The 41,662-nt window shown below is 51.6% G+C and carries 46 protein-coding genes (1 of these 46 only partly in view); 27 read left to right on the top strand and 19 right to left on the bottom strand.

Annotation, left to right across the window (positions count from 1 at the left end; all coding sequences use genetic code 11):
• Positions 1-112, bottom strand: partial view of a FadR/GntR family transcriptional regulator gene (locus AC2FNE_RS03955; protein WP_170606846.1) — the 5' portion only. The gene continues 620 nt to the left of window position 1, outside the view; the window shows 112 of its 732 coding nt (coding positions 1-112); it begins with the start codon at positions 110-112; the stop codon falls past the left edge of the window.
• An 87-nt stretch (positions 113-199) separates the two neighbouring features.
• On the opposite strand from AC2FNE_RS03955, the gene AC2FNE_RS03960 reads away from it, so the two are divergent.
• The 17 genes from AC2FNE_RS03960 (at position 200) to AC2FNE_RS04040 (ending at position 15,841) form a co-directional block, all read left to right on the top strand.
• A complete protein-coding gene (locus tag AC2FNE_RS03960) occupies positions 200-991 on the top strand; it encodes a DUF2182 domain-containing protein (RefSeq protein ID WP_496804821.1) in 792 nt (263 codons plus the stop codon).
• 4 nt (positions 992-995) lie between these two features.
• On the top strand, positions 996-1,700 hold the full coding sequence (locus AC2FNE_RS03965; protein WP_496804822.1) for a DUF1326 domain-containing protein: 705 nt from the start codon (positions 996-998) through the stop codon (positions 1,698-1,700).
• A gap of 56 nt (positions 1,701-1,756) precedes the next feature.
• Complete coding sequence (locus tag AC2FNE_RS03970; protein ID WP_170480437.1) at positions 1,757-2,851, top strand: dimethylsulfoniopropionate demethylase; 1,095 nt, start codon at positions 1,757-1,759, stop codon at positions 2,849-2,851.
• A 51-nt stretch (positions 2,852-2,902) separates the two neighbouring features.
• Complete coding sequence (acuI, locus tag AC2FNE_RS03975) at positions 2,903-3,898, top strand: acryloyl-CoA reductase (RefSeq protein WP_170480439.1); 996 nt, start codon at positions 2,903-2,905, stop codon at positions 3,896-3,898.
• 175 nt (positions 3,899-4,073) lie between these two features.
• Complete coding sequence (gene frr, locus AC2FNE_RS03980; protein ID WP_170480441.1) at positions 4,074-4,637, top strand: ribosome recycling factor; 564 nt, start codon at positions 4,074-4,076, stop codon at positions 4,635-4,637.
• Positions 4,638-4,646: 9 nt separating this feature from the next.
• Positions 4,647-5,378 carry an undecaprenyl pyrophosphate synthase gene (gene uppS / locus AC2FNE_RS03985; RefSeq protein WP_170606852.1) on the top strand — a complete coding sequence of 244 codons (732 nt, stop codon included), beginning with the start codon at positions 4,647-4,649 and terminating at the stop codon, positions 5,376-5,378.
• A complete protein-coding gene (locus AC2FNE_RS03990) occupies positions 5,375-6,157 on the top strand; it encodes a phosphatidate cytidylyltransferase (RefSeq protein WP_170606854.1) in 783 nt (260 codons plus the stop codon). The genes uppS and AC2FNE_RS03990 overlap by 4 nt, the downstream gene beginning before the upstream one ends.
• A complete protein-coding gene (dxr, locus tag AC2FNE_RS03995; protein WP_170606856.1) occupies positions 6,157-7,329 on the top strand; it encodes a 1-deoxy-D-xylulose-5-phosphate reductoisomerase in 1,173 nt (390 codons plus the stop codon). Before AC2FNE_RS03990 ends, dxr begins: the two co-directional genes overlap by 1 nt.
• Positions 7,330-7,334: 5 nt before the next feature.
• The gene (gene rseP / locus AC2FNE_RS04000) at positions 7,335-8,687 is read left to right on the top strand and encodes an RIP metalloprotease RseP (protein WP_170480450.1); all 1,353 of its coding nucleotides are present in this window, start codon (positions 7,335-7,337) and stop codon (positions 8,685-8,687) included.
• A gap of 87 nt (positions 8,688-8,774) precedes the next feature.
• On the top strand, positions 8,775-8,903 hold the full coding sequence (locus tag AC2FNE_RS04005; RefSeq protein WP_302477839.1) for a hypothetical protein: 129 nt from the start codon (positions 8,775-8,777) through the stop codon (positions 8,901-8,903).
• Between the two features lie 128 nt (positions 8,904-9,031).
• Positions 9,032-11,392 carry an outer membrane protein assembly factor BamA gene (bamA, locus tag AC2FNE_RS04010; RefSeq protein ID WP_170606860.1) on the top strand — a complete coding sequence of 787 codons (2,361 nt, stop codon included), beginning with the start codon at positions 9,032-9,034 and terminating at the stop codon, positions 11,390-11,392.
• Between the two features lie 63 nt (positions 11,393-11,455).
• Positions 11,456-11,983 (top strand): OmpH/Skp family outer membrane protein, encoded by a 528-nt coding sequence (locus tag AC2FNE_RS04015; RefSeq protein ID WP_254442578.1) that lies wholly within the window; start codon positions 11,456-11,458, stop codon positions 11,981-11,983.
• A 72-nt stretch (positions 11,984-12,055) separates the two neighbouring features.
• Positions 12,056-12,529, top strand: a complete 474-nt coding sequence (gene fabZ / locus AC2FNE_RS04020) for a 3-hydroxyacyl-ACP dehydratase FabZ (RefSeq protein WP_170606864.1) — start codon at positions 12,056-12,058, stop codon at positions 12,527-12,529.
• Positions 12,526-13,308 carry an acyl-ACP--UDP-N-acetylglucosamine O-acyltransferase gene (lpxA, locus tag AC2FNE_RS04025; RefSeq protein WP_170480456.1) on the top strand — a complete coding sequence of 261 codons (783 nt, stop codon included), beginning with the start codon at positions 12,526-12,528 and terminating at the stop codon, positions 13,306-13,308. Before fabZ ends, lpxA begins: the two co-directional genes overlap by 4 nt.
• A gap of 4 nt (positions 13,309-13,312) precedes the next feature.
• Positions 13,313-14,107: an LpxI family protein gene (locus AC2FNE_RS04030; protein ID WP_496804823.1), complete on the top strand. Its 795-nt coding sequence runs from the start codon at positions 13,313-13,315 to the stop codon at positions 14,105-14,107.
• On the top strand, positions 14,107-15,273 hold the full coding sequence (gene lpxB, locus AC2FNE_RS04035; protein ID WP_170606868.1) for a lipid-A-disaccharide synthase: 1,167 nt from the start codon (positions 14,107-14,109) through the stop codon (positions 15,271-15,273). The genes AC2FNE_RS04030 and lpxB overlap by 1 nt, the downstream gene beginning before the upstream one ends.
• On the top strand, positions 15,266-15,841 hold the full coding sequence (locus AC2FNE_RS04040; RefSeq protein ID WP_170480462.1) for a hypothetical protein: 576 nt from the start codon (positions 15,266-15,268) through the stop codon (positions 15,839-15,841). Before lpxB ends, AC2FNE_RS04040 begins: the two co-directional genes overlap by 8 nt.
• 15 nt (positions 15,842-15,856) lie before the next feature.
• Here the strand turns inward: AC2FNE_RS04040 and mnmA are convergent, their stop codons facing one another.
• The gene (gene mnmA / locus AC2FNE_RS04045; RefSeq protein ID WP_170606870.1) at positions 15,857-17,002 is read right to left on the bottom strand and encodes a tRNA 2-thiouridine(34) synthase MnmA; all 1,146 of its coding nucleotides are present in this window, start codon (positions 17,000-17,002) and stop codon (positions 15,857-15,859) included.
• 129 nt (positions 17,003-17,131) lie between these two features.
• Between mnmA and sciP the strand changes: the two genes are divergently transcribed.
• The 5 genes from sciP (at position 17,132) to AC2FNE_RS04070 (ending at position 22,915) form a co-directional block, all read left to right on the top strand.
• Entirely contained in the window at positions 17,132-17,425 is a 294-nt protein-coding gene (sciP, locus tag AC2FNE_RS04050; protein ID WP_170480465.1) for a CtrA inhibitor SciP, read from the top strand.
• Between the two features lie 83 nt (positions 17,426-17,508).
• Positions 17,509-18,225, top strand: a complete 717-nt coding sequence (gene ctrA / locus AC2FNE_RS04055) for a response regulator transcription factor CtrA (protein WP_170606872.1) — start codon at positions 17,509-17,511, stop codon at positions 18,223-18,225.
• A gap of 117 nt (positions 18,226-18,342) precedes the next feature.
• Complete coding sequence (gene ligA / locus AC2FNE_RS04060) at positions 18,343-20,595, top strand: NAD-dependent DNA ligase LigA (RefSeq protein WP_496804824.1); 2,253 nt, start codon at positions 18,343-18,345, stop codon at positions 20,593-20,595.
• Positions 20,592-22,682, top strand: coding sequence for an ATP-dependent DNA helicase RecG (gene recG, locus AC2FNE_RS04065; RefSeq protein ID WP_170606876.1), 2,091 nt, complete (start codon positions 20,592-20,594; stop codon positions 22,680-22,682). The genes ligA and recG overlap by 4 nt, the downstream gene beginning before the upstream one ends.
• Before the next feature lie 110 nt (positions 22,683-22,792).
• The gene (locus AC2FNE_RS04070; protein WP_302477840.1) at positions 22,793-22,915 is read left to right on the top strand and encodes a hypothetical protein; all 123 of its coding nucleotides are present in this window, start codon (positions 22,793-22,795) and stop codon (positions 22,913-22,915) included.
• A gap of 186 nt (positions 22,916-23,101) precedes the next feature.
• On the opposite strand, the gene AC2FNE_RS04075 is transcribed toward AC2FNE_RS04070, so the two are convergent.
• Together AC2FNE_RS04075 and AC2FNE_RS04080 are read right to left on the bottom strand one after the other, a co-directional pair.
• Positions 23,102-23,740 carry a MarC family protein gene (locus AC2FNE_RS04075; RefSeq protein WP_170606879.1) on the bottom strand — a complete coding sequence of 213 codons (639 nt, stop codon included), beginning with the start codon at positions 23,738-23,740 and terminating at the stop codon, positions 23,102-23,104.
• Between the two features lie 61 nt (positions 23,741-23,801).
• Positions 23,802-24,254 (bottom strand): iron-sulfur cluster assembly scaffold protein, encoded by a 453-nt coding sequence (locus AC2FNE_RS04080; RefSeq protein ID WP_170480475.1) that lies wholly within the window; start codon positions 24,252-24,254, stop codon positions 23,802-23,804.
• Positions 24,255-24,302: 48 nt separating this feature from the next.
• Here AC2FNE_RS04080 and hisI point away from each other — a divergent pair, with 48 nt between their 5' ends.
• Positions 24,303-24,692 (top strand): phosphoribosyl-AMP cyclohydrolase, encoded by a 390-nt coding sequence (gene hisI, locus AC2FNE_RS04085; protein WP_170606882.1) that lies wholly within the window; start codon positions 24,303-24,305, stop codon positions 24,690-24,692.
• Between the two features lie 35 nt (positions 24,693-24,727).
• On the opposite strand, the gene gluQRS is transcribed toward hisI, so the two are convergent.
• The 4 genes from gluQRS to AC2FNE_RS04105 form a co-directional block, all read right to left on the bottom strand.
• Positions 24,728-25,630, bottom strand: coding sequence for a tRNA glutamyl-Q(34) synthetase GluQRS (gluQRS, locus tag AC2FNE_RS04090; RefSeq protein ID WP_496804825.1), 903 nt, complete (start codon positions 25,628-25,630; stop codon positions 24,728-24,730).
• Entirely contained in the window at positions 25,627-26,241 is a 615-nt protein-coding gene (locus tag AC2FNE_RS04095; RefSeq protein ID WP_170606886.1) for a class I SAM-dependent DNA methyltransferase, read from the bottom strand. Before AC2FNE_RS04095 ends, gluQRS begins: the two co-directional genes overlap by 4 nt.
• 19 nt (positions 26,242-26,260) lie before the next feature.
• Positions 26,261-27,619: a methylenetetrahydrofolate--tRNA-(uracil(54)-C(5))-methyltransferase (FADH(2)-oxidizing) TrmFO gene (gene trmFO, locus AC2FNE_RS04100; protein WP_170606888.1), complete on the bottom strand. Its 1,359-nt coding sequence runs from the start codon at positions 27,617-27,619 to the stop codon at positions 26,261-26,263.
• A gap of 249 nt (positions 27,620-27,868) precedes the next feature.
• Positions 27,869-28,681 (bottom strand): enoyl-CoA hydratase, encoded by an 813-nt coding sequence (locus AC2FNE_RS04105; RefSeq protein WP_302477841.1) that lies wholly within the window; start codon positions 28,679-28,681, stop codon positions 27,869-27,871.
• Between the two features lie 30 nt (positions 28,682-28,711).
• Here AC2FNE_RS04105 and AC2FNE_RS04110 point away from each other — a divergent pair, with 30 nt between their 5' ends.
• Positions 28,712-29,155: a PaaI family thioesterase gene (locus AC2FNE_RS04110; RefSeq protein ID WP_170606892.1), complete on the top strand. Its 444-nt coding sequence runs from the start codon at positions 28,712-28,714 to the stop codon at positions 29,153-29,155.
• A gap of 62 nt (positions 29,156-29,217) precedes the next feature.
• On the opposite strand, the gene AC2FNE_RS04115 is transcribed toward AC2FNE_RS04110, so the two are convergent.
• Positions 29,218-29,445: a DUF1127 domain-containing protein gene (locus AC2FNE_RS04115; RefSeq protein WP_170606894.1), complete on the bottom strand. Its 228-nt coding sequence runs from the start codon at positions 29,443-29,445 to the stop codon at positions 29,218-29,220.
• 98 nt (positions 29,446-29,543) lie between these two features.
• On the opposite strand from AC2FNE_RS04115, the gene AC2FNE_RS04120 reads away from it, so the two are divergent.
• The gene (locus AC2FNE_RS04120; RefSeq protein WP_496804826.1) at positions 29,544-30,947 is read left to right on the top strand and encodes an aminotransferase-like domain-containing protein; all 1,404 of its coding nucleotides are present in this window, start codon (positions 29,544-29,546) and stop codon (positions 30,945-30,947) included.
• Between the two features lie 4 nt (positions 30,948-30,951).
• Here the strand turns inward: AC2FNE_RS04120 and AC2FNE_RS04125 are convergent, their stop codons facing one another.
• Entirely contained in the window at positions 30,952-31,317 is a 366-nt protein-coding gene (locus tag AC2FNE_RS04125) for a nuclear transport factor 2 family protein (protein ID WP_496804827.1), read from the bottom strand.
• A 239-nt stretch (positions 31,318-31,556) separates the two neighbouring features.
• On the opposite strand from AC2FNE_RS04125, the gene rplM reads away from it, so the two are divergent.
• Complete coding sequence (gene rplM / locus AC2FNE_RS04130; RefSeq protein ID WP_170480494.1) at positions 31,557-32,015, top strand: 50S ribosomal protein L13; 459 nt, start codon at positions 31,557-31,559, stop codon at positions 32,013-32,015.
• Between the two features lie 6 nt (positions 32,016-32,021).
• Entirely contained in the window at positions 32,022-32,507 is a 486-nt protein-coding gene (gene rpsI / locus AC2FNE_RS04135) for a 30S ribosomal protein S9 (RefSeq protein ID WP_170480496.1), read from the top strand.
• A gap of 62 nt (positions 32,508-32,569) precedes the next feature.
• Here rpsI and AC2FNE_RS04140 read toward each other — a convergent pair whose 3' ends face one another.
• From AC2FNE_RS04140 to AC2FNE_RS04180, 9 genes are all read right to left on the bottom strand, one after another.
• Positions 32,570-33,730 (bottom strand): ABC transporter substrate-binding protein, encoded by a 1,161-nt coding sequence (locus AC2FNE_RS04140; protein ID WP_496804828.1) that lies wholly within the window; start codon positions 33,728-33,730, stop codon positions 32,570-32,572.
• Between the two features lie 25 nt (positions 33,731-33,755).
• Positions 33,756-35,642, bottom strand: a complete 1,887-nt coding sequence (locus tag AC2FNE_RS04145; protein WP_170606901.1) for an AMP-dependent synthetase/ligase — start codon at positions 35,640-35,642, stop codon at positions 33,756-33,758.
• A 5-nt stretch (positions 35,643-35,647) separates the two neighbouring features.
• Positions 35,648-36,421 (bottom strand): ABC transporter ATP-binding protein, encoded by a 774-nt coding sequence (locus AC2FNE_RS04150; RefSeq protein WP_496804829.1) that lies wholly within the window; start codon positions 36,419-36,421, stop codon positions 35,648-35,650.
• Complete coding sequence (locus tag AC2FNE_RS04155; protein ID WP_170606905.1) at positions 36,418-37,182, bottom strand: ABC transporter ATP-binding protein; 765 nt, start codon at positions 37,180-37,182, stop codon at positions 36,418-36,420. The genes AC2FNE_RS04150 and AC2FNE_RS04155 overlap by 4 nt, the downstream gene beginning before the upstream one ends.
• Positions 37,179-38,276, bottom strand: a complete 1,098-nt coding sequence (locus tag AC2FNE_RS04160) for a branched-chain amino acid ABC transporter permease (RefSeq protein ID WP_170606907.1) — start codon at positions 38,274-38,276, stop codon at positions 37,179-37,181. Before AC2FNE_RS04160 ends, AC2FNE_RS04155 begins: the two co-directional genes overlap by 4 nt.
• A 4-nt stretch (positions 38,277-38,280) precedes the next feature.
• A complete protein-coding gene (locus tag AC2FNE_RS04165) occupies positions 38,281-39,156 on the bottom strand; it encodes a branched-chain amino acid ABC transporter permease (protein ID WP_170480508.1) in 876 nt (291 codons plus the stop codon).
• Between the two features lie 68 nt (positions 39,157-39,224).
• A complete protein-coding gene (locus tag AC2FNE_RS04170) occupies positions 39,225-40,253 on the bottom strand; it encodes an alcohol dehydrogenase catalytic domain-containing protein (protein WP_496804830.1) in 1,029 nt (342 codons plus the stop codon).
• Between the two features lie 97 nt (positions 40,254-40,350).
• Complete coding sequence (locus tag AC2FNE_RS04175) at positions 40,351-41,352, bottom strand: SGNH/GDSL hydrolase family protein (RefSeq protein WP_496804831.1); 1,002 nt, start codon at positions 41,350-41,352, stop codon at positions 40,351-40,353.
• Between the two features lie 77 nt (positions 41,353-41,429).
• On the bottom strand, positions 41,430-41,662 hold a 233-nt coding region (locus AC2FNE_RS04180; protein WP_496804832.1), incomplete at its 5' end, for a transposase.

The following is a 41,662-nucleotide window of genomic DNA, read 5'->3' on the forward strand; positions in this document are numbered from 1 at the left end:
TCTCCGAGGGAAGCCGCTCATCAACAATTAACGCCCCCGATACTATCGCGTCCCGGATGGCCTGCGCGATCTGTGCGGAAAGGTCGGCAGGGTTTTGTGGGTCTATTTTCATGTCCAAAGGCCAGCATGTCAGATTTTATTTGTCTGACATTTAAAAGTCTGACATTTGAAAAAGCAAGAACTGAGTCGGGAGGAGAAAATGAGTCGCGCAATGCTACGCAGCGGATTGTGGCTTGGCTTTTACGCCGCCATCCTTTGGGCGTGGTGGACTATGTTCTCGATGAACCGCGATATGGATCTGGATTGGATCGGCCGTCCGGGTCCGATGGGCGAAGCCATGCGTGTAATGGACCCGCGGATGGACATGTACATGCCCATGGCCGAATTCGGGCCTTTGTTCTGGATGTGGGCGATTATGATGGCTGCGATGATGTTGCCAACGCTTGTTCCGACTTTGCGCAGCTATGAAGACCTGATCCGCAGCGCTAACGGAAGCCGCGCTGGATGGATTGGCGTTCTGAGTGGATACTTCCTTGTCTGGGCGGGCTTTGCGGCACTTATCACTGCACTTCAATTGGCTCTACTTTTTGGTGGTGCAATAGATATGCTGGGGATTGCAAAATCACCTTATCTAGCAGGCGGCTTGTTGGTTTTGGTGGGCGGATTCCAGTTCACTCGCCTCAAAGAAACTTGCCACGGCATCTGCCACGCTCCCATGACCTACTTTTTGGGGCACTGGAAAACTGGTTATATCGGCGGTGTTCGAATGGGGCTTGGCCTCGGTGTTTTCTGCGTAGGTTGCTGTTGGGGCTTCATGGCCCTGGGTTTTGTTGGCGGCGTCATGAGCCTGCTATGGATGGGTTTGGCGACCCTGTTTATGGTTTTGGAAAAACTTCCCCAAATAGGTCACGCCGTGACCCGACCCATGGGGTTTGCTTTGATCGCGAGCGGAGTAATCCTGCTCGGGCATCACATCGTTTACGGAGGATAACGTGATGGCAAAGAACAGAAAACCAGAGGCGGACAGACTTCCCATAAGCCAGCGGATCGACAGTCGTATGCCCAACCCAAAGCGGCGTGAAATGAGCCCAACAGACTGGGCAATCAAGGGCGAACTGATCTTAAATTGTTCCTGTGATGTATTTTGTCCCTGCGTTGTCTCGCTTGGCGCACATCCTCCAACCGAAGGTCATTGCCATGCATGGATGGGCGTGATTATCGACGAGGGAAATTTTGAAGGCGAGGACTTATCGGGGCTAAACGTGGGACTGCTGGTCGATATTCCGGGCCGCATGGGCGAAGGTCAATGGAAAGTGGCGGCCTATGTGGACGAACGCGCCAGTGGGAAGGCTTACAACGGCCTGTTACAAATTTTCAGCGGTCAGGCTGGGGGAACGACTGGTTTGTTCACAATGCTTGTCAGCGAGATCATAGGGGCAGAGCGGGCGCCCGTTCAGATAGAGCGCGACGGAAACAAACGCCGGATCGTTATTGGACGCAAGATTCAAGGCGAGATTGAGATGTTGGCCGGCAAGGACGCCGATCATCCAGTGATGGTTTCGAATTCAAAGTACTGGATGGGACCAGATATCATTGTTGCCCGCGGAACAAAATCAAAGGTTCGAGACTATGGTCGCGTTTGGGACTTTGGTGGAAAATCCGCTGAGATTTGCCCGATCGACTGGCATGGGCCAAAGTGACGTTCGACCCTGAACCATCTATAATTATGTAGTTTTTCTGCCTGAAGGATCGGAAAATGGCAGTCATCACTCCTAACCGACGCGTACGTAAAACGCCATTTACACCCGGTGTCGAAGCTGCTGGGGTTGGCGGATACACAGTGTACAACCACACGCTTCTACCCACGTTTTTCGAGAGTGTCGAAGCTGATGCAGCACATCTGAAGCAACACGTTCAGGTCTGGGATGTTTCGTGCGAAAGGCAAGTTCAGGTCAAGGGACCGGATGCTTTGCGCCTTATGAAAATGTTAAGCCCACGTGACATGGACCGTATGCAGGCGGATCAATGTTACTATGTACCGATTGTGGATCACAATGGCGGTATGCTGAATGATCCTGTGGCGATAAAGCTGGCCGACGATCAATACTGGTTGTCTGTGGCTGATGGTGACCTGTGGCAGTTTGCTTTGGGTCTTGCAATCGCATTGGGTCTGGATGTCGAGATCACCGAGCCCGATGTTTCGCCGCTTGCGGTTCAGGGTCCAAAGGCCGACGACCTTATGGAACGCGTTTTCGGCGATCAGGTAAGGGACATAAAATTCTTCCGTTACAAACGTTTGCGGTTCGAAGATCAAGAATTCATCGTTGCGCGCTCAGGATGGTCAAAACAGGGTGGTTTCGAAATCTACGTCGAGGGTTCCGAATATGGAATGCCCTTGTGGGATACGTTGTTCGCCAACGGACAGAATTTGAAGGTCAGAGCGGGGTGTCCCAATAACATTGAACGGGTTGAAAGCGGGCTGCTTAGCTTTGGCTCTGATATGCGGCGCGAAAATACTCCCTATGAATGTGGATTGGCTAGGTTTTGCAACTCGCCGCTCGACTATATCGGCAAATCGGCTTTGGCTGGACAAGCCGAAAACGGTCCGCCACGGCAGATAAGACCTTTGGTGATTGAAGGCGAAATTGGACCGTGCACCCAATCTTGGCCCTTGCTTGCCAACAGCACTCAGGTGGGTCAGGTGGCTTCGGCTGTCTATTCGCCCGAGTTTGGAGTCAACGTGGCAATTGGGATGGTGGACCGAGCCTATTGGGAGCCGGGGACACGGATCGAGTTGATGACGGAACACGGAATGCGGTGGGCGGAGGTTCAGCAAAGTTTCTGGCGATGACCCACGACAAACAGCGGACGAAAATTGAGATCGGATTACGGAGATATAACGATGTTCAATGCATTAGTAGTTGAAAAAGATGAAGAAAGTGGCCTGGCCAGTCCTTCGGTCAAACAACTTTCTGACAGCGATCTCCCACATGGTGAAGTCACGGTGGCAGTTGAGTATTCGACGGTGAACTACAAGGATGGATTATGCATGTCGCCAAAAGGAGGAGGGTTAGTTCGAAACTATCCTCATGTGCCCGGTATCGATTATGCGGGTACAGTCGAATCCTCTTCCGACGATCGATATAAACCTGGCGACAAAGTTGTATTGACGGGCTGGCGCGTTGGCGAGGCTCATTGGGGCGGGTACTCGCAAAAGGCAAGCGCATTGGCTGATTGGCTTGTGCCGCTGCCGGACGGTTTAGACACGCGACAAGCTATGGCTGTCGGAACAGCAGGTTTCACGGCCATGTTGGCCGTTATGGCGTTAGAAGACCATGGTTTGAAACCGGGTCACGGTCCTGTTTTAGTTACAGGGGCCGCTGGTGGTGTAGGCTCTGTCGCGACAGCTATTCTGGCTCATCTGGGCTATGAGGTTGCCGCTGTCACCGGGCGCCCTGATACGGCTGACTACCTGAAATCTCTGGGTGCAACGAGTATCGTCCCAAGAGAAGAACTGAATGAAACAACCAAGCGCCCTTTGGAAAGCGAGACTTGGGCAGGTTGCGTGGACGCCGTCGGCGGCGCGATGTTGGCTCGGGTTCTTGGGCAGATGAAATACGGCGCGTCGGTTGCTGCGGTTGGTCTCGCCGGGGGTGCTGCTTTGCCCGCTACTGTAATTCCGTTTCTGCTTCGCGGAGTGAATCTGCTGGGGATAGACAGCGTAATGCAGCCCTACGAAAATCGCGTTCGTGCCTGGCAGCGCATTGCCGCAGACCTGCCGATGAACAAGCTTGAAGCGATGGTCCATCCTGCCACTTTGCAAGATCTGCCAAAACTTGGCGCCGACATACTGCAAGGGCAGGTTAAAGGGCGCGTAGTCGTAGATTTGAATTCCTGACTTGAAAAAATCAGCGGCCCACACGAATGGGTCGCTGAATTAATTGGTCAGAAACTTAAAAATGGCCGCTAGAGCTCTGGGAATTGCCACATTTGGCGGCCATGATTGCTATACAACCCTATTCCGATGGCTTATGACCCAAGGGAACAGCACTTGAAGACGGGGAGTGAGCAGTATGTCTGACGATTTCGAACTGGACACCGATGATCTGAAGCGCCGAATGGAAGGCGCCATGTCCAATCTCAGGACGGAATTTGCGTCGTTGCGGACAGGGCGGGCGTCTGCATCCATGCTGGAACCCGTTATGGTTGACGCTTATGGATCTATGACACCGATCAATCAAGTTGGAACAGTGAATGTGCCCGAGCCCCGTATGGTGACGGTCAACGTTTGGGATAAGTCGCTGGTCGGAAAGGTTGAAAAAGCAATCCGTGAAAGCGGGTTGGGAATTAATCCGCAACTGAACGGTACGATCATCATGTTGCCCATTCCCGAGCTGAACGAAGAACGTCGTCGGGAACTTGGCAAGGTTGCAGGCCAATATGCTGAAAGCGCGCGTGTTTCGATCCGCAATGTTCGCCGCGATGGCATGGACCAGATAAAGAAAGCCAAAGCTGACGGTATGTCCGAAGACGACCAAAAGTTCTGGGAAAACGAGGTTCAGGAACTGACTGACACAATGATCAAATCGGTTGACGAAGCGCTGGAAACTAAACAAGCAGAGATTATGCAGGTCTGAGAACGTCACATGCCCAAGGACCCTCATATGGAGCCTACGCACGGCCCAAAGCATGTTGCCATCATTATGGATGGCAATGGGCGGTGGGCTCAGGCACGAGGTAGACCCAGGCTTTATGGCCACCATGCTGGTGCGCGTCGTGTACGCGAGGTGGTCGAAGCCTGCCCAAGACTGGGGATTAAGTATCTAACAATTTTTGCGTTTTCGACAGAGAACTGGAAAAGGACCCAAGTCGAAGTCGCGGGATTGATGAGCCTTTTCAAGCGCTACATCATCAAAGAGACTCAGACCCTCAAGGAAAACGGTATACGGGTTCGGTTTATCGGTGACCGCGTAAGGCTCGACAGTAAGCTTATCGAATTGATGGATATGCTGGAACGAGAGACCCAGGACAACGACCTTGTTCATCTGACAGTCGCCCTCAACTATGGCGGCAGGGACGAAGTGGCTAGGGCAACAAAGCGCCTTGCGCGCGATGTAGCAGAAGGCAGGCTGAGGCCCGAAGATGTAGATGAAGAAACACTTCCTAAGTATTTAGATACGCGCGTTTTACCCGATCCTGATCTTGTGATCCGCACGAGCGGCGAAGCGCGTATCTCCAACTTTCTGCTGTGGCAGTCCGCTTATTCTGAATACGAATTCATAGACACGCTTTGGCCCGATTTCACCGCGGCCGAACTTGAACGGTTGTGTCACAACTTTGGAGCACGCGAGCGGCGGTTTGGAGCAGTTCCCGCATGAGCAATGACCGCTGGTCTGACCTGACAGCACGAGTTTTGTCAGCTGCGGGCCTGACGGCGTTGGGTGCGGTCGAAGTATGGCTGGGTGGATTGTGGTTCGAAGCCTTCATTGCCGCAGCATGCGGAGTTATGACTTGGGAACTGGTTCGGATGGTCGATCCGGGGCGGCAGAGCGTTGCGATACAAATTGCGCTTTTGACCGCATTTGCGGTTGTTGTAAGCTACCACCTGCCTCCTTTGTACAAATTACCGGTACTTTTGGCGCCTGCGCTGGTTGGGGCAGGGCAAATCAAACGCCACCGCGGCATGTTTGTCGGATTCTTAATTTGGATTGCAGCCTCGGGACTTGGTTTTATAACCATCCGCGAAAGTATGGGCTTTGGCTGGATGGTTTGGCTAATCTCAATTGTAGTGGCGACTGACATTGCTGGCTATTTTGTTGGAAAGTCACTGGGCGGCCCAAAGTTCTGGCCCAAAGTTAGTCCCAAGAAAACGTGGTCCGGAACAGCCGGAGGTTGGGCAGCAGCAGGCTTGGTCGGCGCTGTTTTTGCTTGGAATGCCGGGTTTGGATTTTTTTTCGTTCTGATTTCCATTCTAACGTCAATGGCCAGTCAGATAGGCGATATTGTGGAAAGCGCAGCAAAGCGCAAACTTGGTGTAAAAGACAGTTCGAACCTGATCCCGGGCCACGGCGGATTTCTAGACCGATTTGACGGCATGATGGGCGCAGCGTTGTTTGTTCTGATCGCGGGACTAATTTATAGGCCCGGAGGAATGTGATGCGAAAGGTGTCCATTTTTGGAGCGACCGGGTCGATCGGCCAAAACACCGTTGATCTGATTTCGCGCGCGCCAACGGAATACGATGTCGTAGCTTTGACTGGCGGCGCAAACATTTCGCAGTTGGCAGAAGACGCGCGAAATACGGGTGCCCAGATTGCGGTGACCGCCTATGAAAGCAGACTCCAAGATCTAAAGGATGCGTTGTCAGGAAGTGGAGTTGAAGCAGCCGCCGGGCAGGCGGCTCTTGTCGAAGCAGCCTCGCGTCCTGTGGACTGGGTCATGTCTGCAATCGTAGGTTCAGCTGGCTTGGCTCCTGGCATTGAAACACTGAAACAAGGCGCAACGCTGGCGCTGGCAAACAAAGAAACGCTGGTATGTGCGGGTCCCTTGGTTCTTGAAATGGCAAAGGCGCATAACGCGCAGATTTTACCAGTAGACAGCGAACATTCGGCTGTTTTTCAGGCTCTGGTCGGCGAGGATATCCGCTCCGTTGACAGGGTAGTAATCACAGCAAGCGGCGGCGCGTTTCGCGATTGGCCAATCGAGGACTTGCCGAGGGCTACTGTCGAACAGGCCTCCAAACATCCCAATTGGGACATGGGGCAACGAATTACGATCGATAGCGCCTCAATGTTTAATAAAGCTCTGGAGATAATAGAAACAAAAGAGTTTTTTGATGTTTCACCAAACCAAATCGAGGTGGTGATCCACCCGGAATCCATCGTTCACGCACTTGTGGGTTTCCAAGATGGCGCACTCATGGCGCATTTGGGCGTACCGGACATGCGTCATGCAATCGGATATGCGCTGAACTGGCCGAACAGGCGAGAATTACCGATCCAAAAGTTAGACTTAGCAGCACTTGGCCAACTGCGTTTCATTGCCCCGGACGAAGCCCGTTACCCCGCGTTGCGACTTGCACGGGAAGTAATGGAGAGTGGCGGTCTTTCGGGCGCAGTGTTCAATGCCGCAAAAGAGCGTGCCCTTGATCTGTTTATACAGCGCAGAATTGGTTTTTTGGAGATGACCGACGTCGTATCATCGGTTTTAGACCGGTTTGACGGTGCAAAAGGCCATATTGATGCCGCTTTGACACTTGATAACGTGCTGCAAACGGACCATTTGGCACGTCATTGGGTCGATGAAGCCGTACTAAAACGAGCAGGATAAGAATTTTGGACATATTATCTTTAATCCCACAATTCGGCGGGCTGATATACACTATCGCCGCATTCGTCGTGGCATTATCCGTAATTGTCGCCGTGCATGAATATGGCCATTACATAGTAGGTCGGTGGTCCGGAATCCAAGCAGAGGTGTTCTCTATAGGTTTTGGCCCAGTTCTGTGGAGCCGCATGGATAAACGCGGGACCAAATGGCAAATCGCATTGTTGCCATTTGGCGGTTACGTCAAATTCTTGGGCGATTCCAACGCTGCCTCGGGAAAAGACGAGGACGCTATGTCAGAAATCGCCGAGCAAAGCCCTGAAGAGCTGCGTCGGACCATGCATGGGGCTCCACTGTGGGCGCGTACGGCAACTGTTGCGGCTGGTCCTGTTTTCAACTTCGTAATGTCGATACTAGTCTTTGGCCTAATTTTCTGGTCACAAGGGGTTTCGCGTGAGCCTTTGACGGTCGAGGCGCTGAATCCACTGCCGGGGACCATACAAGGATTGCAGAACGGGGACGAAATTGTCGCTATTGCAGGTATTGCTACACCGGATTTTGACGATGCAAGCACCTGGTCGGAATTTACCGCGTCACTGCCTGTCGAACCGGTACTCGATTACACTGTTATTCGCGATGACCAGACAATAGATGTAGCCGGGCCATGGCTGTTCCCTCCATTAGTTCAGCAGGTCTCTCCGCGCAGCGCAGCTATGGACATTCAGCTGCAGGCAGGGGACGTGATAACCGCGGTCGACGGCGATCCTATCTTTGCTTTTGCACAGTTAAAAGAAAAGGTTGAGAGTTCAAACGGACGTCCGCTTTTATTGAATGTGTGGCGCGATGGTGCGGATCTTGAGTTCGCATTGGCGCCTCGCAGGACAGACGAGCCTCAACCAGACGGAGGATTTGTCACTCACTGGCGGATTGGAATCGTTGGCGGTATGATGCTCGAACCTGCGACGGTCCCAGCAAACGTTTGGGATTCCTTGTCTGGTGGCGTCAGCCAGACCGTGCGAATTGTCCAGGGTTCGCTTTCGGGCATGTGGCACATGATCACCGGGGCGATTAGTACTTGCAACATCTCCGGACCTATCGGCATCGCCGAAACTTCTGGGGCAATGGCCAGTCAAGGTGCAGAGAATTTCATTTTTTTTATTGCTGTATTGTCGACAGCCGTGGGTCTTTTGAACCTTTTTCCAATCCCCGCGTTGGATGGTGGGCATCTTGTTTTCTATGCATACGAAGCGGTGGCAGGGAAACCGCCTAGTGACAAAGCTTTGCGAGTACTTATGGCGATAGGCGTGACCCTCATTCTATCGCTGATGCTTTTTGCAATTACTAATGATCTATTCTGCTGAATAAGGCGTGCGCTGCACCTCGAGGACGTAAAATTGCCTCAATTCGGAGGTAATTTAACGTCGAACTTGGTAAGGGATACCGTTGCTATGAGTGACGCGCTTCGCAAATCCTACAGGAGCTTTAGCTACCTTTTCATGCTGAACTGGGACGTGTTGTTAAGTTTCGGCATAACCGCACTTGCGTTGGCTCTTGGCGCCTATTTTGTTGGCTTGTGATTCTCCCTAACATTTCTGAATGATTAAAGGGCGACCCAGTGGGTCGCTTTGCTGTTTTGCGCTTTTGACAAGACTCAACAATCCCGTTACTCAGCAGCTAGAGGCCAAAAATTCTGGGTAGCTAAAAAATGATTGATAGCAGGGGCACGGGCACATTCTGCGGCTCTTACAGGTCGCAAGGCAAGATTTTGTGGCAAACACTAACGTTCCTTTTTCTCTTTGCAGCAGCTAGTTTTGTAACCGTTCCTAAAGTCGCTCAGGCGCAGACCTACACGATCAATTCTTTTGAGGTCGAAGGAAACCGTCGGATTGAATCGTCGACGATTATCGCCCGAACAGGAATTCAACCGGGGCAAACGGTGACGGCCGGGCAATTGAACGACAGCTTTCAACGATTGCTTGACAGTGGCGTTTTTGAAACAGTCGAGCTGACACCCCGTGGAAGTACGTTGGTAATTTCTGTCGAGGAATACCCTACAATCAACCAAATCAGCATCGAAGGTAATCGCCGCGTCAAAGACGATCTTTTGCTAGATGCGATTTCGTCGCAGCCCAGAAGGGTATTTACCCCTCAGACGGCTGAGGCTGACGCCGACCGGATTGCCGAAATTTATTCTGCGCAAGGTCGAGTAGCCGCTACGGTTATCCCACGGATCATCCGCCGCAGCGACAACCGAGTTGACTTGGTATTTGAGGTTGCAGAGGGATCCGTCATAGAAATCGAACGGGTCAGTTTTGTCGGCAACCGCGCTTTTTCCGACCGGCGACTACGTCGCGTTCTTGAAACCAAACAAGCCAACGTATTGCGTACTTTCATTCGTGGCGACACGTTCATTGCAGATCGAATTGAATTCGATAAGCAAGTCATTCGAGATTTCTACCTTTCCCGCGGATATGTCGATTTTCGCGTTAACAGCGCCAACGTGGAATTCACTCGTGAAAGGGATGCGTTCTTTCTGGTGATGAATGTCACCGAAGGGCAGAAGTTTTCTTTTGGCCGAATAACTACTGTCAGCGAGATTCCTGGTGTAGATCCGGGGGCTTATCAGGCTGCACTAAAGATCAAACCCGGGGTAACTTACACCCCGACATTGGTCGAAAACTCAATTGCCCGGCTTGAGCGTCTGGGGTTGAAACAGGGCGTTGATTTCTTACGAGTGGAGCCGCGTGTTACGCGCAATGACCGGGATCTAACGCTGGATGTGCAGTTCGTTCTAACACGTGGTCCGCGGATATTTGTGGAACGCATTGATATCGAGGGAAATACAACCACTCTGGACCGGGTAATCCGCCGCCAATTCGACACTGTCGAAGGCGACCCATTCAATCCACGTGAAATTCGGCAGAGTGCAGAACGTATCCGAGCCCTTGGGTTCTTTGCGGTCGCAGATGTTGAACCGCGCGAGGGATCCTCACCCAGTCAGGTGATTGTCGACGTGGACGTCGAGGAACAACCCACGGGTTCGCTTAGCCTAGGCGGTAGTTACTCTGTCTCGGATGGTTTTGGTATCGCGATCGGATTGAACGAAAGTAACTTTCTGGGTCGAGGTCAAAACTTGGGTCTCTCACTTTCAACCGCACAGGACGCGGAACGTTACACCATCGACTTCACCGAACCATATCTGTTGGGCCGGAGGTTGCGGTTTGATGTAGGATTGGGTCTGGCCACTACAAACTCCAGCTTTGCCAGCTACGACACCAAAAGTGTTTTCTTCAATCCACAGTTAAGCTACCGCATCGGTGAACTGTCCAGCTTGCGTGTTCGTTATGGTTGGGACCGAAGCGAGATGACACAGCAGGACAACGAAACCAACGGAGCCGTTATTTCGTCAGAAATCGACCAAGGCAAGCGAACTGCCAGTTCGATTGGAGTGTCCTACATTTATGACAGTCGCATCGGTGGCCTGAACCCCAATGCCGGGGTTCTATTTGAAGTTGGCGTGGATGCAGCCGGTCTTGGCGGGGACAGCGAGTTCATTAAAACAACGGCCCGCGCCATCGCCCAACAGAGGGTTCTAAATGAAGAGGTGGTCCTTCGCGCCACTCTTGAAATGGGCGCGCTCAATTGGACTGGCGACGACTTTAGCCGTACGCTTGATCGTTTTGTACTTGGGCCTAGCACTTTCCGTGGCTTTGAACCTGCCGGTCTTGGCCCCCGGGATCTTTCGAACGGTCAGGATGACGCTATCGGCGGAAATTATTACTGGGTGGCAAGGTTCGAGTCTGATTTTCCACTTGGTTTGCCAGAAGAATTTGGTCTTCGAGGTGGCGTTTTCTATGATGTCGGCAACCTCTACAACATCGACAATGTGAATACGGCAGGGGCAGACATTGTCGGCTCGGGCGGTTCTATCCGACATGTTCTGGGCGTTTCAGTTCTATGGACTACACCGTTCGGGCCACTACGCTTCAATTTCTCCACAGCGTTGAAGAAAGAAGAATTTGACAAGGAACAGAATTTTGACCTGACCCTTCAGGCCCGGTTCTGATCAGGCATGGTTAGCTTGAAAAATGCAGTATTGCAGGGCCCGTTACGGGCCCTGTGCATTTTAATGACGTTGGCGGTTGTGCAGCCTGCTTTTGCTCAACAACTGGGCCTTCCGCAATCCGGCATTCTCACCATTTCCAGCGATAGATTGTTTTCAGAATCAGAATTTGGAAAGCGAGTGTTTCAAGAAATTGAAACGGAAGGCGCTGCTCTTGCTGCGGAAAACGAGCGCATTGTCGAAGAGCTAAGCAAAGAAGAAAAAGACCTGACCGAACAACGGGCGACATTAACAGCCGAAGAATTTCGTCCACTGGCGGAGGCATTTGACGAAAAGGTTCAGTCGCACCGCGAAGGCCAACGTGCCAAGTTGGATGCATTGGCCCGCCGCAGTGAAGAAGCCCGGTCCACCTTCACAAAATTAGCGGAACCGATTTTGATTGGGCTGCTGCGGGATGCAGGCGCGTCAATGATTTTAGAGCGGTCATACGTGTTTCTCAGCTCAGACGCTTTGGATATCACAGATGCAGCCATCGACCGCATCGATACTGTGATCGGCGACGGCGGCAACCAAAGGATTGACGGCGGGGAATAGGTTCGCTTGCCCTGAACGGGCTGTATTGTTAACCACGCCATAAAGAGACATCAGAAACAGGACTTCTGCCTCATGACCACGGATACCAAGAGTGCCGACATTCAGCTGATTCAGCGCATACTGCCGCACCGCTACCCGTTTCTTTTGGTCGACAAGGTCATTGAAATCGATGGAATTAATTCCGCTATAGGCGTCAAGAACGTCACAATGAACGAGCCGCACTTTCAAGGGCACTTCCCAGGTACACCGATAATGCCAGGTGTTACGATCGTCGAAGCGATGGCGCAGACGGCTGGCGTTATGTTGGGGGTTGGCATGGATGTGATCGACAGCGATCTGCTGATTTACTTCATGAACATAGACAAGTGTAAATTCCGCCGCAAAGTCGTTCCGGGTGACGTTCTGCAAATGCATGTTGAAACCTTGCGCGGCAAAAAAGGCGGCAAAATTTTCAAGTTCAATGGCCGCGCAACCGTTGATGGTGAGGTTGCAGCAGAAGCAGAATTCTCAGCCTATGTTGACTGGGACATGGAAAAAACGACATGAATGAAATTCACCCCAGCGCAATCATCGAAGACGGGGCGCAGATCGGGGCAGGCTGTAAAATAGGCCCGTTCTGCTACATCGGTCCGAAGGTGAGCCTTGGCGACCGCGTCGAACTGAAATCCCATACTGTTGTAATGGGTGAAACTTCGATCGGCGAAGACAGTGTCGTTTTCAATTTTTCTGTCATCGGGGAAATACCGCAAGACCTGAAGTTTGGTGGTGAAAATACGCGCCTGGAAATCGGAAAACGTAATCGAATCCGTGAGCATGTAACAATAAACGTGGGTACAGACGGTGGCGGAGGTGTGACCCGTATCGGGGATGATTGTCTTCTGATGGCCGGAGTGCACGTGGCCCATGATGTTCAGATCGGTGATCGAGTAATCATGGTTAACCAATCAGGTGCCGCCGGACATTGCATCATAGAAGATGACGCGATCATCGGCGGTATTTCAGGGCTACATCAGTTTGTGCGCGTTGGTCGCGGTGCAATTATCGGCGCCCTCACAATGGTGCCTAAGGACGTCATTCCTTACGGTCTGGTGCAGGCACCGCGCGGCGAGTTGGACGGACTGAATTTGGTCGGCCTAAAGAGGCGCGGTGTCCCGCGTGAGGACATTGCTGCGCTGCGAGCCGCGTTCAAAGAATTGTCCGAGGGGGAAGGCACTTTCATGGACAAAGCAGATCGGCTGAGCGGTTCAACAAGCGACTATGTCCGCGAGATTGTCGAATTCGTGACTGCTTCTTCCGACAGGTCAATCCTGACGCCGAGGAAATAGCTGAATGCTAGCTCTGATTGCAGGCACAGGAACTTTGCCAGATGAGCTGGCGTCTCAATTGAGTGAGCGCCCCCTGATATGTTCTCTGGAGGGTTTAGAACCCGAAAACCTCAAACCAGATCTGGTTTTTCCGCTAGAGCACTTGGGAAGCTTTATAGCGGAGCTGAAATCACGTGGCGTGACGGAAATCTGCATGGCAGGCGCAATTGATCGACCAGCAGTTGATCCTTCACGGATCGACGCTCAGACTTTGCCGCTGGTTCCAATAATTCAAAAAGCTATGATGTCCGGCGACGACGGCGCGCTGCGGGCAGCTATTAGTGTTTTTGAGAGTGTCGGTCTTGATGTCCGATCCGCCCATGAGATCGCGCCAGATATATTTCCGCCGTCAGGCTGCCTGACGCAGATTGAACCTTCAAAACGTGACTTGGAGGATGCAGATCGCGCTGCTGCAATAGTGCGCGCCATGGGTGCTGCCGACGTAGGACAAGCGTGTGCAGTTCTCAACGGGCAAGCTCTGGCCATAGAGAGCGTTTTTGGCACAGCGTGGATGTTACAGTCATTGTCACAACGCCCTGACGCTGGCGGCGGCGTTCTTTACAAAGGTCCGAAGCCAAATCAAGACATGCGAGTCGATATTCCGACAATTGGTCCCGAAACTATACCTGACGTTGTGGCCGCTGGTCTGGCAGGCATTGTTATAGAAAAGGGTAGTGTCATAGTTCTGGACCGCAAGCGCGTCATTAGTGAATGCGACCGAATGGGAATTTTTCTTCTAGTCCGAGAGCACTCAGCCTGATGCGCGTTTTTCTGGTCGCAGGTGAACCTTCAGGCGACCGCCTTGGTGGCGCCTTGATGGAAGGGTTGAAGGAACTTGTCCCTGACGTAAGTTTTGACGGGGTGGGTGGACCGCTGATGCAGGCTCAGGGCCTTGTTAGCCGGTTTCCAATGTCGGAACTCAGTGTTATGGGTTTGGTCGAGGTTCTACCAAAGTTTTTTCACCTAAAGCGCCGTATCTCTGAAACTGCCGAGGCGGTGCTTACGACGGAACCAGATGTATTAATCACTATCGATAGCCCGGATTTTTCGCTGCGGGTAGCCAAGATAGTAAAGGCCGGCAGCGACATCCGTACTGTTCACTATGTAGCACCGAGTGTCTGGGCATGGCGTCCGGGTCGAGCCGACAAAATGGCCAAAGTAATTGATCATGTTCTGGCGCTGCTACCGTTCGAACCGCCCTACATGGAACGCGCTGGGATGGCGTGCGACTTTGTCGGCCATCCGATCGCCAGTGAACCAGTAGCAACCCCACAGGATGTTGCAAGTTTTAAGGAAACCCACGATTTGGGCGACGCGCCAGTCCTAGTGGTGTTGCCCGGTTCGAGGCGCGGCGAGATCGAAAGGCTTGTCCCCAGTTTTCGTGGAGCATTGGAAATCTTTCTGTCCGTTCGACCGGATTTCCGCGTAGTGGTGCCAACCGTCGCCCCGACATCCGACCTAATAGGTACCATTGTCCAAGATTGGCCTGGTAACCCAGTGGTGCTGGACCCGCGAAATGAAAGCACAGATCAGGCTAGCGCCACCAAGCGAGAGGCATTTGCGGCCGCTGAGCTTGCGCTTGCGGCGTCGGGAACTGTGTCTCTTGAATTGGCGGCCCAGAATACACCTATGGTTATTGCATACAAGTTGAATTGGCTGACCCAGAAAATGGCCGAGCGAATGGTCAGGTTGGATACTTTCACGCTCGTAAACTTGGTATCTAAGACACGCGCCGTGCCCGAGTGTATGCTGGACGAATGCCGCCCGGACAGAATTGCGGCGGAACTAAACAAAGTATTGGAACAGCCAGACGCGCAACGCGAAGCCATGGAGGTAACCATGGACCAGTTGGGACGAGGTGGCGAACCCCCGGGGCTACGTGCTGCCAGGGCAGTTTTGACCCGGATGAGCGCCGGCAATGCTTGATCACATATTGTTTGCTCTATCGGCAGGTATCGCGCAGATTTCGACCAACCTGGACAATCTGGCGGTTCTCTTTGGGCTAATAATTGTCATGGGTCGAGGCCGGCCTGTTACTGGGTTCGCTGTGGCTCAGGCTATTTTGCTTGCTCTGGCAATGGGGTTTGCAGTCGGGTTGAGCCACACCGGTTACCCAGCCGCCATCGGTTATCTGGGGATCGTACCGCTGCTGCTAGGGACGCGAGGAGCGTGGCAACAGATCAGGAAACGAGAACAAGTTGAAACTCGGCCCCAAGGCGCCGTAGCCTCGGTAATTGTTTTGTTTCTAAGTCTGTCTTTTGACAGTTTCGCCGTATTAACCCCGTTATTTGCGGAATCGTCGCCTTCGTACAGATTGGCGGGGCTGATTGGCGCTGTAACCGCTGCAGCTGCGATGAGCCTTTTAGCCGCTTGGGGAGCTCCCAAAGCGCAGAGATTTGCGCCGCAGCTAGTACGGTTTGATCGAATAACACCCTACGTCATGATAGCCGTCGGACTTTATATCCTGTCCAACAGCGCGACCGACATGCTTTAAAGTCCCGGTTGTTTATCAATATCCACGCCAAATCCAGCCACCGCCAAATATCCGACTGCCTTCTGGCGCATAGAATACGCACGCCTGACCGGGTGAAATGCCTTCTTCAGGCGTCAACAGCTCAACTTCAGCTGTAGTTTCGGACAACGGCCTTACGATCGCTTCGCGCGGAGGGCGTGTTGAGCGAACTTTAACTGACAAGTTCCATTCGGCCCGAGACGTAAATGGCTCATCACCCAGCCAGTTTATCTCGCGCACCGGAACGGTGCGGGTCGCTAGCATCTCTTTCGGTCCGACCACCACCTGTTTTCTGTCCACGTCCAGCTTTACCACGTACAACGGCTCGCTTAGCCCACCTATTCCAAGACCACGACGCTGTCCGATTGTGTAGTGAATGACACCATTGTGTCGGGCCAAAATTCTTCCGTCCGCATGCACGATCTCGCCAGGTTCCGCAGCGCCTGGGCGTAATTTTTCGATAACGCTGGCATAGTTGCCGTTCGGAACAAAACAGATGTCCTGACTGTCGGGCTTGTCGGCTACTGAAAGCCCATATTTTGCTGCCATTTCACGTGTAGCGTCTTTCGAGGGTAGGTGGCCCAACGGAAAACGCAGAAATTCCAACTGTTCGGGGGTGGTAGAAAACAGAAAATATGATTGATCGCGATTTACGTCCTCGGCGCTGTGTAGTTCCGGGCCATTCGGGCCCATCTTGCGCTGAATATAGTGGCCAGTCGCCATGCAATCAGCTTCAAGGTCTTTGGCGGTCTCAAGAAGATCTTTAAATTTGACCCGCTCATTGCAACGAATGCAGGGCACAGGGGTCGCCCCCGCCAAATAACTGTCAGCGAATTCGTCTATTACGGCGTCTTTGAAGATGTTTTCATAATCCAACACATAGTGAGGAAAACCTCGTGCCTCGGCCACGCGGCGCGCATCATGGATGTCGATTCCGGCGCAACATGCGCCTTTCTTTGCCAAAGCAGCACCATGGTCATAAAGTTGAAGTGTAACACCCACCACATCGTAACCCTGATCCGCCAAGTCAGCCGCGACGACCGAGCTGTCCACACCCCCGGACATGGCGACAACCACCCGCGTTTCCGAAGGCGGTTTGGCAAAGCCAAGCGAGTTTAACTGGTTCTCAGCGGCGAAGGCCATGTGCGTTCCTGTCCGGGTTAAGAAAGACCGGCAGAATATAGGAAAATTCTAGACACTCTCAAGGGGTGGTTTCACGCCCTTTTAAGTAAGCTTGGTCCAGCCTTATCTAAAATAAGAAAGGGTCAACTTATGTATTTACAAAAAGTAGAGGGGCCGCGATCAGTTACTTTACCCGATGGCACCATTTTGACACGAGCAGATTTACCCCCCACCGAGACGAAAAGGTGGGTCGCCTCCAGAAAGGCGGTAGTCGTGCGTGGTGTGCTTTATGGTCTGATTTCCTTAGCAGATGCGAAGATTAGGTACGGTATCAGCGATGAAGAATTCAATACTTGGGTCGCTGCCGTCGCCAAACATGGCGTCGACGCCTTGAAAGTGACCGCGATGAAAAAATATCGGCAACTTAAAGGAGAAAAAAACTAATTGATTCAACGTTAACGGCAGATTAACCATTTTTGCTCAGGTTCAAAACCAGTTGAAGAATTTGACTAAATTGGAGCAATGAAATGCGCATACTTCTTGTCGAGGATGATCCGACCACGTCCAAAAGCATCGAGCTGATGCTGACACATGCTAATTTGAATGTTTACGCGACGGATCTTGGCGAGGAAGGAATAGATCTGGCCAAGTTGTATGATTACGACCTGATACTGCTGGACCTCAATCTGCCAGATATGAACGGGCACGAAGTTCTGCGCCAGTTGCGCATTGCGCGTGTCGAAACACCAATTCTCATCCTTTCAGGCACGGACGACACCGACAGCAAGATCAAGGGATTTGGGTTCGGTGCCGATGATTACCTGACGAAACCTTTTCATCGCGAAGAATTGGTTGCGCGAATCCATGCAATTATCCGGCGGTCAAAGGGACACTCTCAGTCCATAATTCATACCGGACAAGTTGCAGTAAACCTCGATGCCAAAACCGTTGAGGTCGAGGGTAAGACTGTGCACTTAACCGGCAAGGAATATCAGATGCTGGAACTTCTGAGCCTGCGCAAAGGTACAACATTGACCAAGGAAATGTTTCTAAATCACCTTTATGGAGGCATGGACGAGCCAGAGTTGAAGATCATCGATGTTTTCATCTGTAAACTGCGTAAAAAACTCAGCAATGCGACCGGTGGAGAAAACTACATCGAAACCGTTTGGGGCCGCGGTTATGTACTGCGTGATCCACAATCCGCAACTGGGGTCGAGACCCGGATGGCGGTCGGCGCCTGATTTTAACCCACCCAACAGGGTCTGAGTAACTAACCAATCTCTTGTCAGTACGACACTGGACCTTGCAATTTCCTCGCCCTATCACTGGTGATTAGAACGACGTGACAGGGCGAGGCCATGAGTAAAATACTTCCCGTATCCGAATTGACAGAAGAGGATGCGCGCAATGAATTGTCCCGCCTCGCCAAGGAAATTTTGCGGGCCAACCGTCTTTATCACGCCGAAGACGCTCCGGAATTGTCAGACGCCGATTTTGACGCGCTAAAACGCCGAAATTCAGAGATCGAAGCGAGATTCCCCGCACTGAAACGTCCTGACAGCCCAACGGATCTGGTCGGGGCAAAAGTTGCGGATGGGTTTGCAAAGGTCTCTCATGCTGTTCGAATGATGTCGCTGGGCAACGGATTCGATGACACGGATATTGCAGACTTTGACCGTTCAATTCGCAAATATCTGGGCCTAAAGGACGTTGCACCATTATCCTATACCGCGGAACCAAAAATTGACGGGCTGTCGCTTTCACTTAGGTACGAGCAGGGGCAGCTGGTGCAGGCTGCAACACGCGGTGATGGAGAGGTAGGGGAAAACGTCACCGAAAATGCTCGCACGGTCAAAGATATCCCGCAGAAAATTGACAACGCACCCGATATTCTTGAGGTGCGTGGCGAAGTCTATATGTCTCATTCCGACTTTGATGATCTGAATTCCCGGCAAGCTGCTTTGGGGGGAAAGACATTTGCCAATCCGCGCAACGCCGCAGCTGGGTCCCTGCGTCAACTGGATCCCGCGATTACCAAGTCCCGGCCTCTTCGCTTCTTCGCATATGCCTGGGGCGAATTGTCCGAACCGCTGGCTGCCACGCAGATGGCCGCAATTCAACGGCTTCGGTCATTTGGATTTCAAACAAATGCCCTAACGAGTTTATGTGGGTCTGTTTCTGAAATGTTGGAGCATTACCGGGCTATAGAGGCTCAACGCTCCACACTGGGATATGACATCGATGGCGTCGTATACAAAGTGGACGATTTGAACCTGCAGGCGCGGCTGGGTTTTCGGTCAACCACGCCCCGATGGGCCATCGCACATAAGTTCCCGGCAGAACTGGCATGGACCCGGTTGGAGTCGATCGATATCCAAGTCGGTCGAACCGGAGCCCTCAGCCCGGTGGCACGGCTACATCCGGTAACCGTTGGGGGTGTCGTCGTTTCCAACGCTACTTTGCACAACGAAGATTATATTGCCGGACGTGATGCCAAGGGAGGCGTAATCCGAGAAGGCAAGGACATTCGTGTCGGAGATTGGGTGCAGGTTTACCGTGCCGGTGACGTGATTCCAAAAGTGGCCGATGTCGATCTGTCTAAGCGCCCAGACGATAGTGTTCCTTACGCTTTTCCAAAGCGGTGTCCAGAATGTCAAAGCGATGCCATTCGCGAAGACGGAGATGCTGTAAGGCGATGTACCGGAGGCTTGATTTGCCCAGCTCAAGCTGTTGAAAAGTTGAAACATTTTGTTTCCCGAAAAGCGTTCGACATCGAAGGGCTTGGCGCAAAACAGATCGAGATGTTTCATAACGATCCGGTCCTTCCAATAAAAACGCCAGCGGATATCTTTACATTGGAACAGCGAGACGCTGGCAACCTGGCTCGTCTCAAAAACCGCGACGGGTGGGGGGAAACTTCGGCCAGCAACCTTTTTGCCGCCATAAATGAAAAACGGACCATTGAGTTGTCGCGCCTGTTGTTTGCACTTGGCATTCGCCACGTGGGTGAGGTAGGTGCGCGCGATCTGGCTTTGCATTACCTCAACTGGAACGCCATGGCGCGGGCAATTGACGCTGCGCGCCCCGCTGCGCTGGCCCAAAGACGCGCTGAAGATGCGGAGGAAGCAGAACGCATTGCGGCCACCGAGGAAGGCCGCCGTGCTCGTGTCAAAGAAGCACGCGAGGCCGCAGTTGTCCGCTATGATGTGCCAGACTCCGCTGCCGCTGCGTGGAGTGATTTGATCGGAGTTGACGGCATAGGGGCGACACTTGGATTGTCATTATCGGACGCTTTTGCAAACGGCGACGAGCGGCAAGCATTCGACGATCTTATCGGACACTTGACGATTTTATCGCCTAAAGCCCCAGCGTCAGATAGTCCTGTAGCGGGCAAAACTATCGTCTTCACCGGAACCTTGGAAAAGATGACGCGAGCCGAAGCCAAAGCACGCGCCGAAGCACTGGGGGCTAAAGTTTCTGGCTCAGTCAGTCAAAAAACAGATTTGCTGGTTGCTGGTCCCGGAGCAGGTTCCAAAGCCAAGAAGGCCGCTGATTTGGGGATCGACACATTGGATGAAGACGGCTGGCTTCAGCTGATTGGGGACGCATGAGCGGTCGTCCTGAACTTTTATTTCCGCTTTTTGCGGGTTTGGAAACGCTTGAGGGCGTAGGTCCGAAAACCGCGCAACTGTTAGGTCACTTGGGAATAAACTCACCTCGGGATGTTTTGTTTGCCCTGCCTTATGCTGTCGTCGACAGAAGACGACGTGACACAATACTTGGTGCGGATCTGCCCACGACGCTGACTGTTGAGGTTACGGTCGGTGCACACAGGCCCCCTCGGAATCGTGGCGGGGCTTATCGAATCCATGTTGAGGACAGCCAGACAAAATTCCAGCTTGTGTTTTTTCATGCTCGTGGCGAATACCTCAAAAAACTTCTTCCACAAGGATCAAGTCGTGTTGTCTCAGGGAAGATGGAATTATTCGACGGAATGGCGCAAATGGTCCATCCCGACCACGTAGTCGCCCCTGTTGATGCTGATGACCTGCCAGAATTTGAACCGGTCTACCACCTTACACACGGCGTAACACAAAAAACGGCTTACAAGGCCGCACAGAGTGCTTTGAAGAAGGTGCCTGAGCTTGTTGAATGGATTGACCCCAATCAGGTTTCAAAACAGAAGTGGCCGGATTGGGCGTCCGCGATAAAGGTCGCGCATCACCCAAAGGGTGCTGATGATGTCTCAACCTTTGCTCCCGCACGGGAGCGTCTTGCGTATGACGAACTGTTCGCACATCAACTTACACTTGCGCTCGCGCGACAACGCGAAAAAAAGGCGAGGGGAGTTGTAAGTGTTGGCAACGGTTCGCTGCAGGGCGTCGTTTTGAAAAGCCTTCCATATCGCCCGACCAAAGCACAGCAACGCGCTATTCGAGAAATCTCGGACGATATGGGGTCTGAGGCCAGAATGAACCGATTGCTACAAGGTGACGTAGGCTCAGGAAAAACGCTTGTGGCCTTTATGGCCTTGTTGGTCGCAGTTGAGGCCGGAGGGCAGGGCGTCATGATGGCCCCAACTGAAATATTGGCTCGGCAACACTTAGAAGGCCTGCGCCCGTTAGCAGAAGAGGCTGGTGTGGTGTTAGAGCTACTGACCGGCCGAGATAAGGGCGCCGAGAGGAAAGCCAAACTAGCTGCTTTGGCCCGCGGTGACATTCAGGTTCTCGTAGGCACCCATGCGGTGTTTCAAAGCGACGTTACATTTAAAGACTTACGTCTTGCTATCATCGATGAACAGCATCGTTTTGGCGTGCGTCAGCGAATGGAACTGTCTGAGAAAGGGCAAAGCGCTGACGTTCTGGTTATGACAGCGACCCCAATTCCACGCAGTCTTGCACTGGCGCAATATGGTGACATGGACGTTTCTGTACTGGACGAAAAACCTCCGGGGCGTAAGCCAGTCAAGACTGCAATCATAAGCGCCGAAAGAATAAATGATGTGGTAGACCATTTGCGGCGCGCCATCGCGGAAGGCAGACAATGCTATTGGGTCTGCCCCTTAGTCGACGAGTCCGAAGTATTGGACCTGACAGCCGCAGAGGAAAGATTCAAACGATTGAGGGCATTACTGGGCGATGATGACGTCGGACTGGTCCACGGACAGATGCCGCCTTCGGAAAAAGATGCTGCAATGGCAGCTTTTCAGGCAGGGCACATCAAGGTGCTGGTAGCAACGACAGTCATCGAAGTAGGTGTCAACGTTCCCAACGCCACAATTATGGTAATTGAACGAGCCGAGATTTTTGGTTTGGCACAATTGCATCAGCTTCGTGGCCGCGTTGGGCGTGGTGCGGACGCCTCTACCTGTTTACTTATGTACAAGCCTCCGCTGAGCGATGGCGGGCGGAAACGCTTGGAAGTCTTGCGAGAAACCGAAGACGGTTTCCGAATTGCGGAAACAGACCTTCAAATGCGCGGGGCAGGCGATTTGATAGGAACAGCACAATCCGGTCTGCCAAAGTTCCGAATTGCCGATCTTGAGCGGCAAGCGGGTCTGATGGCCGTCGCTCAGACAGATGCGCGGAATTTGCTGACCGTTGATCCCAAATTGACGTCTGATCGGGGTGAAGCTGCGCGCGTCCTATTGTGGTTGATGAAACAAGATCAGGCGATCCGTTTAATTTCAGTGGGTTAAGCAAAAGTTCCGATAAGTTCACAAATGTTCCCAAAAAGTTCTTTACCGACTCGGAAAAATGTGAGAACAAAAGGTCAACAAAGGATTAAAACTCAACCGGAGGTGAAACTATGCTGACCCAGATCAAGACCGCTTTCAGCCGCTCGCAAGCAACCATCTTGCAGGACGCTGCTGGAGCCGTGTCATTGGTGGTGATGCTATTGGTTGCCCTTCACCTTCCGACGGGCTTTTGAGCCTTTCTGCCTGCGATCTCGTGCCGAAGAAACCGCGCATGTCATCCCCATCTCAGTCAAGGGTGACCTGCCTGTCCCAAACCCCTTGAGGGGCCTGCCTCGGCCCCTGCGCGGAATTCCGGATCCCACGCGAGAAACGCAAAACCTAACGCCGCCCTTTCCGCCCGGAAGGAGCGGCGTTCTTTTTTACAACTGCCCGGTTTTCATGATTTCGAGTAAGGCCGACAGCACAGAATTTACTGCGACCGAAGCCAAAATCATTCCCATAACCCGGCTTATTATCGCGGCGCCTGAGTGCCCGATTAGACGGATAATAGGCTCTGCCAGCAACATCAGCACAAAAGCAATTGCTATCACGACAAGCATTACCATGGCGGTAATCCCCTGATCCGCAGCACTGAACCGATGGTTATCCGTAAGAATGACAATCGCCAACATTGCTCCGGGCGAAGCCAAAGACGGAACGGCCAAAGGAAAAATAGCAGGGTTGTGCTGATGCATTTTGTCGCCCCTGTCTTCTTCAGCCTGACGTCTTTCGATTTCCTGTTTGCTTTCGCCAAAAATCATGGTCAGCGCGAATAGGAAAAGGATGATGCCACCGGCGACCTGAAAAGAATTGAGCCCGATATCTAACGCCTCTATTAGAAGCTGCCCAAAAATAAGAAAAAACAACAACACCCCTGCGCTGATCAAAGAAGCAAGTAAAGCCGTTCGACGACGAGCAGCAGCTTCAAGACCAGCGGTCACCGCGATAAAAACAGGGATGGTGCCAATTGGATCAATGACAACCCAAAGGGTGACGAAATGTTCCAATAAATTGTCCAAATGAATTCACTCCGCGATAGCTTGACGGGAGGTTAAACAGAATTCTGCACCAACGCCACGATCAGGCGCAGTTGGCTTGTTCCGCCTGCTCCATGGCTTCGGCTGTCGCCTCCAGCGTCAATAAGATAGACGCGTGCCTGTTTTTGTATTCCCGGGCCGGCATTAGAACCTGCAGCCCATCAAATGGGGCATCCGGGGCAGGACCGTTCTTCTTCAGCATGGTAGCCAGTTGATCACGTGCGGTTTCCACCTGCTTTCGGGTTGAACCGATGATCGAGCTACCAACAACAGACGCGGAGGCTTGACCAAGCGCACACGCTTTTACGTCTTGTCCAAACTCGGCTATCCGTCCATCGCGCATTTTGACGTCCACTGTAACGGTTGAACCGCACAATGGCGCACGTTTCTTGACCGTCGCATCTGGGTTGTCGAGACGGTCCAACAGGGGGATATCTGCTGCTAACGCAAGGATGCGCCCGGAATAAAGCTTGATCAGATCGGTTTCGCCAGACATGGGTTTCCCTCGTTGACTGTTCCCCATACATAGTAGCCAAACGAATGGATGCAAAAGGTTTTTACCATGTCGCAAACTGCCAAATTTGATCCAACGTCGATCAAATACAACGAGGCGGGCCTTGTACCCGCCATCGCGCAGGACGAAAGCACAGGCGAAGTTTTGATGATGGCTTGGATGAACGAACAGGCCATACAACGAACAATTGAGACACGGCGTGTAACCTACTGGTCAAGATCAAGAAAAGCGTTTTGGATAAAAGGCGAAAGCTCTGGTCACGTGCAAGAACTTGTCGACTTCCGCATCGATTGCGACCGGGACTGTCTTTTAGTTGTGGTGCGTCAAACAGGAGCTGCTTGTCATACCAATCGTAGAACCTGTTTTTATACTGCCGTGAGGGACGGCAAAGAAGTTGAGTTGATGGCCCCTATGACTTAAATTGCGGGCTGGGCACTTTCCTCTGGCAAAGAAAATCAAAGGCCAACCAGCTTTCTGATGCCTGCGGGTGTCGCGCCGTCGTTTCGATATTTCTCTATGGCACGCGCGTCATCGCGCTTTGCAAGACGCTTGCCGTTTTCGTCCCGAATCAGCTTGTGGTGAATGTAAATCGGGGTGGGTAAGTCCAGCAATACTTGCAGCAAGACGTGTATCCGGGTGGCTTCAAACAGGTCTTGCCCACGTACAACATGTGTTATTCCTTGCTCACCGTCGTCCACCACGACGGAAAGGTGGTACGAAGTACCCATATCTCGTCGAGACAGCACGACGTCACCTATGGTATTTTCCATTTCCTGGGCAGAGAACTCAATAATCCCGGTTTCGCCTCTGGGACCTTGCCCACGTTCTTCAAATCTGGCTATTTCGCCACCTTGAATACTGAGCAAAAGCTTACGCGCCTCGCGAACTGCTTTAGCGATATCCAACCTAAGCACTGTGTCAGTTGGTCGTCTTTGATCCGGGGAAAAATTAGCTGCCCCCTTTGAACGACAGGTTCCAGGATAGATTATACCATCGGGGCCAATTAGAGGCGCGCCTTCCTGAGGAGCGTTGACAGCGGCAGAAATGTCCTTGCGATTGCAAGTGCATGGGTACAGAAGGCCTTTAGCCCACAATCTATCCAAAGCGCCCTGATAAAGGTCCAAACGTTCGGATTGCCGCATCACAGGAGTTGGCCATCGCAGACCTAACCAATGCAAATCGTTGTAAATCTGCTGCTCCCAATGCGGCCGGGCCCGAGATTGGTCAATATCCTCTATCCGCAGCAGGAATTCGCCCCTTTTGGACAGCGCCGTATCATAGGCCAACAATGCCGAATACGCATGGCCAAGGTGCAAAGGGCCCGTAGGCGAAGGCGCAAATCGTGTTCTGAATGTCACGTCTTTTCTAATACATACACGTCAGACTTCATGTCCATACCCTGCAGGTGCGGCCCGTTTTCACGAAACAGCAGACGGGCATGACCCATATCAAGCCAATCACTGAGCCTGGTAGTGTAACTGGGATCTGCCAAAGTCAGATTATTGAACGAAAAGGCCAGAAAACCGCCCTTGGGCAACGCGTTCATCAATAGATCAAAAGTTCCCGGAGGCGCTGCGCCGGTGCCAATTACTCCGATCGCAGTAATTGCAGAATAGGCTCCCTGCTTCAATGGATTGGGATCGGTAATATCGAAATCCTCAACATGGCGATATACACCTTTATCTTCAGCGCCTTTCAGCATTTCAGGTGTCGGATCCATTCCATCAATCACATTGTACCCGACCTTGCTTAGCGCCAGTCCAGACAGGCCGGTTCCACAGCCGTAGTCCAGTATAGGAACGTCAGCATCTGGCATTTTGGACCATAACGCTTCGGCAACACGTGTTGGTGTAACGTACCCATTTTCGCCAACATCGTCATCGTAAGACGAGGCCCATTTGCGATAATGCTCTTGGGTATCCTGAGGAGAATTCAGATCGTAAACGTCTTTGAAGTTTTTGTTGCTCATGGCCTCATTTTAGGCGGCGTTAATGCGTCGCGTCCAGCCGCCAATGCGACAACCAATCGGTCCAAGCCGCTTTTGCGCGATCCGTGTAGGCCTTGTAGCGGTCCTTGCGTCCACGGCGTCCACCTTTGAGGCCGTCGACAGGTCGAAATAAACCAAAATTTACGTTCATTGGCTGAAAGGTCTTCGCTTCGGCTCCTCCGGTGATGTGATGTATAAGGGCGCCCATCGCACTGTCCTGCGGAACGGCGGGAATTTGACGCCCCAAAATCTCGGCCGCAGCAAACCGTCCGGCCAGAAGCCCCATTGCGGCGCTTTCGACATAACCCTCGACCCCTGTGATTTGACCGGCAAATCTGATGTTCGGACGGGATTTCAACCGCATTTGCTCATCCAGCAGCGTGGGTGAATTGATAAATGTGTTTCTATGGATACCACCCAATCGCGCGAAACTGGCATTCTCCAGCCCGGGAATCATTCGGAAAACATCTGCCTGTGCGCCGTATTTCATCTTAGTTTGAAATCCTACGATATTGAAAAGTGTTCCAAGCGCATTATCCCTGCGCAATTGCACGACGGCGTAGGGTTTAATATCCGGATGGTGCGGGTTAGTCAGGCCAACAGGTTTCATCGGCCCATGTCGCAATGTTTCTCGGCCTCGTTCGGCCATCACTTCGATCGGCAGGCAACCATCAAAGTACCCGGCAGTTTCACCTTCGTGGAATTCTGTCTTTTCGGCAGCCAGCAGCGCGTCAATGAAAGCCTCATATTGATCTCGGTCCATGGGACAATTCAGGTACGCTGCGCGCTCCTCTTCGGTTTCACCTTTGTCATAGCGCGATTGCATCCAGGCTTGGCTCATGTCGATGCTGTCTGTGTAGACTATGGGCGCGATTGCATCGAAAAACGCTAATGCGTCAGATCCGGTTTCGGATTTGATTGCCGAACCCAGCGAAGTCGACGTCAGTGGGCCAGTAGAAAATATCCAATGCCCATCTTCCGGTAAGCAGGATATTTCCTCTGAATTTAATGTAACCCGGGGATGGGCTAGAAGTTTGGCGGTCACCTCTACTGCAAATGGGTCACGATCTACAGCCAGCGCTCCTCCGGCGGGTAAGCGGTGCGCGTCGGCAGTGGTCATAATTAATCCATCAGCAGCGCGCATTTCCCAATGTAGCAAACCAACTGCATTCTGCTCATCATCGTCCGATCGAAAGGAATTCGAACACACCATTTCCGCAAGGTTCCCGGTTTGGTGCGCAAAAGTGCCAACTTTGGGTCGCATTTCATGAACAACAACGTCAACGCCCATTTCCGCCGCTTGCCAGGCGGCCTCGGACCCAGCCATGCCGCCGCCTACAATGTGTAATTTCTGTGTCATGTGCAGCCACATAGGGCACAGACACACTGCGTGCAACGCACGTTTACAGGTAAATTTTTGGGTAATCTTGGGGTCGCCGCTGCGGGAATGTCTACGCCGGTGAGAGAAACCGGCTTGGAGGGACCTTCCGCCGACGGCGACCCAAAAGTGTCCTTAAGGCCTTAGCCTTGTTCCACCTTTGCCACACTGTCGCCCATTTGAAAAGCAAAAAAACACCACGAGCCGCGAAAATCGTTTAAAATAATGGTCTTATTGCTTCCAATTAGGAGGTCTTTTTTCGATAAAGGCGTTTATTCCTTCCTCGGTATCTCTATGAAGCATATTCTGCGCCATCACCTCGGCAGCGTAAGTGTAAGCCAGATCTGTAGGCATTTGAATTTGCTGGTAAAATGCTTCTTTTCCCACCTTTACTGCTGATCCTAACTTTTCAGCAAGGCGTTCCGCCAACGCGTTTGCTTCTTGATCCAGGCTTGACTCAGATACAACCCGATTGATCAGGCCTATTTCAGCGGCTCGACTTGCCGTAATGAAATCACCGGTGGTCAGCATCTCAAAAGCAAGTTTTCGCGGAACGTTTCTACTGAGCGCAACCATGGGCGTAGAACAAAACAGGCCGATATTTACTCCATTAACACCGAAACGCGTACTGTCGGCTGCTATGGCTAAATCGCATGTTGCGACCAACTGGCACCCGGCCGCAGTGGCAATACCATGGATTTGCGCGATAACTGGTTGCGGAAGACTTTGGATTGACATCATCATCTTAGCGCAGCGGTCAAACAAATCTTGAAAGTATGCAAGCCCCCCGTCTTCCGCTTGCCGACCTTGCGTCATCTGTTTCAAATCATGGCCAGCACAGAAGGCCTTGCCTGCACCACTTAGGATCACAGCACGAATAGATCGATCATCTCGGAGCGAATCGAGTTGGGCTTGAAGGGCCGCCAACATTTCATCACTCAAGGCGTTCAGGCGCTCTGGAGCATTCATAGTCAAGCGCGCCACCGCGCCAATGTCGTTACGTTCCAGAATTGCCATCTTGCCCTCCTGCTGGCTGTTGGCCAACTCTAGGGCGGTACGGCAAGGAGTGAAAGTATGTCATTGGCTCTGAACAAAAAAGAATTGGCTGAATACCTGGTGCAGGTTTTTCCACAGGTTCATCAAGATTTTGTAATCGAGGAACTAACAGAATCGGGTATCACCATGCGCCTTGTCGTGACTGAACGACATCTAAGACCAGGCGGAACGGTGTCGGGACCGTCGATGTTTGGTCTGGCTGACGTAAGTGTTTATGCTATGGTGCTTGCTCGAAAAGGACGCCAATCTCTTGCCGTAACCACCAACAGTTCAATGGACTTTTTGCGCAAACCGATCGGCGGGGTGGACTTAATTGCGAAATGCCGGCTTCTAAAACTTGGCCGCAGTCTGGCTGTCGGAGACGTGCTTATGTTTTCAGAAGGTTCAGATGACGTTGTTGCACGTGCAAGTTTAACCTATTCCACTCCACCGGCAGGTTCAGCTGCAGCGTCATTTGGATAAAAAAGGCCGGGGACAAACCCCGGCCAAGGAAGAGGTCCCAATGAAATGGGACTGGGGACAATTCATTTCATCCAGAAGTAAAGGCCGATTTCGTCATGGGCTTGAAATCGCGTCAATCCGACGTCGCGCAGTAAACGATCGTCTAGTTTGCCAAGGTTCACGCGACTACGGCGGCGCTGCTCCCATTTTGTGACAGTCGCTGCAAATTGCACGGCCAGGGCTGCGATAAGAGGCAGCCGAGGGCTGTCATTCAGCAGTGCAAGGGCAGGTATGTGCATTGAGCGTGTCATCTTGAGTATCCTTTCAAATTGTATTGACACAAATATAAGACATTCGGTACAATTGTGGGTACATTCAAAATTGTGTCGAAATCAAAGAAAGAATTGTAATGGATACAATTTGGCCGGAGTCGTTGCCTAGGGCAAAGGGTGCAAAATATACGCTGGTTGCCGATACAATTAGAAAAGCAATCGAAAACAAAACACTGGAGGTTGGCGCTAAACTTCCTCCGGTCCGCGAACTTGCGTATCGCTTACGAATAACACCGGGAACCGTAGCGAGAGCTTATACAATATTGACGGACGAGGGGCTGCTTCTGGCCGAGGTTGGGCGCGGTACATTCGTTGCTCCGCCGAAATCTCCGATTTTGGATGATGTTTGGTCTCGACAACTGCATTTACTGGAAGAAAAAAACGAAAATCATGTGAGCCTGTTCAGCCCGCGTCTGGCAGATGTGGGGCAGGTGGCCTTGATCCGGGAATGCCTGCAAAAAGTGGCAAAGGCCGATCCCTGGTTGTTTTTGAACTACCCGACCCGCGACGCGTATAAACCGATGCGGCAGGTGGTAGCCGAGTGGTTGTCTGATTTGCCTCTTGGGGCATTGACCCACGACGATATTGTTTTGACACATGGAGGACAGAATGGTCTGTGCTTAGTATTTCAGACCATCCTACAAGGGGCAAAACCAGTCGTGCTGGTTGAGGACCTGTCCTACGCCGGGTTCCGTCGGGCAGGAGAATTGATGCGCGCCGAAGTCATCGGCATCAGAATGGACAAATGGGGCGTCGATCCCGATGCCATGGATCATGTGCTCCGACAGACCCCCGCGCAGGCGGTCTGCGTTTCTCCAGAGGTGCAAAATCCTACCGGCCTGCACACTCCACTGGAACGCCGTAAAGAAATTGTCGAAGTGGCACGCCGTCATAACGTTCAGATTGTGGAAGACGATTGCTACCGCATGGGTGAAGCACGTGAACCTAGTTTTCGCGCATTGGCGCCCGAGCGCGGATGGCACGTTTCGTCGATTTCAAAAATACTGACACCTGCCTTGCGTATCGGTTTCGCCATCGCCCCAAGAGAGCGCAGTGCAGATCTGAGGCGGTCGGCCGAATACGGTTATTTCGGATTAGCCCAACCTCTTGCCGAGTTGATTCGCCTGCTTTTATCAGACCCACGCACGCGCGAAGTAGCCAGTGATGTGCGCAAGAGGATGGGTGAGTATGTGCGGGTTGCCGTTAATGTTCTGGGTGGTTTTGATCTAAATTGGGCGCCAGACGTTCCTTTCCTGTGGCTCAACCTGCCAGCGGGATGGCGTTCTGCTGCATTTAGCAGAGCGGCAGAAAGAGAGGGTATTCAGTTGCGTTCGGCCGATGAATTCGCGCTCCGAGATGGCCGTGCCCCGAATGCAGTACGCATCGCCGTCAATGGCCATGTGTCGTTAAATCGGTTCGAAAATGCGATGGTGCGTTTGCGGACTTTGCTGGACAATCCACCGGAACAAATCAGCGTTTGACATCTCACGCCAAGGGATCCGGATCGCCAAAAAAACCAGCAAGATGCGCTATTTGCCCTTGCTTATTCAATTGAACAAAATCATGTCCTGAAACCATGACGCTACCGTCGGGCGCGATCATGCGCCACGTGAAATGGACGACATCGTGATGAACAGTGGGAGCACTGATAATTTCAACACGCCCTTTCGTATCCTTAAGGACATTGCCGATGTGCTCACAGAGTTGCTGCCTGCCTCCGACATCAGCCGTGGGGTCCACATATCGTCCATTCTCGGCAAAACAATGGTCCAACAATTGGGAACGTCTTTCGGGATCGGTTTCCTGCCAGGCTGCGCCGTAAACCGTGATCGTATTATTTATTTCTTGCATCGAAAGCTCCTAAATCCATTGGATGAATTTATAAGAAGATTAGCAGCCCTCGCGTGAATGCAACAACATCCCAAAACTTGGGGTATAATAATACCTATTTTTTATCCATTTGATATTTAACAATAAAATAACACCAACGGCGCTTGACGTGAAATTCCACTCGATCTAAATACCCTTCATCGAATTTGGACCGGTCTGCGATCAGGCCGGTCTTTCACATCAAACAGGATTGTCCTGACATGAAAACCTTTTCTGCAACTCCTGCAGACATCGACAAGAAATGGATCCTGATAGACGCAGAAGGCGTCGTTCTGGGTCGCCTTGCCTCGATTGTCGCCATGCGTCTGCGTGGCAAGCACAAAGCTTCGTTCACACCGAATATGGATATGGGCGACAACGTCATCGTTATCAACGCTGATAAAATTCAGATGACCGGAAAGAAGCGCGACGAAAACTTCTATTGGCACACTGGCCATCCGGGCGGCATCAAATCGCGCACCAAACAGGAAATTCTTGAAGGTGCGCACCCCGAACGCGTTGTAACTCAGGCAGTAAAGCGCATGCTGCCCGGTAACCGCCTGGCACGCCAGCAGATGACGAACTTGCGTGTCTATGCTGGTGCCGAGCATCCTCATGAGGCGCAATCGCCCGAAGTTCTGGACGTTAAGTCCATGAACAAGAAAAACACCCGGAGCTAATGACCGATGGCTGATCAGATCAATACTCTAGAAGAGCTGAGCGCCGTTGCAGGCGTCGAAACCGTGGCTGAAGAAACTGTCGCACGCGAACCAGTGCGTGACGAACTGGGCCGCTCATACGCAACGGGCAAGCGCAAAGACGCTGTTGCACGCGTTTGGATCAAGCCGGGTTCCGGCAAAGTCACTGTAAATGGTAAAGATCAGGACAAGTACTTCGCTCGTCCGGTTCTGCAACTCATCCTGCGCCAGCCATTTCAGGTTGCCGGCGTTGAAGGTGAATTCGATGTTGTCGCAACCGTCAAAGGCGGCGGGCTGACAGGCCAGGCTGGCGCTGTTAAGCACGGCATCTCAAAAGCCCTGCAGCTCTATGATCCGAACCTGCGCGGCGCTCTGAAGGCCGCTGGGTTCCTTACACGCGACAGTCGCGTTGTTGAGCGTAAGAAATATGGTAAGCGCAAGGCGCGTCGTTCGTTCCAGTTTTCCAAGCGCTAATTCGCTACGGACTACAAAAAAGTTTAAAGGGCTCGCTGCGCGAGCCCTTTTCTTTTGTTTGACTATTCTTCGTAAACCAGATTCCACGCCCCACCTTCGACCACGTTGACAAACACAGTATCGGCACCTTGGTGATCATCCGGCCCGTAAGATATATGATTCCCGACTAGTTCATCATTGTAATCAAGCGCTTCCATGGCAGAAATAAAGCTATCATGGGTCAAATCTGGACCGGCTGCCTCTAACGCCATGACCATCATTTCAGCAGCGGAATAACCCAGCATCGAAAAGCCAACCGGATCTTCCCCGGTAGCTGCTTTATACTCGGCGATAAAAGCCGCAGGGGCGGGCTCATCGGCTCGCGCCCAAAGATCCAGCCACGATGCAGCTGCATAGAAACCATCAGTGACACCACCAGGAACCTGAGCGACGACAGTCAGAAAGCTTGCTGAAGTGCCAAGGAACTTCATATCGTTAAGTCCCATTTTCTTTGCCGTTCCAGCCACGGTGATCGCTTGGCGGACGCCAAGGGCGATAGTCACGATATCGCAACCTTCGTCCTTTAACTTGCTCAGCGAGCCGACAAAATCCGTTTCGTCAGGTTTATGGGTCGTTTCAGTTCCAAACTTGATCCCGGCTTCTTCCGCTCCCGCCTTACTACCTTCGAGAATTTCCTGACCGAAATCTGTGGGCAGGTACATCGTGCAAACGGTTTGAGACCCGAACTCGTTGGCCAAGTATTTCACGCCGATCCGGCTTTGGTCAAAATAGGTAGAGAAAGAAGTGAACTTGTTGTCCATTGGCTCCTGCAACATTTGCCGGGCCGCGGTAAGGGGCGCTACATTTGGAATACCCTTTGGGTCCAATAGCTTAAAGCCTGCAACATTCATTGGTGTACCCAAAGATTGGAGCATTGCGAAAACCTTATCTCGGTTCAACAGCTTGTTGTAACCTTGCATCGCCCGAGGCATTTGGTACCCGTTATCTTCGACCAAGTAACGGATTTTTCGACCATGAACGCCACCTTCGGCGTTGACGCGATCAAAAACCACGTTCGCGCCTTTGGTTGCTGGCACACCCACCGCAGCAAAAATCCCGCTAAGGTCGCTTACAGAGCCGATGACAATCTCGTCATCCGTTACACCCTGAGTTTCCGCCCAGATTGATGTAGTGGAAACTGCCAAAGTGGCGGCTGTCGCCAAACCTTTCGTCAAGTTTCTCATGTCTCTCCTCCCTTTGAACCTCTATCTAATTGTACATGTCATCAATGAGATGTGAGTGTTTCTTCTCCACCAGTCCCCGCTTTAGTTTCATGGTGGCCGTCAGTTCGTCATCTTCGGCGGTTAACAAGACATCAATCAGCCGAAAGTCTTTTATTTGTTCGACGCGGGCAAATTTTTCGTTCGTCGCAGCGACTTCTGCTCCAATCAGTTTTTTTATCTCTTGCGCAGCGCACAAAGAGGCAAAGTTGGAAAATGGAACCTTATGATCCTGCGCAAATTTTTCGACATGTTCCTGATCAATCATGATCAGTGCGGTCAGAAATTTGCGACCATCGCCAATGATGACAGCATCCGAAATGTAGAGACTGAATTTCAATCGACTTTCGATCTCGGCAGGAGTGATGTTTTTGCCGCCAGCCGTGATGATAATATCCTTAGATCGCCCGGTTATCGTGACAAAGCCGTCATTGTCCATCTTCCCCAAGTCACCTGTGCGCAACCATCCATCCGCTGTGAATGTCTCGGCCGTCTTTGCATTGTTTCTCCAATAACCCTGGAAAACATTCAGGCCCTTGATTTGAATTTCGCCATCTTCGGCAATCCGAATATCGCTACCAGCAACGGCTTTACCGATGGTGCCCGGTTTGTTGGCTTCAAGTGTGTTTAGCGTCGCGATCCCGGACGTTTCCGTCATTCCGAAACCTTCAATCAAAGGGACACCGATGGCCCAGTACCATTTCAGCAATTCGGGGGAAATCGGCGCCGCGCCCGAGCCACCGCGACGTAATCTGTCCATTCCTAACATTCGTCGCAAGTTTCGCAGAACAAGCTGATCCCAGATCCAAAATCGCACTGCAACGTAGATCGGTACCGGATTGTTTTTCATGCTGTATTCCGCCCGGTCCATCCCTACCTTCAAGGCCATTTCAAAGGCTATACGCCCAGTTACCGAGGCCTCTTGCTTCATTATTTGAACCTGAGAATAAATCTTTTCCCAAACCCGCGGAACAGCCGTAAAGGTCGCCGGAGAAACCTCTTGGAGGTTGGCAAAAACGGTTTCTGGACTTTCCGCAAAATTTACTGTGGATCGCGCCGCTAACGGAAAATAGATCGAAACGTCACGTTCAAGAATATGACACAGGGGCAGAAAACAAAGCTGCTCATCCGAAGCCAGCGTAGGCAGTGAGTGCGCACCCGCCTCGATTGCAGCCAAGATGTTTTCGTTACTCAACATCGCGCCCTTAGGTTGGCCCGTGGTGCCGGAAGTATAAACAAGGATCGCCGTGTCTTGCGGCGTCGTTTTTTGGATCTCAGACTCGAACCATCCGTTCTCATGAACTTCGACCTGATTACCAATTGCGTACAGGTCCTGAATCATTAGGCACTTTGGATTATCCAGATCGTGCAAGCCTTCGTCTTCTAGGATTATCACCTTCAACAGGCCAGGGACTTCGTTTTCGATCTCAAAGAACTTGTCCAGCTGTTCCTCGTTTTCAACGATCAAAAACCGGCTGTCGCTGTCGGCGATCAAATATTGAAGCTGACTGGCAGAGTCCGTTGTGTAAACACCCGAGGCAATGCCGCCAACGCACTGTATGCCCATATCGAACCACGCCCATTCCTTGCGGTCCTCAGACAAAATTGAAACGACTTCGCCGCGCTTCAATCCTAATTCTCGCAAGGCGAGGCCGATCCACTTTGCATGTTTCCAGTAGTCAGACCACGAATAGGACTTCCAAATACCCAGATCTTTTTCCCGATGGGCTGTTCGGTCACTTAGCTCAGTGCAGCGTTTGTGAAACAGCTCGCCAACCGTTACGCATCCATCAACGCGCAACGGGCGTTGACCGGGTGTTGCGTTGAAACTGACCCCATTGATAATTTTCTGAGCGGGCAGGGTGCTGGCATTCATCTGGTTCATCTCCAGGTCTTTTTCCGCTTCCAACGGCGATTTTCGCGAGCACCTTCTTCTTGAACGCCCAGATAAAAATTCTGGATGTCTTCGGATTTCATCAAATCCTCTGCTGAACCATCCATGACGATCCGCCCAAGTTCCATCACGTACCCATGATGGGCCAATTCCAACGCCGCGTTGGCATTCTGCTCGACAAGCACCATGGTCATTTTTTGCTCGTCGTTTAGTCTCCGCAAAATGCCGAAAATCTCCTGCACGAGTATTGGCGACAATCCCAGTGAAGGTTCGTCCAACAACATGATTTTAGGGCTAGCCATCAAACCGCGACCGATTGCCAACATTTGTTGTTGGCCACCTGACAGTGTACCTGCCTCTTGCTGCCTGCGCGCTTTTAGAACCGGAAAGTAGTGAAAAACCAGTTCCCGATCCCTTTCGATTAGGGACTTATCGGATATTGTATATGCACCTAGAGTGAGGTTTTCATCCACTGTCATCAAGGGAAAAACCTCGCGTCCTTCGGGAACGTGGACGATGCCCCTTTGCACCACTTCGTGTGGTTCCAATCCCTGAATATCCTTTCCGTTCAGATTGATACGGCCCTTTTCTGGGTCCATAACCCCCGAAACGGTTTTCATTAAAGTAGTTTTTCCAGCGCCGTTGGCACCAAGGATCGAGACAATCTGACCTTCCAGAATATCAATGGAAACGCCTCGGATCGCTTGGATTGGGCCATAAAAACTTTCAATGTTTCGGATCATAAGGATTGGGTCGTTCATGAGGCTTTCCCAAGATACGCTTCAATCACAGCCGGATGGGATTGCACATGTTCTGGCGGACCAAGCGCCAATTTTGCGCCGTCAGCCATCGCTAAAACTCGGTCCGAAACACCTGAAACGAGCCCCATGTCGTGCTCTACCATCAACACAGTGATACCCATCTGCTTGCGGATATCATCGATCCACCAGCGCATGTCCGTAGTTTCTTCGACCGACAAACCCGAGGCAGGCTCATCCAACAGCAGAAGTTTGGGGTCTGTTGCCAAGGCTCGGGCAACCTCTACAACCTTCCTCACGCCATAAGGTAATCCCGAAATCATTTTGTCGCGAAACGCTTGGAGGTCGAGAAAGTCAATTATTTCTTCGACTTTTTCACGGTTCTTAATCTCTTGCTGCCTTACGGAAGGTAGGAAAAGGATTTCTGAAACCAAGTTCGTTCGGCGGTGCCGATGGCGCCCGACCAATAGATTCTGTAACACGGTCGCGTGCTCAAAAAGTTCGATATTCTGGAAAGTCCTTGCCACTCCGTACGATGCGACACCAGACGGTTTCACCCGCAACAAATCATGCCCATCAAACCGGATTGACCCAGCGAATGGATCATAGAACCGCGATATAAGGTTAAAGACTGTGGATTTACCCGCGCCATTAGGCCCCACAATGGCGAAAACTTCTCCTTCTTCGACTTCGAAAGACAAATTGTCGACGGCCGTGAGACCCCCGAAGTTCAGGGTGACACTTTCAAATTCTAGCAAACTCACCTTAGGCGCTCCGTCTTGAGGTACGACTTCTGGCGTTTGAACATTTCCTTTCTGTAAAATGGAAATAACTCGAACCAAGTTCGAATTTTCAACCAACGACCGTACATGCCCAAGGGTTCGAAAAGGATGAAGGCGATCAAGATCATGCCAAAGATTCCAAATTCAAGCCCGGGAATGGCTACGGCATTTCCGCCAAATATCGCGCCGACATATTCCTTTGAGATGGAAAGGAATTGCGGCAAGAAGCCAACCACAATGGCACCAAGAAACGCTCCATGGATTGAACCTAATCCTCCAATCACAATCATCATCAGCAGTTGGATCGAAATCAGAACGCTGAACGTTTCGTTGTTGAAAGCTCCGGCATAGAGACCCATCAATGCTCCGGCCCAACCCGTTACAGAACAGGACAAAGCGAACGAAATCATCTTGGTCCGCGCAATGTCCACGCCCATTGCCTGAGCGGAAACTTCTGAATCTCGAACGGCGATAAAACTGCGGCCTAACGGCGCCCTTAACAAATTGATATACCCTATTGTAACCAATAACGTAACACCGAGTACCAGCCAGAAGAACTCAACTGGCGTAGCCCATCGATCCACCAGTTTGCCGAATATCTCGACGCCTCCGACAAATTTACCGGTGACGCCGCCGGTGATCGGCTCAGCCAGCACAATGATGTCGTCCATCAATATTGAGAGAGCCAACGTGAAAATCGCCAGATAAATACCATGCAGCCGCAGAGCAGGGATTGCGACGGTAACACCAGCTACTCCCGTCAAAATACCAGATAAAGGAAAAGCCAGCAGAAAAGGAACGCCAGCTTCGATCAGAGCCACGTTTGCATAACAACCGAATGCCAGAAAAGCCGCGTGCCCAAGGCTCACCTGACCTGTATGGCCAGTCAAAATCATCAAACCCAGGCCGGCAATTGCCCAAATCAGAACATTGGTCAACTCGCCCAGAAAGAAATCATCCAGCAACCATGGGGCAGAAAAAACCAAAGCCAGAAGAAAAAGATAGAGGCTTAGTTGATATCCATCTTTCCAAGGGCGAATGTCCTGAATGTAATTTGTTTTGAACACAAATCTCATGTAGCTAGACCTTTTTAGCCCGTACTTGGCTGAACAAACCGTTGGGACGAAAAATCAAAACAGCCAACAACAACGCATAGGGCGCAACCTGGCTATAGCCAGCCGCAATATACCGACTGGCAAATGGCTCGATCACGCCAACAATAAGACCGCCAGCTAAAGCACCGGGCAAACTACCAAACCCTCCAATCACTGCAGCAGCAAATGCTTTTATTCCCAGCAAGCCCGTGGTTGGATCAACCGATCCCTTGGCTGCAAAAAGAATGCCTGCAATACACGCGACAACACCGGCCAAGGCCCAGATTACACCCTGAACCTGTTTGACGGGGATACCCATGTAATAAGCAGCCAGTTGGTTTTGTGATGCCGCTTGCATCGCGAGGCCCAGCTTGGTTCGGCTAAAAAACAAGTAAAGCCCAATAGTCAGCAATAAAGTGACGACAATGACGGCAACGTCTTCCAAGCCAAGAACTAGCCCTCCAAAACGGATATCCTTTCCCGCCAGCGGGTTTTGCAAAGTTTGCGGCTCATGCCCCCAGATCAATCCGGCAACAAAACGTATTACAAATCCCATGGCGATGGTAAGAATTACAACCGCCGACTGGCTTTCGCCAAACAGTCTTCGGATGATCAGACGATCCACAAGATACCCGACAGCTGCCATGATGCTTAACGAAATCGGCAAAGCCATCCAGAAGGGCAGCCCCATGTACTCTGTATTCGTCAGTCCGATGGTTACAAAAGCGCCCAGCATCATAAAGTCGCCCTGCGCAAAGTTCACGGCTTCTGTTGCTTTGTAAATCAACACAAAACCGAGAGCGATCAGGCCGTACACGCAGCCATTCGCCAGCCCGCTGATAAGCAGCTGTGCGTTATCCAAGCTTTCCCTCCCGTTGCCTGCGCGCCCGGCGACGTTGGCGCCCCGATCTGGTGTTGGGCTTGGTGTTACTATGGCGTGATAATGACCTTGCCGTCACTCTTTTTCAGCGCACTTGCAAGGTTCGGTACAACTTCGCTCAATCTAAGCCGCTCGGATACATCAGTTTTCCAACGACCATCGGCAAATCGGGCCTGCACCTCGGCAACCACGCGCATTTGCTCTGCAGGGGGCGTCGACATCATCCATCGGGTCAGCCAGAACCCTTCAATTCGTTTGCTCATAAAGATCATTTGCCCGGATTGCGTCAATTGAGGCATTTCGCTGCTGAGCTTTCCATATATAACCCAGCGAGCACCGTTCGGCATGGCGCAAAACAGCTGTTCAGACAATTGATCGGCCACTGCATCCAAAAAGACCCGTGGTTTCATGTTGGTGCTAATAGACGCGAAGTGATCTTTGATCTTTGGATCCGAAGTCACCAATACTTCGACGGCACCAAGTTCTTTCAGTGGTTGAACAGTTTCTGGCCTGCGCACCAATGCGATCGGACTCAATCCTAAATCTCGACCCAGACTACACATCAATTTTCCCAACTGGCTGTTAGCCGCAGAAATCACAAAAGCGTCGCCGTCATTTCGCGCCAAGTCGACCATGGCCATCGCAGTTAAAGGGTTCACGATCTGGGATGCTCCATCTTCATCAGAAATGTCGGGCCGCAATGGGATGCACATTTGACCTTGAGTTACGACATACTCTGCCCAAGCCCCTGATCCTGCCGCAACAAAAGCAACACGTTGATCCTGGAGCGTTTCGGCACCAGCACCAGTTGCCACTACATCGCCGCAACCCTCGAATCCCGCCGGAGCACCTTTTATCCGCGGTTGGCCGTATTCACCCTTAATAAAGTGCATATCCGATGGGTTAACCGAAGCCGCCCGCAACCGGATTAAAACCTGCCCAGGCCCGGGCGAGGGTACCGGTAATTCAGCTTCGGATAGCCAATCAGAAGCATCTTTTATCGTCGGTTCTAGCGCCGTACCGGAATATCCGCCGTGGTTTAGTACAACGGAATACATTGTTGCGGGTAAGGTGTTCATGTGTTGATCCTGTTCAAAATTTATTGAAATATAATCCGTATTGTTCACAAAGGCGCCTTAATGGCAAAAACCAGATAAAATATAACTTATTCAATTTTCAGTTGTTCGAGGAAATAAAATTAGCAACTTGCCCGGCGATGATGCCATAACCGGCAGTGGAAGGATGACCACAACCATCCGGCATATATTTCGACCAATCCTGCGGTGTTACAACAACTTTCATAATGTCGGCACGGTTTTGAAATACTACTTTTAGAGTTTCGATCGTATTTTCGTAAATTTCAATATCTTCAGCAGTACCCGGTATCAATACTATGACCGGCTGAATTTGATGTTCTTCTGCAGTAGTTACAAATCGTTCAAGCACAATATTAAGGTCCTTCATAAACGGTGCAAATTCATCAAACCCTTGCGACCTTTTGATGAGGGCCCACCTAAATCTGTTAGTTCCAAAGTACTCAATTAGCGAAATTGAGTAAGGAAACTTAGCGCGAGGCAGCGTCCAATAATCGGTAATAGCCAATCCTTCGACAATTTGGGTCATTTCTTCTTGATCAAATACGGTAGGGTTATTCGGATTTTCCACGAATTGACCAGCGCGGGAATACGGCTTGAAGCCGAAGTGGAAAGTCGGGTTCCCGCGCAGCGGATAATAAGAGTTCAACATTCGATAAATGTTGTCGCCAATAAAGGCCAATACTGCGATGTCAGCATCCTGCTCTGCTTCAGCCGTCAATTCGAACTTATGCACCGCCTGAAGTATACCATAGCCTGAGACCCCATGATTTATGACTTCGGCATGCAGTTCACTGGCGAGCAGATTTGGAAAGCAGAATGCGTCGCCAACTTCGTCGCCATGCGTAAAAGAATCCCCATAAGTTAATATCTTGAGGCCTTCTGCTGACGCAGGTGTCAGCCGACTTCTATCCTTTTTGTATGTAACTTGCACTGGTTCACCAGAACAATCCAACGCCTCATCTTTGCGGCTTGAAGGGTTATTCCATCCAAGCGCTGCATCATAGCGATGTTCGAGCCAATGCTCGTAAGTGCCCCAGTTTGCGATTAGGTCTTGATTTATCCTTTCTACATCTGAAAACACTCTGCCTTTCGACTCGGATGTCCTCGAAAGTGCAAACCCCAGAACTTCTAAAAGCAAAATGAGAACACAAAAATTTACTAGGCAGCCGACTCATAAAACTCGATCCACAATCGTATCGAGGCCAGTTTGATCATGGCCATGAAGTTGCGTGACGTTTTCTCGTACCGGGTTGCGATACGTCGGAATGAGGCTTTGAGGCGTCCGAAGAACCGTTCGATCTTGTTGCGCTCTTTGTAGAGGTCAGCGTCAAAGTCCTTTGGGAGCTTGCGGTTTGATTTGGATGGGATCACGTCGATCGCGCCCTGTTCCC

The sequence above is a fragment of the Ruegeria sp. YKSD179 genome (genome assembly GCF_059612885.1).

Coding starts and splice junctions, on each gene's coding strand:
- uppS (WP_170606852.1), top strand. CDS start 4,647: ATGCCCAAGGACCCTCATATGGAGCCTACGCACGGCCCAAAGCATGTT.
- AC2FNE_RS04125 (WP_496804827.1), bottom strand. CDS start 31,317: ATGCAAGAAATAAATAATACGATCACGGTTTACGGCGCAGCCTGGCAG.
- AC2FNE_RS04070 (WP_302477840.1), top strand. CDS start 22,793: ATGCTGACCCAGATCAAGACCGCTTTCAGCCGCTCGCAAGCAACCATC.
- rpsI (WP_170480496.1), top strand. CDS start 32,022: ATGGCTGATCAGATCAATACTCTAGAAGAGCTGAGCGCCGTTGCAGGC.
- fabZ (WP_170606864.1), top strand. CDS start 12,056: ATGACCACGGATACCAAGAGTGCCGACATTCAGCTGATTCAGCGCATA.
- mnmA (WP_170606870.1), bottom strand. CDS start 17,002: ATGGCCTTCGCCGCTGAGAACCAGTTAAACTCGCTTGGCTTTGCCAAA.
- AC2FNE_RS04170 (WP_496804830.1), bottom strand. CDS start 40,253: ATGAACACCTTACCCGCAACAATGTATTCCGTTGTACTAAACCACGGC.
- AC2FNE_RS04115 (WP_170606894.1), bottom strand. CDS start 29,445: ATGACACGCTCAATGCACATACCTGCCCTTGCACTGCTGAATGACAGC.
- lpxA (WP_170480456.1), top strand. CDS start 12,526: ATGAATGAAATTCACCCCAGCGCAATCATCGAAGACGGGGCGCAGATC.
- lpxB (WP_170606868.1), top strand. CDS start 14,107: ATGCGCGTTTTTCTGGTCGCAGGTGAACCTTCAGGCGACCGCCTTGGT.
- AC2FNE_RS04120 (WP_496804826.1), top strand. CDS start 29,544: ATGGATACAATTTGGCCGGAGTCGTTGCCTAGGGCAAAGGGTGCAAAA.
- recG (WP_170606876.1), top strand. CDS start 20,592: ATGAGCGGTCGTCCTGAACTTTTATTTCCGCTTTTTGCGGGTTTGGAA.
- AC2FNE_RS04095 (WP_170606886.1), bottom strand. CDS start 26,241: ATGAGCAACAAAAACTTCAAAGACGTTTACGATCTGAATTCTCCTCAG.
- AC2FNE_RS04080 (WP_170480475.1), bottom strand. CDS start 24,254: ATGTCTGGCGAAACCGATCTGATCAAGCTTTATTCCGGGCGCATCCTT.
- AC2FNE_RS03990 (WP_170606854.1), top strand. CDS start 5,375: ATGAGCAATGACCGCTGGTCTGACCTGACAGCACGAGTTTTGTCAGCT.
- ctrA (WP_170606872.1), top strand. CDS start 17,509: ATGCGCATACTTCTTGTCGAGGATGATCCGACCACGTCCAAAAGCATC.
- AC2FNE_RS04005 (WP_302477839.1), top strand. CDS start 8,775: ATGAGTGACGCGCTTCGCAAATCCTACAGGAGCTTTAGCTACCTTTTC.
- AC2FNE_RS04160 (WP_170606907.1), bottom strand. CDS start 38,276: ATGAGATTTGTGTTCAAAACAAATTACATTCAGGACATTCGCCCTTGG.
- ligA (WP_496804824.1), top strand. CDS start 18,343: ATGAGTAAAATACTTCCCGTATCCGAATTGACAGAAGAGGATGCGCGC.
- AC2FNE_RS04145 (WP_170606901.1), bottom strand. CDS start 35,642: ATGAATGCCAGCACCCTGCCCGCTCAGAAAATTATCAATGGGGTCAGT.
- AC2FNE_RS03970 (WP_170480437.1), top strand. CDS start 1,757: ATGGCAGTCATCACTCCTAACCGACGCGTACGTAAAACGCCATTTACA.
- AC2FNE_RS04030 (WP_496804823.1), top strand. CDS start 13,313: ATGCTAGCTCTGATTGCAGGCACAGGAACTTTGCCAGATGAGCTGGCG.
- bamA (WP_170606860.1), top strand. CDS start 9,032: ATGATTGATAGCAGGGGCACGGGCACATTCTGCGGCTCTTACAGGTCG.
- AC2FNE_RS04110 (WP_170606892.1), top strand. CDS start 28,712: ATGTCATTGGCTCTGAACAAAAAAGAATTGGCTGAATACCTGGTGCAG.
- AC2FNE_RS04150 (WP_496804829.1), bottom strand. CDS start 36,421: ATGAACGACCCAATCCTTATGATCCGAAACATTGAAAGTTTTTATGGC.
- frr (WP_170480441.1), top strand. CDS start 4,074: ATGTCTGACGATTTCGAACTGGACACCGATGATCTGAAGCGCCGAATG.
- AC2FNE_RS04015 (WP_254442578.1), top strand. CDS start 11,456: ATGACGTTGGCGGTTGTGCAGCCTGCTTTTGCTCAACAACTGGGCCTT.
- acuI (WP_170480439.1), top strand. CDS start 2,903: ATGTTCAATGCATTAGTAGTTGAAAAAGATGAAGAAAGTGGCCTGGCC.
- sciP (WP_170480465.1), top strand. CDS start 17,132: ATGTATTTACAAAAAGTAGAGGGGCCGCGATCAGTTACTTTACCCGAT.
- rplM (WP_170480494.1), top strand. CDS start 31,557: ATGAAAACCTTTTCTGCAACTCCTGCAGACATCGACAAGAAATGGATC.
- dxr (WP_170606856.1), top strand. CDS start 6,157: ATGCGAAAGGTGTCCATTTTTGGAGCGACCGGGTCGATCGGCCAAAAC.
- trmFO (WP_170606888.1), bottom strand. CDS start 27,619: ATGACACAGAAATTACACATTGTAGGCGGCGGCATGGCTGGGTCCGAG.
- hisI (WP_170606882.1), top strand. CDS start 24,303: ATGCAAAAGGTTTTTACCATGTCGCAAACTGCCAAATTTGATCCAACG.
- AC2FNE_RS03965 (WP_496804822.1), top strand. CDS start 996: ATGGCAAAGAACAGAAAACCAGAGGCGGACAGACTTCCCATAAGCCAG.
- AC2FNE_RS04140 (WP_496804828.1), bottom strand. CDS start 33,730: ATGAGAAACTTGACGAAAGGTTTGGCGACAGCCGCCACTTTGGCAGTT.
- AC2FNE_RS04040 (WP_170480462.1), top strand. CDS start 15,266: ATGCTTGATCACATATTGTTTGCTCTATCGGCAGGTATCGCGCAGATT.
- AC2FNE_RS03960 (WP_496804821.1), top strand. CDS start 200: ATGAGTCGCGCAATGCTACGCAGCGGATTGTGGCTTGGCTTTTACGCC.